We start from the raw sequence: 56,843 nt of genomic DNA, 5'->3' as shown, positions 1-56,843 counted from the left end.
CAGCAAGGGGCAATACATGATGGGCCACCACCTTAACGTGTTCATCGGTGTCGCCCTGAACGTCTCTGATCAGCCTATTGAGTTCAAAGAGGCGTTGTGTGGGAGCTGGGATGTGGCTGCGGTGACTACGTGGCCGCTTAACGTGCTTGAGCCCGGCCAGAAGACGGAGATCTATGTGGCGAAGAAGCAGAAGCGTGGTCTCGCACCAACGTCTAAGCGTCCATCGCTGCTGGGAGGTGCCCAATGATTAAGCGATTTTGGACACAGTTAGACCCCAACAAGAAGCGTTGGGTGTCTATCGCTGGCGGCGTCTTCGTTCTTTTTGCGGTCGTGACAATGTTCTCTGGTGAACCCAAGAAAGAAGAGAAGCGCGGTCGCCAAGAAACCATCAAGCACGTTCTCACAGACAAAAACACCCGTGAGATCGGGATAGATTCGTTGTCTGCCGATGTGAAGATGGTGTCTCGTGAAAACTCCGACCTGAAAAAGGAGCTGGAACGAGTCAAGAAAGAGCTGGAGGAAACCAAAACCACTGCCGGGAAATCCAGTGATGTTGGCCGTGAGATGACCCGCCTTCGTCAAGATTTGGACCGCCTGACCCAGAAGAACATGGAATTGGCTAAGAAAGTCGAAACCGGCGCTGCTGGTGGAAAAACATCCTCTTCATCAGAGGATGCCAGAGCCGATGTTAATGGTGCATCTGGTGGTGATGGTCAGTTCATGGAGAAAAAGCTCGACTACAAAGATCCTGCATCCTTTTTTCGGGACGCACCGCTTCCTGACTCGAAGGGTGGGGCTCCTGCAACTGGCAAGGGAGACGGTCGTGATGCAACTAAACCAGGCATCCAAATAGTGAGCTACTCGCAGAAAGCGCCAGAAGTTGAAGAGAAGGACAACAAGGATGATGAGTCTATCTACCTACCTTCTGGCTCCATCCTGACAGGGGTGCTCATCAACGGTATGGACGCACCAACATCTCAAGGTGCTCGTCGAGATCCGTTCCCTTCGACCCTCAGGATTCAGAAAGAGGCTATTTTGCCTAACCGCTTCCGTGCGGATGTTCGTGAGTGCTTCCTGATTGTTTCAGGCTATGGAGATCTCAGTTCAGAGCGAGCGTACCTGCGTGGCGAGACCTTCTCGTGCGTTCGGGATGATGGGGGTGTCATAGAAGCGAAGCTGGATTCCTATGCAGTGGGTGAAGACGGTAAGGCCGGTGTCCGTGGTCGCGTCGTATCGAAGCAGGGGCAAATCATCGCCAAGAGCTTGATGGCAGGCTTCCTTGGTGGCGTTTCCGAAGCCTTTGACGTCAATCCTGTGCCGGTCGTTAGCACTAACCCTGGCTCAAATACCCAGTACCAGTCTGTGTTCTCCGACCAGATGTTGCAGGGAGCAGCAGTGAAGGGGGCCAGTAAGGCGCTAGATCGCATCGCTCAGTTCTATATCGACATGGCCGAAGGCATCTTCCCTGTTATCGAGGTCGATGCTGGCCGTCAGGTAGACATCATCGTGACCAAAGGAACCAAGCTACAAATTCGTTCCACCGGGGGAACCAAGAAATGAAAAATTTGAACATTTTGACCAGAAAGGGCAGTTCCAGAGGCGAGGCTCAAAAGGAACAGGCAGTAAGATCCGCAAAGATGTTGGGGGTGGGTGCAGCGCTACTTATTTTGTCGGGCTGTTCGACGTTCAACATCGGCAAGGATGAGTATAGCTGTCCGGGAATGCCGAATGGTGTTCAGTGTATGTCAGCGCGAGACGTTTACGCCGCAACCAATGACGGAAATGTCCCGCGTCCAATGAAACCAGAGGAAGTCGAGGCCAAAGCGGAAGCGGATGGCGAAGGTTCCTCAAACGTTTCAGCGAACTCATCTAGCTCCGGAGACCCGGTGATTGACAACTATGTCGCACCGCGTCTTCCGGATCGCCCGATTCCAATTCGTACACCAGCACAGGTTATGCGGATTTGGGTAGCTCCCTGGGAGGACACCAATGGTGATCTCATCGTGACAGGGTATGTCTATACCGAAATCGAACCGCGCAGGTGGGTGATTGGGGATGGCACACCGCAAAGTGAGCCAGTTTTGAGACCGCTGCAAACGGTACAACACGAACCGAAGTCTGAAACAACCAAATAGGAGATGTTCTTGATGAACGCAAATCAGTTGGCGAATGCCTCAAGTAAAAACAACGCACTCTTCCTCTTCCTGGGGTTGATGGTGGTAGCCTTCCTGCTCGTGCCGGATCAGGCCCACGCTGGTACTGGTGGTACAGCGTTTGACGACGTATGGGTAACTCTCAAGGATTGGACCCAAGGTACTTTGGGTCGAATCGTTGCGGGTGCGATGATCCTGGTCGGTGTTGTTGGTGGTATCGCTCGCCAGAGCCTCATGGCTTTCGCTATGGGTATCGGTGGCGGTATGGGCCTGTACAACTCCCCGACCGTAGTGGAATCCATCATGTCTGCTACTCTGGAACATGCAGAGAAGGTCATCCCGGCTGTTGTGCAACTCAGCAATGGCCTGGGGGTGTAAAAGACACCTTGCCGTTAATCAACGGGTGATAGGGGCAGCCTAAAAGCTGCCCTTATTTTTTGGCAAAAAGTCCAGTCATAACAAATTCCAACTATTTCCCTAGATTCTACGTCAGTACTTCAAAAAGCATAATCAAAGCCTTGATAAATATGCATTCCTTCGAAATTCAGCTTTCACCCATTGGGTGAAAGAAAAGTGCTCAAAAATATGTTAAATTATCAGCTTTTATGACTCGATATATGGTAAAATAATAGTAAGAAAAGTAGTAAAAAGGGGTTCTAATTATGATTAATAAAATTGATTTCAAAGCTAAGAATCTAACATCAAATGCAGGTCTTTTTCTGCTCCTTGAGAATGCAAAAAGCAATGGGATTTTTGATTTTATTGAAAATGACCTCGTATTTGATAATGACTCAACAAATAAAATCAAGATGAATCATATAAAGACCATGCTCTGCGGTCACTTCATTGGCATTGATAAGTTAGAACGTCTAAAGCTACTTCAAAATGATCCCCTCGTCAACGAGTTTGATATTTCCGTAAAAGAACCTGAAACAGTGTCACGGTTTCTAGGAAACTTCAACTTCAAGACAACCCAAATGTTTAGAGACATTAATTTTAAAGTCTTTAAAAAACTGCTCACTAAAAGTAAATTGACATCCATTACGATTGATATTGATAGTAGTGTAATTAACGTAGAAGGTCATCAAGAAGGTGCGTCAAAAGGATATAATCCTAAGAAACTGGGAAACCGATGCTACAATATCCAATTTGCATTTTGCGACGAATTAAAAGCATATGTTACCGGATTTGTAAGAAGTGGCAATACTTACACTGCAAACGGTGCTGCGGAAATGATCAAAGAAATTGTTGCTAACATCAAATCAGACGATTTAGAAATTTTATTTCGAATGGATAGTGGCTACTTTGATGAAAAAATTATCGAAACGATAGAATCTCTTGGATGCAAATATTTAATTAAAGCCAAAAGTTATTCTACACTCACCTCACAAGCAACGAATTCATCAATTGTATTCGTTAAAGGAGAAGAAGGTAGAGAAACTACAGAACTGTATACAAAATTAGTTAAATGGGAAAAAGACAGAAGATTTGTCGTATCTCGCGTACTGAAACCAGAAAAAGAAAGAGCACAATTATCACTTTTAGAAGGTTCCGAATACGACTACTTTTTCTTTGTAACAAATACTACCTTGCTTTCTGAAAAAGTAGTTATATACTATGAAAAGCGTGGTAATGCTGAAAACTATATCAAAGAAGCCAAATACGACATGGCGGTGGGTCATCTCTTGCTAAAGTCATTTTGGGCGAATGAAGCCGTGTTTCAAATGATGATGCTTTCATATAACCTATTTTTGTTGTTCAAGTTTGATTCCTTGGACTCTTCAGAATACAGACAGCAAATAAAGACCTTTCGTTTGAAGTATGTATTTCTTGCAGCAAAAATAATCAAAACCGCAAGATATGTAATCATGAAGTTGTCGGAAAACTATCCGTACAAGGGAGTGTATGAAAAATGTCTGGTATAATAAGAATATCATCAATAAAATTGAGTGTTGCTCTGTGGATAACTTGCAGAGTTTATTAAGTATCATTGCAGCAAAGATGAAATCAATGATTTATCAAAAATGATTGAAAGGTGGTTGTAAATAATGTTACAATGTGTGAGAAGCAGTCTAAATTCTTCGTGAAATAGTGATTTTTGAAGCTAATAAAAAACACACGTGGAATTTAGGAAAAACTTATATCTGCTGCTAAATTTAACCGTTTGTCAACACGGTGCAAATCAAACACACTGATTGCGTCTGACGGGCCCGGACACCTTTTTGCTTTTAATTACGGAACTGATTTCATGATGAAAAAATCGTTATGCTGCGCTCTGCTGCTGACAGCCTCTTTCTCCACATTTGCTGCCGCAAAAACAGAACAACAGATTGCCGATATCGTTAATCGCACCATCACCCCGTTGATGCAGGAGCAGGCTATTCCGGGTATGGCCGTTGCCGTTATCTACCAGGGAAAACCCTATTATTTCACCTGGGGTAAAGCCGATATCGCCAATAACCACCCAGTCACGCAGCAAACGCTGTTTGAGCTAGGATCGGTTAGTAAGACGTTTAACGGCGTGTTGGGCGGCGATGCTATCGCCCGCGGCGAAATTAAGCTCAGCGATCCGGTCACGAAATACTGGCCAGAACTGACAGGCAAACAGTGGCAGGGTATCCGCCTGCTGCACTTAGCCACCTATACGGCAGGCGGCCTACCGCTGCAGATCCCCGATGACGTTAGGGATAAAGCCGCATTACTGCATTTTTATCAAAACTGGCAGCCGCAATGGACTCCGGGCGCTAAGCGACTTTACGCTAACTCCAGCATTGGTCTGTTTGGCGCGCTGGCGGTGAAACCCTCAGGAATGAGTTACGAAGAGGCAATGACCAGACGCGTCCTGCAACCATTAAAACTGGCGCATACCTGGATTACGGTTCCGCAGAACGAACAAAAAGATTATGCCTGGGGCTATCGCGAAGGGAAGCCCGTACACGTTTCTCCGGGACAACTTGACGCCGAAGCCTATGGCGTGAAATCCAGCGTTATTGATATGGCCCGCTGGGTTCAGGCCAACATGGATGCCAGCCACGTTCAGGAGAAAACGCTCCAGCAGGGCATTGCGCTTGCGCAGTCTCGCTACTGGCGTATTGGCGATATGTACCAGGGATTAGGCTGGGAGATGCTGAACTGGCCGCTGAAAGCTGATTCGATCATCAACGGCAGCGACAGCAAAGTGGCATTGGCAGCGCTTCCCGCCGTTGAGGTAAACCCGCCCGCCCCCGCAGTGAAAGCCTCATGGGTGCATAAAACGGGCTCCACTGGTGGATTTGGCAGCTACGTAGCCTTCGTTCCAGAAAAAAACCTTGGCATCGTGATGCTGGCAAACAAAAGCTATCCTAACCCTGTCCGTGTCGAGGCGGCCTGGCGCATTCTTGAAAAGCTGCAATAACTGACGATGAGGCCCAGGATATTGGGCCTCCTTTCTTTCTCTTTTTTTCCTGTTGTCATCTACACTTAACAAAAATACAGCAAGGAAAATCCCATGCGCATTTTGCCCGTCGTTGCTGCAGTTACGGCTGCATTCCTGGTTGTCGCGTGTAGCTCCCCGACACCGCCGAAAGGCGTTACCGTGGTAAATAACTTTGATGCCAAACGCTATCTGGGAACCTGGTATGAAATTGCGCGCTTCGACCATCGTTTCGAGCGCGGATTGGATAAAGTGACCGCAACATACAGCTTGCGCGACGACGGCGGCATCAACGTTATTAACAAGGGCTATAACCCTGACAGGGAGATGTGGCAGAAAACGGAAGGGAAAGCCTATTTCACCGGCGACCCAAGCAGAGCCGCGCTTAAGGTTTCTTTTTTCGGCCCCTTCTATGGCGGGTATAACGTAATTGCACTCGACCGGGAATATCGTCACGCGCTGGTTTGTGGTCCGGATCGCGACTACCTGTGGATCCTTTCACGGACCCCTACTATTTCAGATGAAATGAAACAGCAAATGTTAGCCATCGCGACCCGGGAAGGGTTTGAAGTGAATAAACTGATTTGGGTGAAACAGCCTGGCGCTTAGTGAGTGCTCAGCTTCAGACCAATAATGCCAGCAACGATCAGCCCAAGGCTCAGCAAACGTGCCGGGCTGGCAGACTCACCCAGCAGCAAAATCCCTGTAATGGCCGCCCCAACAGCGCCAATACCGGTCCAGACCGCATAAGCGGTTCCTACAGGCAACGTGCGCATTGCCCAAGAGAGCATGGCGATACTGACGATCATCGCCGCAATAGTGATAATGCTTGGCGTAAGACGCGTAAAACCGTGGGTGTATTTCAGGCCAATCGCCCAGACAACTTCGAGCAAACCTGCAATTAATAAAACGATCCAGGACATATCAGGCTCCAGAACAATGGGGCCGTCCCCGGTGAAAGAAGCGTTTGCAGGTCGTCCTGCAAAGCTAATGTGTGAAATGGCATTTTTGCCCGGAAGAAAATGAATTTCAACCTTTTTATTCACCGCCTGCTAAAAGCAAGAATTAAGCATAATTAGCGGCGTAGTTCCCGCATTTGGCACTCATCGGAGTTCTCTATGATGAAGGGCTTTCTGAAACCAGAAAGTCGATTGCCCCTCTTCTGAATGCGAAACGTTTATGCTTAAAATTTTAGTGATTGACCGGTGCCACTTTACCCGCACAGGGATAGAGGCCTTGCTTAATCATTCTGGCAGGTTCAGCTCCTCATTTCTGGTATCAGGAATCAATAATCTCCTGTTAGCAAAAGAGCATATTTTGCAATGGAAACCGCATCTGGTGATCGCGGATTTATACAGTTTTATTAGCGAGACGCACTCCAGTCCGCCAATTAAACCTTTTTTTATGAGTTGTGGCGTCATCCCACTAATTTTACTGCAATCAGCAGACAGACAGCATGCACCCATCGTGCCCTCTCAATCCGTAGCCCATTCGGTCTTGACCAAGCACACCACGCTGAACACACTCTCCCACACAATTCAGGATTTCCTTATTTGCTCAAAAAGGGCACTTCCACAGCCCATGTTTATGCACTCCCTCCCGTAACCTCCAGCATTGGGTTCTTGTAACTCAAAACGAATGGAGAATGCGATGATCAATTTCAAGCCTAAAATTCCGGCGATGCTTGGGGCTCTGGCGGTTCTTACCGCTGGTGCTGCTCATGCAGAGCTGCTGGAATACACCTTTAAGGCTCCAGATGGTACGCAACGGTCTCTGACTCCGAATGCCAACTATGCCAACCCAACGGGCAATATCTCGTTTGCCTTGAGTGCCGGTATCGACCGAAAGGTAAAGATTTCGGTGCTTCGGTCGGATGGAACAGTGGTTTCGACAGCGACCAGCCACCTTCTTGGGGCTACTGATCGCATCACAGTGGGTGGAAAATCCTACTATGGTGCGGAACTTCAACTACCAGCTCCAGTTGGTGGGGCATACACTATCAGGGCGGAAATTCTTGCCTCTGATGGTTCTACAGTACAGACGGATGAATACCCTCTTACTGTCGATGTGACGCCGCCAACCTACTCTTCGCTTGCCCCGGTTTATAGTAACTATGGGCAGGTTACTAGCGGTGATGTTTGGAAACTGGGTCTAGGTGGCTCTGAGGATAATGCCTTTTTGCTGTCAGGAATCTCTGATGAGTCACCCATCAAAGGCGTCAAAGCAAAGCTGTATCGTCAAGACGGTTCACTCTACAAAGATGTATCCGTGAACTACGATGACGCTAACGGACAAGCTAGACAGTCTTTCCAATCTGGCTTTTTCCCAGCCTCTGACTTGGATGAAGTGTTTACACTTCAGTTTGAGATAAGCGATAGCGCTGGAAATAGCTATCTTTCACCTCGTCAAAAAGTGATGTTTGATAGCATAACCAATGCTCCGTCTGCACCTTTTGGTGTTTATGACCCTTCAAGTACAAACAACTTAGGCCCTGGATTAACCGGATTTGTTGCTTACACTGAGGGCATGACAGTTAAAACTAACCCAATCAAGTTAGCTTGGCGTGTTCCGCGTGATAACTGGCATGAGTATAGAGAAGGTGGGATAAATATGACCAATGCCTTGGGAGAGATGTCCAAGGTAGGAGAAGATGCCAGCTATGTTTATCTCGTCACAACCGCACCTTATGGCAATACCGACGGCAATTATTGGCGTTGGGTGAACTTCGGCCAGTGGGGGGGAGGCGGTATTGCTTATAACCTCACACTCTCTCCATCAGCGCCTAAAAGTCCCAGACTTTTGGGTGTGGACTACAATTACAGTGATATAGGATGGTCTAGTTTTTACCGCTACTGGGTGAACAATTCTGTTCTTCCTGTCACTGTTAGTAGTATCCGTGTCAAAGTTGAACCAAGGCCTTACGTTCAAACTGCCGTTCACAGGGGAAGCTGTGAAATTCCTGTTGGTCAAGATAGCTGCGTGATTGCAAATAGCTTCACAATGGCTAAAGGCACAACAGGGTACGTCCACGATAATGCGACAGTTTTCAATCCGGATAAATCTCTTCGCTCGAATCCTCTTTGGGCAGAGGTTAACTGGAACGATCAGCACTACCCTCAGCTAAGTCAGCAGTTCGATCAAAATAGCAAGGTATTTACCTTATTCGTTAACCAGCCAGGACGAGGCGCTTACTTTGATAGGCTGCGTCTGCGAAGTGCATGGATTGAAGATAGCAAAGGCAACAAGCTGTCTCCAACTGGTGGGTTAATAGCCAACAACTGGGAGAACTACACTTACCAGTGGGATCTTAAAACTCTCCCTGAGGGGCAATACAGTCTTGTTGCCGCAGCAGAGGAGATGCACGGGCCTTTAACGCGACAACCAATGTTCCAGATAACGTCTGATAGAACGCCACCAACCATGACACTCAGTGTGGCAGATGGAGCAGCTATCCAGACTCTAGATGATGTTGTTATTACCTTGGCTGATGCTATCGACCCTTCACCTAAATTGACCTCTATTGCCCTTGTAGGGGGGCCTGCCAATGACAAGGTGCAGTTGTCTTGGCGTGAGGAGTCGAAAGGTCGATTCCGCCTTGAGTACCCGGTAATGTTCCCTTCTTTGAAGGAAGGGGAATCTTACACGCTGACTGTTTCCGGTGAGGATGCACAAGGCAATGCGGTTCAAAAGGCTGTTGGCTTCGAGTACAAACCTCGTCAGGTAATGCTGGCGGATGGGATGGATGGCAAGGTCATGGTCCCCGCTGTCACTCATGAATTTGTTCATGCAGATGGCAAACGGATCATCGAAACCAAGCCGCTGACGCTCAGTGATGGTGCTGTCGTGACAGGTTCATACGACGTGTTTGCGACCCTACGTTCTGATGCGAAAGTACCGCTGGTGGTTAATGGGGTGCGTATCGAGCCAGGCCAGACAATGGGGATCATGAGCCAACATGATTTCGGTGCGTCAGGTGGTCGTTTGAGCATTCCGGTTAAACCTGCTGTTCCTGATGTGGTCGGCTCTTCCAGCCTTCTTGTCATGACCTCCGCGCCGAACTCACCCATCTTGGTTGTGGACATCAATACCTGGAAAGGGACGGCTAAGCTCTCTGCTGAATCATGGACAATTCGCCAGGTCATTGACCCAGTGAAAATCTATGCCCTGCCAGAGTCGGGTGTGCCTTGCCGGTTCACCACGAAAGAGGATGTGGCTATGGCCGCAGACCCAATTCGTGACCCGGTGTGTTTGCTCCAGTGGGACAGAACTCCAGATGAGGCTGAACAAACTACGCAGGACAACAACGGGATGAAAGTTGCTGGGCTGGTGGGGCAGGCTGTGAGCATTGGTGAACAACCTGTCGAATACAGCCTGTACCTGTTCAGTGGTGACGGTTCCAAGGTAAAAGTTGGGTCTGGCTCTCAGAACCTGACGGTAACTACTGCCTATGGCTCTGTTGGCTACACCCCGATTGATGACATTGCTCAGGTGAATCGCGTCATTGAAGATTTTGATGTGAACTTCAAGCAGAGCAAGGGGCCAGACTGTTCTATAACCCTCAGCGCAGACCGTGCGAAAAAAGAGGCCGCGAACAAGGCTGTTGGTAGTGCAAGCCGTGCCTGTCTGTTCGAGTGGCAGCAGATCCCCGATGGATTGGTCCAAGACCCGTTATCGGAATCACCTTCGCTCTCTGGTTCATTGGCCTCCAACGGCGTTCATCCACTGGGGTGGCGGGTAAGTATTTTCACCCGTAACGGCACTAGGGTGACGTTGAACGACGAGACTTTCAATGTCGAAGCGGTTGACCCACCAGCTCCGACCGTTGAACTAGCCTCCGACTACAACTTCAAAGACAACATCTACTTGGTGCCGATGACAGGTAACTACCTGGGTGATGCCATTATCAACTCTGAACGAGCTGATCTGGATATTGCCATATCGCGCAACTCGGATGTTCTTGAGTCTGAGACCTTCACTCCGGGATGGGGTGCCACCAATAAGGTGTATCGCCGCATCAATACCGATGAGCGAGCGTTGTGGGAGGAGACCACCTACAAGGTGAACGCGGCCTACAACAAGGTGCCTGATGTGAAGACTGAGGTTGTCTACCGGGCTATCTCTGCACCTTCTGACAGTATCCGTCCTATCGTTGAAGTTAAAGGTGATACCGCGATTGACACCCAGGCATTGCCGGTTAGGGTTCTCATCCGTGATCAGTACAAACCTGATGGTGACTATGACGCTAACACGATGGGGGTGTGGAAAGTACGCCTGATCCAGCAAAAGGCCTACAACGAGACGGTTGCGCTCACTGATTATGCGGAAGCATCGAACGGTGAAGCTCAGTTCTCAGTAGACCTGTCTGGTGTGGATACTTCCTCCGTCCGTATCGCTGCTGAGGCTGTTCTGGAAAGCCCTGTTGAGGGTTACAACCGCACAGAGTTGTCTATCAGACCTGCCTTCTTGACAGTGCTTCGCGGTGGTGCCATCGGTGCTGGCGTGGAGGCTCGCAAGTTGTCTGGTGAAGCTCCGTTCACTGCTGTGTTCAAGCTATCTTTGGACGACCGTCAGGATCTCCGGGCTACCGGCCAGGTTGTGTGGGAAACCAGTAAGGACGACGGTAAAACCTGGGAGCAGTTCATCCCAGAAGATCGATACAAGTATCAGCTTGTGAAGACCTTCGACAAGGGGGAGTACCAGGTTCGGGCCAAGGTGGTGAACGTCAACTCAGGTGCGGAAAAGTACACCGAAGCGGTCAGTGTTGTCGCTTACGACAAACCTGATATTGCTGTTATCGGCCCGACCACGTTGTTTGTCGGAAGTGAAGGCAAGTACACAGCGAACCTGACGTTGAACGATGAGCCAATCTCCGGTGGCAATGCCATTGTTGAGTGGTCTACTGACGGTGGCAAAACCTACGCGCAGACAGGGGATAGCATCACGCTTTCGAGCGATGAAGAAACCCGATACCGCCTGTGGGCTCGTGTGCGCTCTGCCACGGCACCGGCTGATGACGGCTATGCCTATGAAGTTGCGAAAACGGCGGTTGACTTCCGAGCAGTGAAGGCACCTCGTCCTTACGTGACAGGGCCGCGAGTTATTGAGACCGGTAAGAAGTATGTGTTCAAAGCCGAAACCAGCCTGCCTTACCGTGGGATGGACGTGAAGCTGAACGGGTTCTTCACGCTGCCTGATGGCTCGATTGTGCAGGGTGATACTGCTGAGTACGAACCCTCTGACACTGACCTCAATCAGGCTACTGTAGAAACGAAGTACACCACCTGGATCGAAGGATACCGAGATCAGGGTGCAGAGGCTTCGCATAGCCTACGCTCCCGCGTTTGGCAGTATGTATGGCCGAGCTTCGGAATGCAGGTTAGGAAGAACGCAGACGTGGCTCCTGCGACGATCACCGCGTCAGTGCGGCCAATTGCCTTCAACGGCAAGCTGGAAGAGCCGACCTACGAGTGGGAGTTGCCGGAAGGCGCTGTGATTCAGGATCAGCGGCAGGATATTGTCCGGTCCTTTGTGATCAATGAGCCGGGTGATTACAACATCAAGGTCACTGTCCGTGATGCTCGCGGCCATGAGACCGTGATCGAGCAACCGCTCAAGATCGGCCAGGCAGCGCCCTATGCCATTGACCTGCAATACTCTGGCTCGAACAAATACGAGCGTGAGCCTCTGGATGTGCTGTTGCGACCGTACATTTCTGGCGGCCACCCACGCGACCGTATTTCGACTCGTGTTTATTCGGTAGATGGTACACCGTTGGAAAGCAGTGGTTACTACGGCAGAGCAACTCTGGGCGCTGGTGAGCACAGCATCAAGCTGAAAATAACCTCAGAAATGGGGCATGAAGCTGAGGGCGAGGTGAACATCAATGTTGCAGAGAACAAGTTGCCTGCATGTAGCCTGAGCTCACGAGAGACCGTTGGGTCGTGGATCGTCTATGCGAACTGCGAAGATACCGATGGCCGCATGAAGTCCTACGAATGGACCATTGCCGGTGAGTTGCAGAGCATCAGCTCTGATCGAGTGACTATCAGCAAGGGCACCTATGAAACGATGCCGACCATCTCTCTGGTTGGGGTCGATGACTCTGGGGGCAAATCCGAAGCTGTTACCATGAACTAAGGTTCATTCCTCTCAAAGCCCGGTTCAGACCGGGCTTTTTTTTGTATCGCGCTGGAATTGTCCAAATTGGGCTATTACAGAGGCGAGTCTATTTCCATCCCCCGGATACACTGCCCAGCATCCAGTAATCCAATCTTAGGGGATAGACATGCGGACAAAATTACTTGGGGCGCTGATGGTGTTCGGGATTATTACCGGCACGGCTCATGCGTCATCGAAATTGGAAATCACCGATCCCAGAGCGGCGAAGATAGAGGACATTGTAGAGCTACCCATCAAAGGGGTTCGAGCCGTCCAAAGTGATGGGCAGATCATGTTCCTCTCTGAAAACGGACGATTTGTTATTTCAGGACAAATCTACGACCTGTGGAGCAAGAAGCCCCTCAACACGATGTCCCAAATGAGGGATGTAGCGGAGCGTATCCACTTCAAGAGCATGGGCATGGATGTGGACACGCTGAACACTGTGTCGATGGGGCGTGGTGACAAAGAGGTGGTGGTCTTTGTTGATCCTAGGTGCGCGGTTTGCCATCAGCTCATGGGTGATGCCAAATCGCTGGTGGATGATTACACCTTTAAATTTATCGTGATTCCAGCTCTGGGTGCTGAGTCCAACCGCCTGGCAAAAAACTTGTACTGCGCGAAAGACAAAACCCACGCGCTTGATGCGCTGATGAACAACACCCTGGGTTCCCTTCCTTCAAAAGAAACCTGCGACCCCGGCCAATACGACCAAACGCTGCTGACAGCTCATTTCATTGGGATTGAGGGCGTTCCGTTCGTTGTTGCTCCGGATGGTCGTGTCAGCAAAGGACGTCCGAAGAACCTGAAATCATGGTTGGAGAGTGCTGAATGATCGTAACCATCAAAAAGAAACTCGAAGAAACGTTGATCCCGGAGCACTTGCGAGCTGCCGGGATTATTCCTGTCCTGGCCTATGACGAAGACGATCATGTCTTCCTTATGGATGATCACAGTGCAGGCTTTGGTTTCATGTGTGAGCCCCTGTGTGGTGCCGATGAAAAAGTTCAGGAGCGAATGAACGGTTTCCTGAATCAGGAGTTCCCGTCGAAGACTACGCTCCAGTTTGTCCTGTTCCGCTCCCCGGACATCAATCAGGAGATGTACCGGATGATGGGTTTGCGTGATGGCTTCCGTCACGAGCTGCTGACATCTGTTATCAAGGAACGGATTAACTTCCTCCAGCACCACACGACAGATCGCATATTTGCCAAGACCAACAAAGGTATCTACGACAATGGCTTGATCCAAGACCTCAAGCTGTTCGTTACGTGCAAAGTCCCCATCAAGAACAATAACCCGACTGAAAGCGAACTCCAGCAGCTCGCACAGCTTCGCACGAAGGTCGAATCATCGCTTCAAACCGTTGGTCTGCGTCCTCGCACAATGACGGCGGTGAACTACATCCGGATCATGAGCACCATCCTGAATTGGGGGCCAGATGCTTCATGGCGACATGACTCTGTGGATTGGGAGATGGATAAGCCCATCTGCGAGCAAATCTTCGATTACGGCACCGACGTGGAAGTCAGCAAGAATGGCATCAGGCTGGGTGACTACCACGCGAAAGTCATGTCAGCGAAAAAGCTGCCTGACGTTTTCTACTTTGGTGATGCGTTGACCTATGCCGGGGATCTCAGCGGCGGCAATTCCAGCATCAAAGAAAACTACATGGTCGTGACCAATGTTTTTTTCCCTGAGGCAGAAAGCACGAAAAACACTCTGGAGCGCAAACGCCAGTTCACTGTAAACCAAGCCTACGGGCCGATGCTCAAATTCGTGCCGGTGCTGGCGGACAAGAAGGAGAGCTTCGACACTCTCTATGAGTCCATGAAAGAGGGGGCTAAGCCAGTCAAGATCACCTACTCGGTGGTTTTATTTGCTCCAACCAAAGAACGTGTTGAAGCGGCGGCGATGGCCGCACGAAACATCTGGCGTGAATCTCGGTTCGAGCTGATGGAGGACAAGTTCGTTGCTCTGCCGATGTTCCTCAACTGCCTGCCATTCTGTACCGACCGGGATGCAGTGCGAGACCTATTCCGCTACAAGACCATGACAACCGAGCAGGCTGCTGTGGTCCTGCCGGTGTTTGGGGAATGGAAGGGGACCGGGACCTATCATGCAGCGCTGATTTCCCGCAACGGCCAGCTCATGAGTCTGTCTCTTCACGACAGTAATACCAACAAGAACCTGGTGATCGCAGCCGAATCCGGCTCGGGTAAATCGTTCCTTACCAACGAACTGATTTTTTCCTACTTGTCCGAGGGGGCTCAGGTCTGGGTTATTGATGCCGGTAAGTCCTACCAGAAGTTGTCGGAAATGCTCAATGGCGACTTCGTTCACTTTGAAGAAGGAACGCACGTCTGCCTCAACCCGTTTGAGCTCATACAGAACTACGAGGACGAAGAAGACGCGATAGTCAGCCTCGTTTGTGCGATGGCTTCGGCTAAGGGCTTGCTGGATGAATGGCAAATCTCTGCGTTGAAACAGGTCCTTTCTCGCCTGTGGGAAGAGAAAGGTAAAGAGATGAAGGTTGACGACATCGCTGAGCGCTGCCTGGAAGAAGAAAATGACCAGCGCCTCAAGGATATTGGTCAGCAGCTCTACGCCTTTACGTCGCAGGGCAGCTACGGGAAATACTTCTCTCGCAAGAACAACGTCAGCTTCCAGAACCAGTTCACTGTACTGGAGCTCGATGAACTGCAAGGGCGTAAGCACTTGCGTCAGGTTGTACTACTCCAGCTTATTTACCAGATCCAGCAAGAAGTATTCCTGGGTGAACGTAACCGCAAGAAAGTCGTCATCGTGGATGAGGCCTGGGACCTGCTCAAAGAGGGCGAGGTCTCGGTCTTCATGGAACATGCCTACCGCAAATTCCGTAAGTACGGTGGCTCCGTTGTCATTGCAACGCAGTCCATCAACGACCTCTATGAGAACGCAGTGGGCCGCGCCATCGCGGAGAACTCGGCCAGCATGTACTTGCTCGGCCAAACCGAAGAAACCGTGGAATCTGTTAAACGTAGCGGTCGTCTGACCCTTTCAGAGGGCGGGTTCCACACCCTCAAAACGGTACACACCATCCAAGGCGTGTACTCAGAAATCTTTATCAAATCGAAGAGCGGTATGGGCGTCGGTCGCTTGATAGTGGGCGACTTCCAGAAGCTACTTTATTCGACCGATCCGGTGGACGTTAACGCCATCGACCAGTTTGTGAAACAAGGCATGAGCATACCTGAGGCAATCAAGGCCGTAATGCGAAGCCGTCGGCAGGCTGCATAACCAGGGAGACAGTAATGGACATTAAATCAATCGCAATCGCCGCCATTCTCGGTGCCGCTGGTGGCTTCGGCGGTAGCTACTACGTGATGAGCGAACAAACGGCAAGCATCCATCAGCGTTTGAATCAAACCCCGCCAGTGGTCGTGGTTGACTTCGCTAAAGTGGCGTCGGCGTATCCCGCTGGTGCCTCTCAGGAGGAAGTTGAAAGGCTGATGGTCAAGACCAATGACGCAATTTTGAAGTTGAAAGACGCAGGTTATTTGGTCCTTGACGCAAGTGCTGTCGTCGGGGCTCCAAGTGACGTGTACCTCCCTGATGAGGTGCTGAAATGAATTTTCCACTCAAGAAGTATTTCGTCAAAAAGGAATCCTGGAAGCGCTTCGGGGTTAAGGCAGGTGTGACACTAGTGGTTCTTTGGGCTGCTGGTGCGGCCTTTGCCAGCCGCTACCGTATTGGCATTGATCCACAACAGGAGAAGTGCCTGCCGGGTTACACCTTCTTCCTCATTGATCTGAACGACCAAACTCTGGAGAGGGGAGCGGTTTACGCCTTCCAAGCCAAGAACATGCAGCCTTTCTACAAGGACGGGACTCGCATGGTCAAAATCCTCACCGGTATGCCGGGGGATAAAGTCGAGATCAACGATAAGTGGAAGATCACCGTCAATGGTGATGTCGTCGGAGAGGGGCTCCAGCTCGCAGGGAAACTACATCTGCCAGAGAGCCACTTTTACGGCAAGACCACGCTGAAAGAGAACAACTACTGGTTTATGGGCAAAAGCCCATTCAGCTTCGACTCACGTTACTGGGGGACTGTGAAAAATGATCAGATCATTGGCCGCGCATATCCCCTGTTCTAAGAGCGTTCTGGTGGCGTTGATGTTCTCTGTGGCTGGCGGGGCATACGCTCAAGAGTCTCCGCTCACAGAGCAGGATAAGGCGCTTATTGAGCAAGGAAAGCAAATTGCCCAAAAGGCCCAGAAGATGGAAATGCCATCTCTGTTGCAAAACCAACACATGGACGAGGCTCAGGCCGAAGCCAAGGCATTTTTCAAGCAGCTCCAAACTACTAACCCAACGCTCAAGGAGATGCACCGGAAACAGGCTGAAAAGGGTATCTACTCTGACCATCGGATACTGGTTTTCGCCTCGTTGTCTCTTGGCGAACAGGGGTTAGATGACGTCCTAACGGCGGTGTCAGGCCAGCCTGATTCTGTAATTGTGTTCCGTGGCATCCCGGAAGGAATGAACTTGGGGCAGGGAGTTAAAGCTATTCAGGCGCTCGCGGCCAAAAAAGACCCAGTGCCGAACATCATCATCAACCCTACGTTGTTCAAAACGTACAACATCACAGCCGTTCCCACGATTGTGATGCTGGAGGATGAGCCGCTGCCTGGCGAACAACCAAACGTCGTCGCCCAGGTCTCCGGGTTGTCCGACCCGGTATGGTTGGCTCGGGAAGTGGATAACGGAGAAAAAGGCGATCTCGGCGTTAAGGGGCCGGTGGAGAAAATCAGTGAGCCAGACCTTATTGATGTTGCCAAGAAACGCCTTGCCAATATCGACTGGGAAGAGAAGAAGAAACAGGCTATAGAGCGCTTCTGGACCAAGCAGAATTTCAATGAGCTGCCAAGAGCGCCAAAATCTCGAACACGAGAAATTGACCCTAGCGTCATGATCACCAGTGACATCAGCACTCCGGATGGCACTGTGTTCGCTCACGCGGGTGACGTGATCAACCCATTGTGCGATCCGAAGGAAGTTTGCAAGCCTGGAACGCGGCCATTTACCCAAGCGGTCGTAGTTTTCGACCCGCTGGACAAAAAGCAAATGGAACTACTCGCCAAGAAGCTGCCTGAAATCAAGCTGGAGCCTGGCGTACAACGGATCACCTATATCGCCACAGAGTTCGACAAAGACAAAGGCTGGGATTCCTACAAGAGTGTCACCGACAACTTTGACGCGCCGGTATATCTGCTGACGCCAGATCTGATTACCCGGTTCGAGCTGGAGCACACACCGAGCGTCATTACTGCCAGAGGCAAGAAGTTTGTTGTCCGCGAACTTGCTGAGGAGGGCGGTGAATGATTTTTGCCCCGGCTTTCCAACCAATTAAAGACGTCGGCACAGGTTCGTTTGTCGCTGCTGAGGTACTGGCTCGTTGGTACGACGAAGGCCGGGTTCTTACACCATCCTCTCTGTCATCTCCTCCTTATTGGGGACTGGTGGATATGGAGATGGCACGGTTCATTCAGGACAACCTTCATTATTGCTTGGATCTGTACCCGGCTCTCTTTCTGAATGTCTCCGAACAAACTTTGCAATCAGACGTCATCTTCAAGGCGTGGTGTAGGGTTGTCCGCGACATTGCTAAAAATCACTCATCACGGCTTGTCATCGAGATTACAGAGGGCATTCAGGACGCCTCTCTCGCATCGAGATGGGAGGCTCTGACCGAAATAGGGGTTGAGCTGGCGCTGGATGACTATGGAGACAAAAACTCTTCTCTGGATCGCCTGAGCCGTTATGACTGGCACTATTGCAAGTTTGACGCGAGAAGACTGCGGTCGCTTGAAGACTACCCGGCCATCCTCCACTGCCGCCGAAAAGGCATACAGCTCATTGCTGAGCAGGTGGAGAGCTTCCCATTGGGGGAGAGCGCCAAATTACTTGGACTGTCATGGCAACAAGGTTTCTATCACGGGAAGCCTGCTGTCATGGAGAAAAATTTGAATTACGTAAAGGCCTTACCATGATGCAAAAAATTCTACGGATCATGGCCGTTAGCGCGGTCTTTTGGGTTGGTTCGGTATCGGCTGACCCTGGGTGCCAGAATGCGGAAGTGATCGGCGGAAAACTGATTACTGACATCTGCTGGAGCTGTATTTTCCCTATCAAAGTAGCAGGGGTTCCTATAAGTGGTGGAGGCGGATCATTCCCGAGTGAAGCCGTAAGCAACCCTCTGTGTATGTGCGAGGATAATCTAGGGGTCCCTCGGCCTGGAGTCACCACTTCTATGTGGGAGCCAGCACGGCTCGTTGAATTTCAGAGAGTGCCTGGCTGCTCATCAGTCTTGAATGGTGTCAGGTTCCCGTTTGATAGGACTAACCAAGGGCATCATGGCATGGGAGACATGGATGGTGGTGATGGTTCTTTTATGCACTATCACTACTATGCGTTTCCTCTGTTGGTGATGCTCGATTTATTTATTAAGCAGACCTGTAATGCTGATGGGTATATGGATCTCGACATCATGTACATGTCGGAGCTCGACCCGACCTGGAACAATGATGAGCTCGCTTTTTTTACCAATCCAGAGGCGGCGGCAGTAGCAAACCCAATTGCGGCGGCTGCGTGTACTGCTGATGCTGTCTCATCAACCGCTGGAAAACCTTTAAAACAGCTTTTCTGGTGTGCTGGTTCATGGGGCACCCTGTATCCATTTAGTGGCAACCAGAATGGTGGAAAAGGTGTTATCCGCGATAGCAGTCTTCTTAGCACAAGGGTTCTGGCTGCTTTGCATCGCCGGGGGTTAGCGTGGAAGACAATGGGTTCTGAGGCTATGTGTAGAGGCGTTATTAGCCCAACACTACCCAAAACGCAGTACAAATTCACGCTATTGCATCCGGTTCCAGAGACAAACTCATCTCACGTAATTGGCGAATCCACTCTTACGTGGGGTCTGGCGCGAACTATACCGGCAATTGGGCAAGACCCTATTTACACCATCTGGCGATGGAATGATTGCTGTAACAATTGAGCAGACCCTAACGAATTTGCACGGGCATTTTAGATTATGCCCCAAAAGGGCCACTACACGTACAGGTGGCCCTTGTCTTCTCAGATAGCATGGGAAGGTTGAAATGGAGAACACAATGCGAAGTCATAATTACTTTATGAAAGCTGTGGCCTCGCTGTTGACAGTAACCATGTCTGCGCTGCCGATACATTCCTACGCTAACGGTAGCCAAGACCAGGACATCACAGCGGTGGGTAAAGAGGCCCAGGCTTTCGGACAAAACCTCTCAAACTCATTCAAGTCGAGCTCGGGGACTGTGCAAGATGGCACAATCTCTATGCCGACGTTGAAAGACGGTCAATTCCAAATGAACGGGGGGAGTCAGATTAATGTCAATGATCTATTCCCCGGAACGAGCGGGACCAACAATAAACCTGATAGTTATTACTTCCCTGATGCCAATAAACCTGATGTGGGCGGTCTGCAAGGCATTTACGACTCTGGCGATGACATGGACAGCGTGGGGAATAATGCAAAAGGGTCGCTGTGGAGTGATGCCAATAGTGCTAATCCATCAATCTCTGGTGCGGCATACAAGGTTCTTCTCGATGCCTCTAATCGATCACGCCCTGATTTCAGTAATGACCCGGTACTAAATCTAAGCAAAAAGACCTATGAGGATATGGACCTCATCGCAGGTGGCTTTGGGGATTGTTCTGCCGAAACAACCATCAATCAGAATACTATCAACGCCCACATTCCAGAGTATGAACGGTGTCAGCGTGTTGTAGATCAAAGCGCGGACTGTGAGGTTGTCCATGACTACGACGCCTCTGTGGTGAAGCACTATGATGGTCCATATAACCTCAAATCTTGTGGAGAAGGCTGTACTGAGTTGTGGATTGGTCGAGTGGGGGACAACTACTGGAGTGGTAACTGCAAGATTTATGAGGAGTACACGCGGGTCCAAGTCAGCAATCCAGATGCCATAGTGTCTGCAACGCTTGAATACGCCAAGTGGGATGACTACATGCAAGTGTGGGTCGGTAAGTCCGGCCAAGAGACTAAAGTGTGGTCTGGCCCAGATGGCAACTTCCCTCCAGAAACAGCCGGTAGATGTGAGCTCTCCACGAGTTGGGAGCGAAACCCTAATGTTGATGTCACTCCCTATTTTAAGAACGTGAAAGATGGTGATGTTGTTACGTTTAAGATCCGCGTTTCAGTAAGTGGCGAAGGTGAGGGTTTTGGCCGCATAAAACTCCGCTATGACCCATCGAAAGCCATTACCAAGGATGAGTGGGCTCCACAGAGCTGCATGGATTCAGCCAAAGGGGTGGTAGATGGTTTTGCGGAAGGCGAGATCACATGTATAGATGACCCGACTGATGCTACTGGCTGCACAGTCATCAATGGGATCAAAGTTTGCGAATCTCAACTCAAGCCGTCACCTTTGCCTGGTATTCCAAAACTATGCAAAAAGGTTCGAGTTAAAGCTGACTATGACTTCTATAAGGGGCAAATGGACTGCTGGACAGACCCTCAAGGTGAAACGCACTGTCCGGTAAACACGGGCGGGAATCTCGATAGCTGTCAGAAATATGAAGAAAACCCTCAGTGCGGCTTCATCAGTTCCAAATGTGTTGATGGTGCTCAGGGAAGTTCTGGTACGTGCTACGTCCACGAGGATACTTATGACTGTGGTACAGATGTTTCTGTTCCGACCTTGGAAAAGGAAACTGAGTACCAGTGCGGTGGGCCTATACGCTGCATGGGAGATGACTGCCTTGATTTGACCAAAACACAAAGCACTGATTTTGCTCGCGCTACTGCGTTGCTCAATGCAGCCCAATTCATGACGCAGGATATGAGCTGCACAGGCCAAGATGGGGATGACAATCCTACCGGGGATGAAAACGTTATTTGCTCTGCTTTTGCAGGGGAAGCTGGCGAATGCAAGATAGCTGTTGGGGGAGTTTCTGATTGCTGTGAAAAGCCAACCAATATATCTCTTGCCGATTATCTGAACCTAATAATGGCCGTTCCAAAGCTCGATGGCGCAGTGATGGGGCTGACTGATGGTAATGCGCTTAAAGGTGCTTATCAGGTACTTAGGGAACCTGCCCTTCAAGGGTGGACAGAAGTCACAAAACCGTTCACAAGTTATATAGAGAACGTTTCAGGTGCTGTTGATTCGTTCTTCCAGCCTGTAGAGCAGTTTGTTGATCAACTCATTGACCAGCTCAAAGAGCAAGTCAAAGAAGTGATGATGGATGTCATGAAATCAGCAGGCCAAGATGCAGCAACAGAGCAGGCGGCTGCCGCAGCATCTGAACAAGCTGCCGAAGCAATGATGGAGACTGCGACAACATGGCTTAGCACTGCCATGACGATATATACCGTCTATGTCGTTGCGATGGTGATGATCCAGATGATTTATAAGTGCGAGGAAGAAGAGTTCACTATGAACGCAAAAAGAGCGCTCAAGAATTGCACCTATGTAGGCTCTTATTGTAAATCTAAGGTGTTGGGCGCTTGTATTGAAAAAAGAGAAGCGTATTGCTGCTTCAATTCTCCGCTCTCTCGTATTATACAAGAACAGGTTCGCCCTCAATTGGGGCAGAACTTTGGAGACCCCAAAAATCCTCAGTGTGAAGGGATTCCACTAGATAAAATTGCCGAAATTGATTGGAGCAAAATTAATTTGGATGAGTGGCTTGGGATATTACAGCAGAACGGTAAATTCCCTGATCCGGCCTCAATAAATCTCGACTCGCTGACTGGAGCAGGGAATGACTTCAATATTGACGGGACGCGGAAGAATGCTCAGGAAAGGGCGTTGGAGCGGTTGGAAGGGATTGATATTGACGCGAAGCGAAAAGAGGCGACAAACAGCATAGACCCTCAAACAGGCGCGCCAACTGGTGGTGGATAAAAAAAGGGGCCTTTCGGCCCCTTTCTCATGTAGATTGATTACGCTTCTGGGTAAACAAATAACTCTGCTTTTCCCTGATCAAGAAGGTAAGGGAAAGCAACTTTTTCGCCATTATCCAGCTCAACCGATTTTGGAGCAAGGTAGAGGTAGGCCCAAGCTGGTAGCTGTTTGCTAATAGCTGCGTAGATCGCTTGCTGAGGAGCATGGCTTGCTGCCCCATTACCGACATTCACAAAGTTGTATGCGGTCTCATGGCCTGATGTGAAGGCATACGCTGTACCTTGAACGCCAGAGACAAAATTAGGAGCTGACCCTAGGCGAGGCTCCACGATTTTCACCTTAACGGAACACATGTCAGCTACCTTACTTTGTCCGTTCACCCACGTCGGGCAACCCCATTCATTCTTGTAGAACTGATAGGTTAGGCGACCGTCTTTGTCATACAGAAGCGTGAAATTGGCACCCAAATCAGTCAGCGCTGACTCAATGGAAACTTTCACATGTGAAAGAAATTTGGCCTGAGCGTCTGCCGGTGAAACTGCTTCGTTAGCAGGCATCCAAGCGATCAAGCTATTGCGAGCGCCATGCTGTTTGGGGCCGATAGCCCAGTTCGCAAGGTTGACCAAGCCACCTTGCCAGTCGGTCATTCCGAGCTGAGGGGACATGTAGCCAGACAGCACGTAGGCTGCCCCAAACGTTTTGGTGTCGGTCAGACGCTCCAGCTTGTCACGCGGAACAGAAGCGTCTTGGATGCCTGTTACCAGGCCACCGGCCTCCGCGATGTTGTAAGCGCGACTGTGATTGGTTTTGTACGCTGTGGGTTCGTAACTGCTGGTGGATGCACAGCCAGATAGAGCTGCTACAGCCAGAGCCACGGTGGTGATTAAAGCCTTTTTCATGTTGTTCTCCGTTCTTACCTGAGTTGAATCTGATTTACTTCGATAATATCACAGCATCAAAAAATGCAACCATAAAAGACAAAAAAAAGCCCCTCGGGCGAGGGGCAAAGGTTTGGGCTGGGTTATGCTGCTTTTGTTTTCTCGGCTTCGTCTGCGATTTCCTTGTCGCCGGTTGCAGATTCCGGAGCGGCTTCGGCCACTTCACCTTCTTTGCCTTTGCTGTGGGCGGAAATGCGAGCCCGTTTCTCGATGCCGATGATTCGACCGGCCAGCTTGATGAGGCGTTGCTGCCATTGGTAAGTGGCGTCGGTGCGCTGCTTGCTGGTCAGTACGGTGTTCAGCCAGAGAGTGTCAACGATCCCCATCAGGGTATCCAGTTTGCGGATCAGGTGTGCAAACTGAGCAACCTGAGGAGAGTTGATCTCGATGGTGTATTCATTCGGGTTGGTGTAGCCGGGCATCATGTCGATGCCGTTGTCTTCCATCAGCTTGTTGAGCTGGGCGGTAGCTTTGTCCAGGTCTTCGGAGACCTTGGAAATGTGTTCCAGGATGACGGTTTCAACCTGGTCGATTTCGTCCTGCTCACCGATGATGCGAAGGATCACGTCGATGGAGAACAGGGAGTTGGAAACTCGCTCAAAGCTGCGTTCCATGACGCGCTGAGCTTGGAGGCTGTTTACTTTCAGAACTTGCTTGAAAACAGGGCGAGAGTAGTGGTTGCTGCGGTCGTTGTTTGTGTCCAGTGCTACTTGTGCTTCTGCCATTAGAGATACTCCTAAATTTGAGGTACAGATAAACGCACTGGAAAGGATAAATGCGGTCAATCTGTAACCTGACCTCTCGAAGTGCCCAAAATGGACAGTTACAGCGTTTTCTGTTTAGCAAAGGTGAGCTATATTTGAATCATCTTAGTCGCTCTGCGGCTATAGTGAGATAGCTGGTCTCCGAAAACAAACAGCATCTAGTCTTATGCCGTATGGCATTACTTAACCCCAAGCCGGGGGCTTCTCCCGGTTTTCGGGTGTTGCCCCTGTTTTTTTTACATAGGAGCAACACCATGCACATCATCACTTTCATTGTAGTTCTGCTTGCATCTCTGGGCGCACTGTACGTAGGCGCGAAGGCATTTGCTTTTTCCTTCATCGTTCTCGCTAAAGTGTTCCAGCGTATCGGTTTGTTCCTTTGGAACAAATTCGCAGTTCCTGCAATGCGGTCTGTACAGGCCGTCATCAAAGAACGTGCTGCCAAGGCTGAACAAGCCAAAGCAGTCGTTGAACCTGAGGTAACTCAAGTTCAAGAAGTCGCTAAACAAGAACCTGACTGGGATTATCTCGAAATCCCGACTTACCTTCGTAAGGGCAAGGAACTTGTTTGGTAATAACTGTCGCTGAGTAATCTTCGACACTTTCAAACCCATCGGGGCAACCATACCCCGACGGGGATGTTGCCCCTTTTTGCTTAGGAGCAACATCATGGAAATCGCTATCATCGCTTTGTGTATCCCTGCTGGTTGGGCAATCTCTCGTCCTTTCGTGAGAATCGCTGAATCGTTCGGTTACTGCTGATAGTCAACGCAAAGGGAGGGGGCAACCCCTCTCTTTCTGGTCAAGCCTCTGTGGCTTGTCCTCAAAGTCTTCTGGTGTCAGTTGGCTTTGACGACAAGCTACAGGGGGAATGTCGAATGCAACAGAATCTTCATGTTTACGACGATCACGCAGGCATCATCTATCTGGCTGATGGACGCGAGGTGAAATTTGATCCGAAACTGTATTCCAGCTCCTACCAGGCGCACAGTGAAGCAGTGAAGTGGGCCAAAGAAACCGGGGTCATTGGTCAAAACGACGATGTGGTGATGTTCGTCCATTGAGGGAGTAGCCTCCAGGAGAGGCTACTCTCCTCGCTCCTTAAAAGTCTTCTTACTCATGGTGAATACCATCAGTAAGCAGATTTTGTTCTCTTCGGAGAGCGAAAAGTGCGATAGCTGGTCGCCAAAAACAAACAGCAAATTAACGTTAATTTACTAGCCCAACCGGGCGCATCCGCCCGGTTCGGGACGTGGTGCGCCTGTCACAATAGGAGCGCACCTATGTCTCAATACTCTCAATTCTCAGTAAGCAAGGTTTTCGGTATGCCCAGCATTCCGGAGAAGGTAACGGCCATCGGCTACGCTGACGGTTCAAACCCTTTCATCCCTGCCACTGATACCAACTACGTTTTCCGCAAAGAGTTTCTGCGAGAGGTCTTGGCCTATCTCAAAGAGCCTGGCGGTGACGCATTGTTCGTAACCGGCCCTACCGGGTCTGGCAAAACCTCAGGTATCACCGAGATCGCTGGTCGTCTCAACTGGCCTGTTCAGCAAATCACTGCCCACGGGCGGATGGAGCTGACAGATCTGATTGGACATCACGCTCTGGTCGCGGAAAAGCCTGGTCAACCACCTGTCATGAAGTTCATGTATGGACCTCTGGCAGTCGCTATGCGTGAAGGTCATCTGCTCCTCATCAACGAGGTGGATTTGGCCGACCCTGCCGAGCTGGCTGGTCTCAACGATGTCCTTGAAGGGCGTCCCCTTGTGATCGCTCAGAATGGCGGGGAAATCATCAAGCCGCACCCGATGTTTCGTGTGGTCGTTACTGGTAACTCTACGGGGTCCGGTGATGCTTCTGGTTTGTACCAGGGGGTGATGATGCAGAACCTCGCAGCTATGGATCGCTATCGTTTCACCAAAGTAGGGTATGCGGATGAGGAAGCTGAACTCAGCATTCTTGGCCGTGCTACTCCGAAACTTCCGGAAAATGTGCGGAAGGGAATGGTTCGGATTGCTAATCAGGTCCGCAAACTGTTTCTTGGCGAAAACGGTGAAGATGGTCAGATCAGCGTCACCATGTCCACTCGGACGTTGGTGCGTTGGGCGAAACTGTCTCTAGCGTTCCGTGGTGCCCCAAATGCTCTTGAATACGCCTTGGATCAAGCTCTGCTTATCCGTGCGGCCAAAGAGGAGCGTGAAGCCATCCTGCGTGTTGCGAAGGATGTGTTCGGGGACCAATGGCGCTAAGAGGTGACGCATGAAGAAAAATGACTGTTTGTGCCGTCGTTACACTGCTAAAGAGTGGGGCAATGACGAAACCACAATAGAAGTCTTCATTGGCTACAAGTTGCTCCGGGAGCCCAGCTCCTCGGAGCCAGGCCAATTCACGATGGTCGAGCTACGCCGAACCGTCACTGATGGGAAAGCTGAAAATTGGTCTGAGACAAAGCTCGAAGGACCTTTTGAAGCTAACGGCCCAGACACGATCCCAATGTCCTACAAGGACAAAGAAAGCCAGTATGTGTCACAGTTTCTCAGCCAGGGGTACACCTTTCTGGATGAGGTGCTGGTAAACGCAGAGACACAGACGGTGCTGGAAGGGGGGAATGTTTCAGCCGGACAAACAGCCAGCTTGGGATCTCTCAACTGGCTGTTATCTCCGCCCTCTGAGTTACCTCCAGGTGACATAAACCTCTTCAAAGGTTTTGTTGCTGGGGTTTTTGCCAAAGGAGCCGGTTTAATCGGCTTTGAGGTTGCTCGGAGCGAAGGCTCAAATGACTTGCTACCCAGTGTGCTGATGCGTACTGACAGCGGTTATGAGCTTGGGGTTAGCACTGGACTAGGCGAAAACACTATCCATCCAGCTACGCTGGAAGGCGCTGGTGAACTCCGCCCGGAACATGGTCACAAACCCCTGCTGATGTTGGTTTACCTGCAACAGCGTTTCGCGGATGACTTTTCAAACGTAGAGAAGCCGCTGGTGGCATTCTGTGATGAACAGGGTGATACCTTCGACTACGAGCGTTTTGATTCACTAAAACCCCTCATTGAACGGTTTGGTTTCAGCTACGACGAAGTAAGAGCAGATGCAGAAAGGCTTGGCCTTGTATCTGAGCTGATTCGCCTGGCAGAGATCGACGCCGAACAAGAGGATCACTTTTTTTAACCCTTACGGGGGCTTGCTCCCCGAAAGGGGCGTTGGCCCTCTCCAAATAACTTGGAGGTCATGATGTCTAAAGGCGTCAACAAAGTAATTCTGGTCGGTAATCTCGGTTCTGACCCGGAAATTCGCTACATGCCAAGCGGCACTGCCGTTGCCAACTTCAACGTTGCAACAACGGATACGTGGCGCGATAAGCAGTCTGGCGAGCAAAGAGAGCATACTGAGTGGCACCGTATTGTGCTTAAAGGTCGTTTGGCGGAAGTCGCTGGTGAGTACCTGAAAAAGGGCTCCCAAGTCTATCTCGAAGGGAGCAACCGCACCCGGAAGTGGACTGACAGCCAACAAATCGAGCGCTACACCACCGAAGTACACTGCGTTGAAATGCAGATGCTTGGTGGTCGTGGAAATGCACCTCAGGACAACTCTCAACGTGCAGCGCCCCAAAAAGGGCAACGTACAGGAGCCGGTACGCAATCTGCTCCTGTGCAGCAATCAGCACCGCAAGGTGGTATGGGCGGAGGCTATGGTCCCGCTCCTGATGGCTGGGATGATGACATCCCGTTCATGCGGCTGCACCACTTGGCTGGCGGGTAACACCGCCAACTCTTACTAAACCCCACGGGGGCACTCATGCCCCGAGGGGGTCATGGTGTCCTCAAACCGTTCATTCGTGAATTGGAGAAACACCATGTCTGATAACAAATCTCTTGTAACCCGTATCGCAAGCCGGTTTGGCGTGGACACCCGAAAGTTCTATGAAACTTTGAAGGCGACCGCATTCAAGCAGCGAGATGGAAGTGCCCCGACCGATGAGCAGATGATGACGCTCCTGATCGTGGCTGAACAGTACGGTTTGAACCCTTTCACTCGGGAAATCTATGCGTTTCCTGACAAGCAAAATGGGATCATTCCGGTAGTAGGTGTTGATGGTTGGAGCCGCATCATCAACGAGCATCCCCAGTATGATGGCGTCGAGTTCGTGTATTCGGACAAGATGGTCAGAATGCAGGGGGCGAAAGTTGACTGCCCTGAGTGGATTGAATGCGTGATTTACCGTAAGGACAGATCTCGCCCTATCCGCATCAAGGAGTTCATTGATGAGGTGTACCGTGAACCGTTTCAGGGTCAAGGTCGCAATGGTGCTTACACTGTTGATGGCCCCTGGCAAACGCACACCAAGCGTCAACTCCGGCACAAGTCGCTGATCCAGTGTTCTCGTGTCGCATTTGGTTTCTCTGGTATTTATGACCAGGATGAAGCTGAACGCATCCGTGAAATGGAGCAGGCATCGGCCATTAACCCGGCTATTGCCAATCTCCCTTCACCATCTCAAGTTCAAAGCCAAGAGCCTTTGGCTATTGAGCACAAAGAGCTTGACCCGATCCTAACCAAACTCGCAAATCGCGCCATTGCTGAAAACGCATGGTCTGCGGCGCATGAGTATGTGAAGGGACGGTATGAAGGTTCGGAACTGCAATATGCGACTCAATTCCTTCGTGACAAGGAGATGGATCAAATGGAGCCTCCGAAACCTGACTACCAGGAAGCGCACGAGCAAGAGTCCGCCGCTGGTGGTTCTGCAAATGCTGAACCTGGTGCCGAAGAAATGCCGCCTTTGAGTGACGAGGACATGATCCCTGTTACAGAAGAGGAGGGCGCGGAAGGCAGTTACTACTAACCCCAACGGGGGGGACTCCCCCGCTGGGGGAGATCTCCCTCCTAACCATTGGAGAGAGGTCCATGAAAATAGTCAACCTATCGCAACGCGAGGAAGATTGGCTTGATTGGCGGCGTCAAGGTGTAACAGCCACTGACGCCGCTATCCTGCTCAATCGGTCTCCGTACAAAACACGATGGAGACTGTGGGCCGAGAAGACTGGGTATGCGCGTGAAGTCGATCTGAGTCTTAATCCGCTGGTTCGCCGGGGGATAGAAAACGAAGATGCTGCAAGACGCGCTTTCGAGGAGAAGTATGATGACATGCTGCTCCCCGCCTGTGTCGAATCGGTTCAATACCCGCTCATGAGGGCCTCCCTGGATGGCCTGAGAGATAACGGGGAGCCCGTCGAGCTGAAAAGCCCGAGTGCGACTGTCTGGGAAGATGTTTGTGCTGAGAAAGCAAACAGCAAGGCATACCAGCTTTATTACCCGCAGGTGCAACACCAGCTCCTGGTAACGGGGGCCAAGCAAGGCTGGTTAGTCTTCTACTTTGAAGGTCAGATTCAGGAGTTTCCAATACTCCGAGACGAAGCCATGATTCAAGAAATCTTGGCCGAGGCTAAAAAGTTCTGGCAACAGGTAGTAGACAAGAAGGAGCCCGACAAAGATCCAGAGAGAGACCTGTACATACCGCAAGGTGAAGAGGTCAACCGTTGGATTGCTGCTGCTGAGGAATACCGCCTCTATGATGCAGAGATTCAGGAGCTGAAACAGCGACTGTCTGAGCTTCAAGAAAGGCAAAAGCCTCATCTCGACACCATGAAGTCCCTCATGGGGGAATACTTCCATGCCGACTACTGCGGTGTGATGGTAACGAGATACAAAGCGGCTGGCCGGGTAGACTACAAAAAGCTGTTGGCTGATAAGGCGTCAGGCGTGAAGCCTGAGGATGTTGACCAGTACAGAGAGAAGTCATCAGAGCGGTGCCGTGTAACGGTTACTGGCTCTGTGAAGCCACGGTACATTGTTGATGAGGACGTGCTTGCTCCTCTTGATGATTTGCCGGAAGAAGTAGAGACGTTCTACTGGTGAGTGGGGGATTTTCCCCCGCTTTCCCTTGGGGATTCTGGGAGTCTCCAACGGAAAGCAAGATTTTGTTCTCTTCGGAGAGCGAAAAGTGCGATAGCTGGTCGCCAAAAACAAACAGCAAATTAACGTTAATTTACTAGCCCAACCGGGCGCATCCGCCCGGTTCGGGACGTGGTGCGCCCCCAACTTTTTGGAGTGCATCATGACTAAAGTGAACCATCTACAAAGCCTCTGTGTTATCCACGTAGACTTTGACATCTGGAGTGGACAAACCCGTTTGTCTGCATCTGATCTCAAGCTGGGCGAGGGTGGTGAAATTCCACCTGAGAAAGTAGCTCAACTGGGAAGTAAGAAGATCTGTGATCCGGCTAAGCTGAAAGGCTTTCATCGCCTGAAAACAGAAACTCGTCGCCTCCTGCTGAAATTCGGTATGCCGTTCATGAACGGATTTGCCGTACCCGTCAGCAAGACCGATGAAATCTGTAACAAGCTGAATGACATCAACTTTCAGTTTAACCAACTGAAACAGGATTTCATCAAAGGTTACAACAAAGCCGTGGATGAATGGTGTCAGGAGAACCCTGAGTATGAACGAGCTATCCGTGCCGGAGCCCTTCCAAAGGAAACGGTCGAGGAGCGGATTGGCTTTGAGTACCAGGTGTTCATGATCCAGCCTGTGAACGAAGATGAGGCCAACGCCAAACGCCTTAACCGCAAGGTTGAGCGCCTGGGTGACGATCTCATCTCCGAAGTGGTTCAGGAAGCGAATAAGTTCTATATGGAACGTTTGGCCGGTCGAGACCAATGTGCGGTCACTACTCGGCAGACACTCCGTAACATCCGCGACAAGGTGGATGGGCTTAGCTTCCTGAACAGCGCTTTTAACCCTCTGGTCAAGCTGCTCGACCAAACCCTCCGGGGATACGAGCAACATGCCGATGGCCGAAACATCGTTGCGCCTTTCTTTTATCAGGTCGTGGCCGCAGTGCTGATCATGAGCGAGAGGGACCGCATCGAGCAGTATGCCAATGGCTCGATTACTGTAGAGGGCATGGCTAATGACATTGGCGGTTCGGGAGCCCAGATGGGGGACCGTTCTAAAGATGAAAAGGCCGAACAGAAAAGCGATAAAGCCGGTGAGCTTATCCCTGCAACAGAGGGTGGCGAAACCAAGCAGCAACAGGTAGGTGGTACTGAATCTGTTCAATCAGAACAGACTAACAGCGGTGGTAACTCTGTTGACCTGGATGAAGACATCGACAACTTCTTCAAGAGTTTTGCAGAACGAGGCGAGGGTGAATCGGAAGATGAATCCAATGCCGGTGATGTGGTTCGAGAAGAGCGTGTTGATGTTGAGGATGAGCTGGTTTTGCCTGAGGAAACTCCGGTAGAGCAAGAGCCTGTCCAAGAGGAGACGACAGAGGAGCCTCTCAACCAGGAGCTGCCTAAAACTGACGACGATGGCGACTATTTCTTCTAATAGTCACTTCAACTAAACCGACCCGGAGGGGATAGCCATTCCCTCCAGGGGTGGACTATCTCCTTCCCTACCAGGAGAAAAGATATGTCCAAAAAACGCACCATTTACAGCGCTCTACCAATCGTGGCCGCAGCCTATGGTGAAAAACTCGGTGTCAAAGTCGCCATCGGTAACGATGACGCATACACCGATGGTAAGACCATCGTGGTTCCGAATATCCCCGACGACTATCCTCACATGGATGCTGTCTGGGGGTATTTGGCCCATGAAGCAGCCCATGTCCGGTTTACGGACTTTGGTGTTGAGCGCCGCAGAGGTCTTCATGCTGAGTTGTCCAACGTTTTGGAGGACTGCCGCATAGAACGGGCCATGATGGAACTCTTCCCCGGTACGTCGCAGACCCTGAATGAGGTTGCTCGCTATATGGCTCAAGCTGGTCATTACGAGCACGTCACAGACAAAGAGGCCCCTGCCTCCATTCTGACAGGGTTTTGTTTGTACTGGTTGCAAACCAAGGCTGTAGGGCAATCCGTCCTTCAACCCTATCTCGATTCGGCTACCCCCGTATTCGAGCGCGTGTTCCCTCAGGGTGTTGTTGTTCGGCTGAACGCTTTACTGCGTAAGGCTGTGAACACTAAGTCAACCGCAGAGGTGACATCCTTGGCCGACCAAATCATCAAGATGATCGAGGAGGAAAAGGAGAAAGAAGAGCAAAAGCCCCAGAATGGTCAGGATGGTAACAACCAGCAGAATGCTGGTGGCAACCAACCTCAGAACAGTCAGGGCGGAAGTGGTAACGATCAAAACCAAGGGCCTGATGCCAATGGTGGTGATCAGCAAGGTAAAGACCAGAAGCAAGACGATGCTAACGGGAAATCTGATCCGAAAGGACAGGGCGACCAAGGCAAGTCGGATACTGATGGTGGCAGCAAGGCAGGACAAAGCCAGGCTGGTGGCAATTCTGACGCGGCGAAACAAGACGCGGCCAAAATGCTCCAGCAGGTTCTGAATGCCGGTGCCGGTGATTTGCGTGGTGACGCGCATGATGCACTTAAAGCCGAGCTCAACCGGGTGGCTCAAGATAAGGGGGACAGTAGCTATATGACTGTTCGCTCTGCTGTGAACACCCAGGACAACCCTGCTGTTGGCAAAAGCCTGGTAGGGGATGTGAAGAGCACCACTTCAAAGATAAGAACGCAGCTCTACGGATTGGTCCAGGCCAGCCAGCGAGTTGCTCACCGTAACCAACGATCAGGGAAGCGTGTGGATGCTCGGAAACTACATCGTGTAGTGACGGGTGATACCCGCGTATTCCTCAAGCCAGAAGCCAAGAAACGCCCTAATACGGCGGTTCACATCCTGGTTGATATGAGCTCCTCGATGGCCTACAAGGCCGCCAATGGAAAGGAGCGTCAAGACATTGCGCGGGAAGCGTCCTTGGCTATTTCGATGGCTCTGGAAGCAATACCCGGCGTAAACCCGGCAGTCACCTTTTTTGGTGGCAACCGGAACCAGCCAGTGTTCAGTGTCGTGAAGCATGGAGATACGGTTCAGAATCGGGCCGGTCGGTTTGGGTTCAAAGCAACTGGCGGTACGCCTATGGCGGAAGCTATGTGGTATGCAGCTTTTGAACTCACCAAGACCCGTGAAGAGCGAAAAATGTTGATCGTAGTGACTGACGGGCAGCCTCAAAGCGCCCCGGCATGTCGCTCAGTGATTGACCTCTGTGAACGAAGCGATGTTGAGGTGATCGGCATAGGGGTAGAGACTACCGCAGTGTCAGGACTGTTCCAAAAGAACATTGTCATTGATGATGCGGCAGCTCTGCAACGCACACTGTTTAAGTTGATGGAGCGGTCATTGACTGCTTTTGCAGCTTAACAGGAAGTGAAACGACAAACGGCTATCCCTTCGGGGGTGGCCGTTTTTATTTGGAGAGTCTATGAACCAATTCCATTCATCTTTGGATTTGTATCATCGGAACAAAGGTAGAAGGGCTACAGTGCCGGAGACGCCTTTTTTACTGCTTGCTAAGCGCATTCCTCCGATGTACTGGAGACTGTTCCAGGGTGTTACTTTGGATAGTCGTATGGGATACACAGGCAGGCGGCAGTTCCACCGTCTTGGGCAAGCAATCGACTGGGCAAAGTCATCAGTTGGCGATTCCTGGTCAAATAAGCGCTTTCACAAGCCGGTAGGCCTCGATGTATTGCTGGCCTGTACTGCGAGTAAGGTGCCTGAACATCTGGTCGAAGAACTGAAAAGACGGGGCAGTTGATGCGTCTTTGAGCTTTGCACCCGAAAAGGGCAGTTTGAGCGTTCCTGTTCACACAGCTCTCGTGGAACAATCAAAGTGAGGAGGGAATACCCTCCCACTTTCTCAGAGGCCTTCATTGAGGGTTGCTGAGAAAGTGAATTTTGTCCTCTCTGAGGGCGAAACGTGCGATAGCTGGTCGCCAAAAACAAACAGCATTCAACCTCAGCCTAAGGGCGCACTGCGCCTGACAGGCTCTGTGTGCCCAAGTTACTTTAAGGAGCACACATGTCTCATCTGAACAATCTCAAATCCGTAATGATCTCTCTCGCCGCCGAACATAAGCTGCCTGAAATCTACCAGGATGACATCACTACCGATGTGGAGTCTCTGGATCGATTCGATGGTTTACGTCTGGTCTGGCTGTTGCGGTCTTGCGGCAGCGTATTGGTGCCAGCGGAAGTTGGCGTTAATCCGATCTATATCACCCATTGGTTGTGGTCTAACCACGGTCAACAGGTGGTTCCATTCTCTGTGGATACCCGCACGGGGTTGATTGAAAAAATCGACTTCGAGCAAGCTGAAAAGCTGATCATGCAGATGCCTTGCAACCTCTCTTCATTGCAGAACAAGGAATACTTGGTTGACCAGGTAAACCGAGTATTGCAACGAGGTTGTGAAATGCGTATCTGGGGTATCTTCGAGTCTCCAAGCTCGGTGGAATCCGTTGGTGGTTGGAAAGAGTGGCAGAGCTATTTCAGCTCTACTGGGAATCGACTGATGGCCGATTTCGTTGGTAAAGCCATTCGATTCACCAACCCTCGATAAATCGCCGTTCAACCATTAACCCTAATTAACCCTATGGGGCTCCGATAGCCCTGAGGGGACGGGGCTCCGCAATCGCAATAAGGAGTCCCTATGAAAAACCTATCAGCTTTGGAAGCAGTTCTTGACTACGACAAACCTTCTCGACGTTTTCTTGATGAGCTCAACGAAAACCAGATGAAGGATTTGTCCGGGGAAATCTTCGCCAAGCTCTACTGGAGCAAGCGTAATCCCCAGTGGTACGAGAAAGACACCAATCGGCTGTTTGCACGACTTCGTTGGGTTCAGCGCATCATCAAGAAGCGCTTGAAAACCGGCAAGGTTAAACCTGAACTGACAGAAAATGGTTCAGTGATGGAGCGCTTCAACTTCCCTTATGGTGACACTCTCGATTTCTTCCATCGGTACTTGCGACATCCCAAATGGGAGGTTGTGTATCAAGAATCGGGGTGCAGTGCCTTTTGGAAAAATGAAGCAACGCTTGAGCTATGCACCTACTGCGAAGGTGATGTGGTCATGATGAAGGCTCCTGATGAAGCAACCTTCTTTCGTGATTGCAATCGCCTTAGCTGGTGGTATGCAGATAACGCTTGATCTTAATCCCTAACCAGGGGCGAACCGGCCCCTGATGGGAGCATGGTGCGCCCCATCTATGATGGAGGACGCCATGTTCAAATCATCAGTATGCTCCTACGAAAACAGGGGGCCTTACGGAAACAACAAGTACCGAGGCAACTGCTCGGGCTTTATCGTTAAAGACTTCATTGAGTCTTACATGAGAAAGCCGAACGGGCTGGTGGCAGACCCAAGTGTTGGGGGTGGCTCTAGCATCGACGTTGCCAATGAACTTGGTGTCCGTTTCAAAGGGACAGACTTGCATCAGGGGTTCAACCTGTTGCGGGATGACTTCCTTTCGTTCCTCGGAGAGCCTGCACACCTGATCTGGTGGCACCCTCCTTACTGGGACATGATCCAGTATTCAGGTAAGCAGTGGGGCGAGCCCAACAAATGGGATATGAGCCGCATGAATTTGCCTGAGTTCGTTGAAGCCCTTGAGCTGGCCGTTATGAATATTCATGACGCCTGTGAGCGAGGAGGGCATTACGGAATCCTCATGGGAAACCTGAGGCGCGATGGGGATTATTTCAACCTGTCCAGCCTTGTGGAACGTATCGCACCTGGGAAGCTGGTGGATGAGATCATCAAAACACAGCACAACTGTGTGAGTGACCGAACTCAGTATTCCGGGAAGCTGGTGCGTATCGCCCATGAAAAGCTGTTGGTGTTTCGTCGTAACGACGTTGCCTCATCGCTCTGTCTTCTTGCTGCCGTACACCGTCGAGCAACCAATATGGTTTCGACTACGTGGAAAGCTGCAATACGCCGAACCCTACAGGGGAAAACGTTGAAGCTGGAGCAGATTTACAAAGAGATTGAACCCTACGCAAAGCATCGAGAGAACAACCACTGGCAAGCAAAGGTCAGGCAAGTTCTTCAAGATGCCAGGTTCTTTATTCGCATCGAGGTAGGTGTCTATGCACTTGCTGAGTAGCCCAACCGGGGCGTGACATCCCGGAGGGGATTGGTCGCGCTCATCAACAACAAAGGAGCGTGACCATGAACGTACAACTTCAAGCCAGCAACAATGTGCTGTTGGCGCAAATCGAAAGCAAAGGCCTCACTGTTGAAACGCATTGTCGCAGTGGCTTTTGTGGCATGTGCCGGGTTCGTCTACTCGAAGGTCAAGTGGCTTATGACGAGACGCCCATCGCATTTGTCAAAGAAGGGGAAGTGTTGGTTTGCTGCGCTAAAGCAAAAACCGATGTGACCTTGGAAATTTAACCCATCCGGAGGAGCCTTTCCTGCGGGTGGGGCTCCTCTATCCATTACGAGGAGAAACACTATGTCTATCAATACCAAAGTTGAACAAATCGCATACGGTCATGCTACCGCTCTAGTGCTCAGTGAACTGGGCCAACAAGAGAATTGGTGCAAGGCTTATGAGTATTTGTCTGAGTGTGTAGAACGGGGAGACGAACCTGAGGATCTGGTCGTTTGGCAACCGTTTGAGCACTGGGAATGGAAAGACATTCTGGAGCAGATCGAGAGCGAAGCCGAGTCTCTGCTTTCGACTATTAAGTCGGTTTTAGGCTTGGCCCACAAAGGCATCATTCAGTCAGCAATTGACTGCTCTCTGGATTCGGACATGACCCAGCTTGACCTGATTGGAATGGTCGAGCTCGGAAGTGAAATCGAAGATGGGGAGTGTGCTGGAGGTGGCTATGCAGCTTAACCGATACACGGCCAGGGAGTCTGACAAAAGTCGGATACTTCGGACCATAGGCTGGTGCAAGCGCAACCACCTTACACTTGCCGGTCTTCCATACGAGGACAATCTTGCAGGAAGTGATGGGATCAGCATAGAGATCATCACTCCTCCTGGTATGTCGCGGGAAATGTTGGAGCAAGCCGTCAGAGAGGGGTATTCAGAGCGAGATGTCGTAAGGCATCGCATTCTGGAGTGCCCTGTCGGTTGGTTCATGGAAGCTGATGGCAAGGCATTTGATCATGAAGTGTTCCACGATTACGTGGTGGCTCATGGTTATGGCGAACCTTCCAGCGAAGCCTATGAGCTGGCGGAGCGGTGGTTCTGGCAGGGCAACGATTATGCGTTGATAGCTGCGGAAATAGTTGCTCGTGATCTTTGTGTTCGTGATGACGAAGATGAGGACTGATCCTATGGATGCTGTAGCGCATATAGCAGCAGATAACCTTGTACCGGCATGTGGAGGTGCAGAGAAGCCGTTTACCGTTAGTGGTAGACAGTGGCTTTACTGCTATCACCCAGCCAGTGGGAGGCACTGCTACTTAGACCTCGATAATGACCGTCCAGTCTGGCATCGAGGATTTCATCCTGCTTTTCATCCTGAGCTTGAGTTCGCTGATGAAGCTGAGTTGCTTCGACCAGTTGAGCGAAAGCCTGACCATGAAGAGCTGGAGGATTTTTACTTTTAACCCACGGGGCCGCTCTTCCTGATGGGAGACGGTCCTCCATTCTCAAAGGAGAAGACCATGAAAGATCACAGTCAAACGATTGTGTTCCCTGGGAACAATGTTGAATCACTTGCTGAGGCTAACGCCATGTTGAGCGCTGTGTCGGAAGATGCACGTAAAGCCAGCAATACGGAAGACAAACGTGACCTTGAATCGCTTCAAGGCTGGCTGGAAGAGAACATCAATTCTCAACTGGCAGGCGTGAAGTAACTATGACTGTAACCCCACTGGGGGCTTCATGCCCCTGTGGGGGCATGGTGCCCGTAAAAGGAGTCACCATGAATGCAGTGAAGATGATCCAGAAGGAAAACCAGCTTGAGCTGCCGCTTTTCTTCCTGGATGAAGAGCCGAAGACCGCAGAAGTCATTCCATTTGAGCCAAAGCCTGAATGGACTGATGATGAGGTAAGGCAGTTACGTGATGGGCTTTTATGGCATAGCCTTAGAGTCCTTGCTGATGGTCGAGCTGGAAGTGAAATCAAGCAGGAAACGATGGCTTGGGTGATGTCCGATGAGGTACATCCATTCTCATTTGTGGTCTGCTGCGATGAAGCAGGTTACGATCCATCTGGAGTAAGGGAAGGCGTGAAGTCTATCCTAAACCGCTTAGCGCGGGTTAAAGCGGGGGGTTAACCCCCTGCTTTCCCAGTGGCATCGACTTTCACATGTGAAAGTTTGTGCCCCTCGGAAAGCAAGATTTTGCTCTCTGTCGAGAGTGAATAGTGAGGTAGCTGGCCTCCCCAAACAAACAGCATTCTACATAACCCTTGGGGGATCACTGCCCCTCGGGCTGGTGGTTCCCTGACAAACATGGAGCCACAACTATGACTACTCTTGCCAGCTTTGCGAATCCGATTTCTGTTATTCAACGCTCACCAACCAGTGGGGTGTTTGGCACAAATCAGTTCGTAGGAGACAAAGAGGGATTTGTACAAAAGGTGCTCGGAAAGTGGTACTGCAATCCAGGGAATACCATTCCCGTTGAGAGCATGTCCCACCTTGAGCAGGCGGAGAAACTGTATGACTTCTATGTCAAGTATCTCCAAGTGAAAGAAAAGATCTCTGTGAACCTTGGCCGGGTGCTGCATAAGCTGTACAGCACTGGTTCTATCAAGGAAGCAGAGATCGTGCTTGAAGCAATAAAGGCTCAGGCTGGCGTAACAGCTTGAGCAATCTACTAACCCTAAACCGGGTGCATCCGCCCGGTTCGGGACGTGGTGCGCCCCCAAACTATTTGGAGTGCATCATGGAAAAACATAACCTCAAATCCGGATTCAGCATCTATTTCGCTGACGTCCATTTCGAGAAACAAGTCTACGCATTCGGCTCAGGACTTGGCTTCACCTCTGTGATTTACGCCTACTCGCTGGGCCGAGATCCGGAAGAAGCTGAGAAGCTGGCGCTTGAAAAGTACGACTCTGACGAAACGAAGGTGAAGAAGGTGCATGTCAATCTGGCTCGCAGCCAGGACATCAACCGCTACACCTTCCCTGAACAAATGGCTGGCTTTGCTAATGCCATTCAGTCTCACGGCATCGCTGTGAACTGAGAACCACTTTAAACCCATCGGGGCCATTACTTCCCGATTGGGACGGTAGTGGCCTCTCAACCGAAAGGAGAGAGCTCATGGCTACTATCGTAAACACCAAGTTAGGAGAACATCGAGGCAAGAAGCGCGTCTGGCTGGAAGGCCAAAAGCTACTGCGTGAAGGTTACTATCCTGGCATGAAGTATGATCTGGAGCTGAAAGATTCCCAGGTTGTGCTTCGCGTCAAAGAGGAGGGTAAGTTCACCATCAGTAAGCGTGAGCGCAATGGCCGGGTGTCTCCAATCATCGATCTGACCGTGCAGGAGCTTGCTACCGTTTTTGACGGTGTAGAGATGCTCCGCGTGTTCATCCGTAACGGCGCAATTGTGATCTCTGCTCACCATCAACAAGAGCGAGTGATCGAGCGCGTCAACCGGCTTATCAGTAAGCTGGAGAATGGAGAATCGCTTTCGGTATGCAGCCTCTTTCATGGGGGTGGTGTGCTTGATAAAGCGATTCACGCCGGTTTTCACAAGGCGGGAATTGCCAGTGCCATATCTGTGGCCGTGGAGATGGAAGGGAAATATCTCGATTCGTCTTTGGCAAATAACCCGGAGCTTTGGAACGAAGATTCTATTGTTATCGAATCGCCAATCCAGGCTGTGAATCTCAGCAAACGCCCACCACAGGTGGATGTTTTGATGGGGGGCATACCGTGTACCGGCGCGTCAAAGTCAGGTCGCAGTAAGAACAAGTTGGAGTTTGCCGAATCGCATGAGGCGGCAGGTGCCATGTTCTTCAACTTCCTGCAATTCGTAGAAGCGCTAAACCCAGCCGTTGTGCTGATTGAGAACGTGCCTGAGTACCAGAACACCGCTTCGATGGAAGTGATTCGTTCGGTGCTCTCTTCGTTGGGTTACTCCCTACAAGAGCGCATTATCGACGGCAATGAGTTTGGGGTTATTGAGCGCCGCAAGCGTCTTTGTGTTGTTGCGCTTTCCCACGGGATCGACGGGTTTGAACTTGAGAAGGTTCAGCCTGTTCGCACCAAGGAAAGTCGCATACAGGACATCCTGGAGCCAGTTCCGCTCGATTCTGAACGTTGGAAGTCATTTGACTATCTGGCTGAGAAGGAGTTGAGAGACAAAGCTGCTGGCAAGGGGTTCTCTCGCCAGCTTCTGACTGGCGACGATGAGTTTTGCGGCACCATAGGTAAGGACTATGCAAAATGCAGAAGTACCGAACCTTTCATTGTTCATCCAGAACAGCCGGAGTTGTCTCGCATCTTTACACCGACAGAACATTGTCGAGTGAAAGGGATACCAGAGGAACTCATCCAAGGTCTGTCGGACACTATTGCCCACCAGATTCTCGGGCAATCGGTAGTCTTTCCCGCGTTCGAGGCTTTAGCCCTCGCATTAGGGAACAGCCTGTGGAGCTGGGTTGGAATGATGCCAATCATGGTCGAAGTCGTGGATGAATCACAGCCGGTGATCGGTGGTGAAGACTTCCATTGGGCAACGGCATTGGTTGACGCAAAGGGCACTCTCAAGCTGTCACCGGCAGCGAAAAAACAGGGGATGCCCTTCAACATTATGGATGGTCAATTGGCTGTCTATTCACCTAACGGAACTAAAAAGAGCTGCGGCCATGAGCCTTGCGAATATCTCCCGGTAATGATGTCCGGAGACGCAATCATGGTCACTTCATCTTTGGTTCATTAGTAACTCACCGGGGCAATGCCGAAAGGCCTTTGCTCCGGCCTATCCGAAAGGAGAGTAATCATGAAAATCGAAACTGTTGTGCCTTTACCTCCCGAGGATTCAGGCCTTCAACACTGCATTGCCAGGTTCCATAACCGCAACATGGATTCCAAGCGAAAAGACAAGACCCGTTTTTTCAGGAGGGAGCCGGTTATGATCGTAAACCCAGAGACCAAAGCAAAGGTTCTCCGGTATGCGATGGGCAACCCTGGGAATTTATCCATCACAAAGCTGGCGGTCGCGCTGGATTACGATGCGGTAGATGCTCTGGGTGTTCGTTTTAAAGACACTGTAAATCTTGAGGTTCGCAGAGCCAGGCGCTGGGAAGTCTGGCAGTGGTTCTGGAACCATCCGGATCAAAGTGTCCAACTGTCAATCAAATTGGGCGTGGTTGGCGCTGTGTTGGGAGTCATGGGCTTCCTGACTGGCGTAGCTCCGTACCTCTTGGGATAAACCAATAAAGCCGTTAACGGGCAATGTAAGTCCGGAGACGGCTTGCATTGCTCTCTCGAAAGTGGAGAGTCAAATGAACACATTAGAACAACTTGTAAATCAGAGAGTGCTTGAGGAAGGTCTGAAAAAGGCGAAGCCATTGGCCGCGCAAATGGGGCTTGAATCTGTACCTGATGAGATGCTTGAAATGATCTGCCCAAACTTGAACTACTCTGGGCAGTTTACGCCAGCTCTGTACGCGAGATTTCAAAGCGTAAAGCGATTACTGAAAGAGTTGTCGGAACAAACCTCACCTAAGCACGGGCATATTGTGAAGTTTACCAACCAATATGGGAGCTACGATGAGTCAGCTTTGCTGTTCAAAGAAGGCGACGTCAGAAACCAGAACTTGGTTGCTTGTGTGGGCGGGAAGACGATAAATCTCGGAGAGCTAGAGCTTCGAGATTATGGGCTCAATATGCACATCGGTTGCGGTGGACCATTTGAGCCGATCTCAGAAGCGCAGATTCAGTCCTTGTCTGAGTTTGACTTCTATGAGACGACCTACAGATTCTGGGGCCAGAATCCATGTGGAAACGGGATGATAGACATCACCGTCCCTATGAAACGTTGGTTCTTGACTGTGTAGCTTCAACCTGAGTGCGCCGAGAAATCGGCGTACCGGCCCCTTAAAAAGGGTAATCAGCGCAGGGGGAAACCCCGCGCTTTCCCAAGCATCTCGGTTTCCCAGGGTGCTTCGGAAAGTGCCTTAGGCGCTCAAGTGCGGTAGCTGGCTGCCAAAAACAAACAGCAAATTATCAACCCTGACGGGAGCACCTCCTGTTAGGGGGGCTCCGTCATAAACTGAACGGAGATATAGCATGTCTAAAAACGTCAACGATGTTTTTTCAAACCGAACTTCTTTGGAATGTACTGTGAATGCAGCGCTGGATCGTCGTATCGGTCTGCGTGTCGGGTTCCCTCATTACAGAGAAGGAGCAAACGGTGTGGTTTGTGAGATCGAAGCAGAGTACCCATTGCTCAACACTCATTCGAGTGTTGCATGGCCCCTGCTCGATGAACTCAACAGTTACACCATCCAAAAAAACCAATCGCTCATTGATCACATTGATAATGCGGTCGCTGAACTGTTGAAACACAAGGCTCGTCTACAGCTTGATATTCAAAAGCTGCAAGACGGTGACATTGATCTGGTGAAACAGGCCAAGCAGCAATACGAAGACAACCAGATGTCGAGTAGCAGCTAGTTCAGGTCTGATAGCCAGGATTCAATTTTAACCCTACCGGGGTGCTTTCCCGGAAGGGATGGGCACCCTGCTAATCCAGGAGGCCCTATGCAACAAACATTAAACTTTGATCTATCAGAACAACCCATCCCAGTGCTTTTGCGTGGGGATAAGTGGGATTCTGTTTGGTCAGAACTGACTGATAACGAGGATTTGAACTTCGTTGATGCCAGTAGAGGAACCAGTCTGTCATCGTTGATCACGTCATCGGTTGAGTCCATTCACACGGCCTTAATTGATGGGTGGACCATGATGATCGGCTATTCCAGTGGTAAAGATTCTGAAACGGTCTTGCACCTGTTCCTGATGGCCCTGATCCGGGCTGTAAGGAGTGGGGCGACCATCAGCCAGCACCACTTCATCTTGCACACTGACACACTGATCGAAAGCCCAGAGGTAAGGTGGCTGGCGGATCAGAAACTGGCCGAGCTGGAGCGTTTCATTGCGAAGGAAAACCTTCCTCTGACCATCGTTCTAGCAAAGCCTGGGATCTCGCAGAGTTGGACGGGCCGAATCCTTACTGGGAGGGGGTTGCCTACGTTTTCCAACTCCACGGCCCGCCAGTGTAGCCAGGATTTAAAAATCACCTCTGCCAAAAGAGCGAAGGCAGCTTATATGCGAGAGCTTCCCAAAGAGGTTCGACAGAAAGTCTGCCTTTTGCTGGGCAGTCGTGATGCTGAAAGCACTATTCGTGCGGCCAACATTGCAAAACAGCGAGGAAGCTCAGATCGCGTCATTAAGACGAAAGATGGGGGTGAGCTGTATGTGGTGAAAAACTGGTTGGCGAGTGATGTCTGGGAGTTCTTACTATCCGCTGGCATGGGCTCAGCATATCCTCTGCCAAGTTACTTGGAGAGCAATGTCACTACGGCAGAGCTTTACAAGGCGGCAACAGGGGAGTGCGTGTGGTCGGCAACAGAGAAGAAGGCCAGTGACGCCTGTGGCGCTCGCTTCGGTTGCTGGGCTTGCCAGGCTGTTGGGTTGGATAAGTCAATGGAGACGTTGCTTGCCACGGACCCTGAAAGGCATGGCTATATGTCGGGGCTGAACCGCATCCAGCGCTACTTGGCAAAACGCCGGTACGCATGGGAAGACCGCCATCCCGTAGGTCGAACGATTTACGAGGGCGGATACATCAAAATACAGCCGGACGTTTACAGTCCTGTTTTCCTAGAACGATTGCTTCATGTCTGTTGCAGCATGGACTACATGGAGCAAAAGAGAGCTGATGAGCTGGCATACAAGCTGGCTACTGGTCAAGCAGAGGATAACGACTGGAACCGTCGAATGGCAGAGCCACAATTCCGGATCATATCGGAAGAGGCTTTAGTCCATATCGACTTCATGTGGGCCTTCCATCATTTCAATGATAAGCCTTTCCATGCCCTGGAGATTTACCACAGGGTTTGGTCGATGGGTGATCTGGACTTGCTGGAAGACGAGCCGCAGTGTGAAACCGTTCCTCAGTCACCAATTCCGAAGCCATTGTGGTTGAAGGTTGGTCGCTGGGGCGATGGTTCGCTTTCTGATGGCTTGGCCGATCCGTTAGCGGAAATGGCTTACTTTGACGGCGGGGATGACCCGTTGGCAGCGCAAGTGATCAATACCGCAGACGGAAAGAGAAGGGTGGTTTGCTTCGCAGAAGATGATGAAGTGAAAGTCGATCCCGACTCCGCTGCGTTCATCATCTGGAACGAATACCCGCGACTAAGGGAGTCTGTACTAAAGGGACATTATACGCCCGGTAGTGCAGCGCAGTTCTACCTTCGGTTCGGAGCAATCCAGCTTGCGAAAGGAAAAGGCGCTTTGTATCACCGTATGATGCAAAGAGGTCAAACCTACCACCAGATGGGCCTTACAGGGCTACAGACGATGGAAGGAATCCAACAGCGCAAGGATGTCAAAGTGCTTAGCGATGCTAAGTACAAAGATCTGGTGAAGCGAAAAATCAAGGGAAGACTGGCAACGGTACGCTGGTGGGTCAACTTGCACTTAACGTTCAAGTACCATCTGCACCACCGTACTCCGACGGGGTTGTTCATCGAGAAGCAACTTGACCAGGAAGCAATGGAAGAACAGAAACGGCATCAGGAGCGATGGTTTAACTACGTGACTGACGCGATGCTTTGTTACTCCAGCGCATTCTGTATGAGCGTCATGGAAGGGCGAGAGGGGAGCGGAAACGCCAACATTCGTCGTTACATGGCCGCGACCAGAAGGAAGGCTTATACGGCCCTCTGCGAGCTCTTGGACAATACTGACGCCCAGTGGATGAATGATGTGGTCCAGAGTGCCGTAGGGCAGTATGAGGCGATACAGGCAGCCCTAACCGAAGGTTCCGCGCTTGCTATCTATCTCGACTGGATCAACCTACTGTCAAAACGCCATCCAGCCTCTTTGGAGCGACATGTCAGAACGATGATCAAGGCGGTTCAACGCTTACATCGCCGCGACGACACAGAGTTGCAAAGAGGACAGCAAGGCTTGTCCTTGGCCGCATAAAAAGCCCTCCTTCGGGAGGGCTTTTTCTTTTGCACCCCAAAAGGGCAATTACAGCGTTTTACCCTTTTAGGTGGCTGTCATACTCTTTGTTCATTGTCAGCGCTTGCTGGCTATAACGGTAGCTGGCCCAAAACAGCAATAACCTAACCCCTCGGGAGGAAACCCCTCCTGGGTTCTCTCCCACAAACAAAGGAGAGAAGCATGAGCCTAGACAAGTTAAGTCGGCTGGTGGACCAACAACGAAAGATCCAGGATGAAATCGACAATGAAATCATTCTGGCCGTCAAAGAGGTGTTGGCTACAAACTCAGTCGGTTTAGCCCGTGAGCTTGTTGGGGGTGTCCCGCAAGATCATCCATTCCATCCGTTTTTACTCGCTATAGCTAAGCAGCTTGACCCGAGATAACTAAGTAACCCAACCGGGTACACCAAGGCCCGGTCGGCTTTGGTGTACCTCCAACCAATTTTGGAGGCACTATGTCTAATTCAAATTTCGGCTTTCTAGCTCTGGCCTTGCGCCAACGCCTGATCAAACGCTGGTCACTGATGCACTCTGTTCAACCGGAGTCTGTGTTGGAACACAGCGCTGTTGTTACCCTGCTTTCCTACCTGGCTGGCAATATTGCCATTCAGCAAGGGAAGTCGGTGGATCTGGCAGTCATGCTTGCTCATGCTTCGTTGCATGATGCAGCCGAGGTTCTCTGTTCGGATGTTGTAACACCGGTCAAGAAAGCAAACGCTGTTTTGCAGCGTGAGTTTGAACGACTGGAAAAGGCCGCAGAGGACAAACTCATCCAGACTCTTCCCGAAGAACTCCAGGATGCAGTCGCCATAGCCTTCGCTCCCGGTGGCTATGAACAATCACTGGTTAAGGCCTGTGATACCTACTCCGCTTACATCAAGTGCAAACTTGAGGTGGCCGCAGGTAATGGCCTTGAGTTCCAGGATGCTCTCAGCAAAATGGAACGTGTTGTTGCTCAGGTGAAATCGGACTTCCCGGAAATCGACGCTCTGGACAAATGGTTTGGTAACGGACTCGGCCATTCAGTAGATAAACTGCTGGCAGGGGGTAACGATGACTAATCCAATCCCTGGCGACATCAAGATTAAGGACTTTGGCCGCGACCGGAAATTCCGTTCGGTTGATGAGCTTCAAAGCACTTTGTCAGAACAGTACAAAGGTCAGCATGTCAGCATCGTTTACCCTGCAAAGCCCAGCGGTTTACTCCGCACGGTTTTTGTCAGTGTCGATGATGCTGGTGGCGTGAATCGAACCTATGGGGACCAGTCTCCTGTCGATTTTTCTGCCATCAAAGATGACCTGTATGTACCAAGTGACCTGTAGGAGAGCACTAGCTATGGTGGTGATCATCGTAAACACAGGACACTATGAGTTTATCGGCCTTGGTGAGACCCACGGACAAGCCACAGAAGGGCTTTTGAAACGCTGGGACGAACACTGCGAACGTAATCCGGATGCTGAGTCTGGTTACATGCAGGAGCTGATAGAAGAAGGAAGCGCACAAGTTGTCGAGATGGAGCCCGGCTCCGCCGTAATTTACGGACTTGACGGCTAAGCCTTCTCAACTAACCCACTCGGGCGCATCATCCCGAGAGGGTGTGGTGCGTCCTAACCAAAAGGAATGCACTATGTCTAACTTTGAACAAGCTCTGGAGCGTACTGACGGTAAAACACTGATTCTCAGCAATGGGAGTAAGTGGGCAGGCCAAGACCCGGACAGTATTCAGACTTTACTGGATGTCCTGGGTGACAACGTTCTTGACCCGATGTTTGAGCAGTATCACTGTTATCGCCCATACCCGTTTGAACCAATGGTGAGGACGGGGCGAAATGGCGAAATGTTCCAGCCTTGGCTTGGGGCAGCCTGCTTCTTTGGGAACTTCCTGACTGTCTCTCATGTTTTCAACATCATCACGAAAGATGACGGTGTTGTTGAGGCCTTAACAGAGGCGATCCGGAAGAATATGGCGACTGAACAGTACCAGCAGAATGCCTATGAGCGTTATGCCGGTTGGTTCTACGCTGAAACCAGCGAAGGGTTAAGGCTAGTCTCTCCAAGTGAGGCTGCCGACATCCGAGCTGGCGCAGTTTCAAAGCTGCGTTACCCAAGAAACTTCGAGGTTATGAAAACTGCGGTTCTCAAAGGTCCTCGATTTGATACTGAATTAAGCCGCAAGGCTTCTTAACCCAAACATTAACCCCACGGGGGACATCGGTCCCTGAGGGGATGGTGTCTCCCTCTGAAATTAAGGAGATACCAATGATTAAACAGCATTTTCAAAACGAACTGGTTAAGTGTGGATACCCGGATGATCTGACGATTGAGTACAGTCTCGGATACTGCCAGGGGGATGGCGTAGCCTTCTACGGGGATTTGAGCGTTGATGACGTCAAAGCTCTCATGAATCGCCTATTCAGCACTGAGCCCGGCCAAGTGGATGCTGTCAGCCGCGTGAAGAACCTGATGGCACAGAAAGACATTGAGAATATGCTTTCTGTCCTCCGCGAATATGGTTCCTGTGACCTGTCCATTACTCGGAATAGTCACGGGCATCACTACAGCCATTGGAACTGCATGAACATCGACGACAACGTGGACTTCACAGGGATCTTCCCTGATGATGATTCCATGATTGGCACCGGCATTGAAGGGATTAACCAGGATATGGTCGAGCGCTGGCAAGACCTCTGGGAACGCTTTGTGCTGGAGCTGGCGGATGATGTAAAAAGTCTTTCCAAGAAGCTCGAAGCGGACGGGTACTCGCTGATCGAGGCCTCTCCATGCGAAGATGAAGTGGTTTGGGAACGGGCCACTGAAAACTACCTGGTGCGTGTTACTGAACTCCCTGAGCGGGATTTCGATATGGGCCACTGGGATGACGAAGTAAGAGACCAAACAATTTGTTCTATCCTGGAAGGGAAAGAGCGAGTGCTTGGCCTACGTGTTGAGGTACTCTCTCGTGAAAACGAGATTGTCCTGGGTGAAGAGAGTCTGCACGGCTTGACCGTTGCCAGTGATGACAAGAGCTACGCTGGCTACAGACGAGAACTTCTCCGGGGAGCTATCCAGCAAACCAGGGACTTTTTCTCTCGCCACCTCAAAGCGGCATAACAAGGCAGGGGGAAACCCCTGCTTTACTTCCCAAGTCTTCTTACTCATGGTGAATACCATCAGTAAGCAGATTTTGTTCTCTTCGGAGAGCGAAAAGTGCGATAGCTGGTCGCCAAAAACAAACAGCAAATTAACGTTAATTTATTAATCCCTGCGGGAGTCTATCTCCTGCTGGAGATACCTCCCGTTATTTCTGGAGGTATCCATGAACAAATTCCAAGACTTTAAGTTGGTTTATCGTCAAGGTGGTCGTCGCTTAGAGCGTGTCTTTACGGACACTCTTTACGCGAATGTGAAGCGTGTCGCTGACTCGTTTCCTCCGACCGTTCTTTGGCGCATTCAGCCAGCGTAAAACTCGGAACCTTAAAGCTCGGCTTTGGCCGTGACCTTTCAATAACCCATGCGGGTACACTTCCCCGCACGGGGTAGGTGTACCCATTAACTTTGGAGTACACCTTATGAACCAAGTAGCTAAATTGGACCTCGCCCAAATCCGTCAACAAGCCATCAATGATGGTCTGCTGGTGGACCAATCTTCCATCGGTAAACAAGCTGGTTTCCTGACCAATGTGGCAGTGACCCCGGCAATTGTCGATGGAGTATTTGGTGCAGATGGTAAGCACTCGGTAGAAGACTTCCTTTTCATGTTTTTGCAGCTTTGTGTTGCTCAAACAAAGGTCGCTTTTACCGACAACAAGAATTGGGGAAAGATTCGTCTTTATTACCCCATGCCCACTGTAGATGGCTTTTTCAAACCCACTGAGGTTGTGATTAAGTCAGATCCTGTAACCGCAGATGTCACAATCATGATGGCCTCGGAAGAGGGCGCTCATTTGTGCTTGTGATATTCACAAAATTCGCCTCCGTTTCGGGGGCGACCTTTTTAAACCCCTCGCCGGGGAGAACTCCCCGGCTGGGGAGCCTCCTTGGCACATTCTCCCGGTGTCGGGGTTTCCTTAAAACCCTGGCGACGGGGGTTTAAGGAAGCCTCGATGCTGGGGTTCACGCTAAGGAGAAAACCTATGTCTTACTACAAAGCTGACACCGTTCGTGAAGCTGCAAACGGAAACTGGCTATTCATCCTGGCGGCCCTAGCGCCCCATCTTGAACCAGCTCTCCGTAAACCTGGTCGTCATGTTTCTTGTCCTATCCACGGCGGGAAAGATGGCTTCCGACTGTTCAAGGATGCCCACCTGACTGGTGGCGGCGTATGCAATACATGCGGTGCCAATCATGATGGTTTTGAGCTGCTGATGTGGCTCAATAACTGGGACTTTAAACAGTGCCTGAGCGAGGTTGGTGATTATCTGGGCGTTGAGAAAGAGCAACCCCAGTATCAACAAGCCGCTGCACCGACACGAGCTCCTGTCCAGGCCAAAGCGCCTGTTCAGCAAGAGCCTATGAAGGTGAATAACAAGGTTCTCGATTCCAAGAATCGTAAAAAATCCATTGCCGGTACTCTGATTGCCCACGGTAAAGCTCCTTATGAGCATAACGAAGACAACGAGCTCAGCTACTTTGCCTTCATCCGTGACAAGAGCGGTTTGGAACGCACCATCTGGGGCGTGGATCTTGAAAGAGCCATTGGTGAAAGTGAAGCCAAGTATGGGGATGAGATCGTCATGACAAACCTCGGGCGCGAGCCTGTAACTGTCGTCGTTGAAGTTAAGGACGAGCAGGGGAATGTTGTGAGAGAACAACCTATGCAAACGCATCGCAACACCTGGCTGGTGGAACGTCGCGGCGCTACGGTAACGCAGTTCCGCGCTCGCTCGAACGGTGGTGTTGAGCCGGTGAGTCACCATGTTGAGTCGGCCCCTGTGGTCAACCGCAAGGTAGAAACTCCGGCACCGCAAGTACAACCTGCGGCCACACAACCGGAAGAGCAAAGCAGCGAAAATAAGCCGAAAGTTGTTCCGATGTTTCGTGAACAACCTAAGCCTTGGTTGCTTGAGCTCCAAGAAGAAATGGAGAAGAGAATGGAGCGCGAACGCGCTTACAGTGCTCGTCTCCGTGAGAAAATCGAGAAGGTATGGAACGAGTGTTTGCCGTTCTCCAGTCATGTGACTGAGCCAATGCGTCTGTACTTCAAAAACCGCGAGCTGCTGTTCAAAGTTGATGAAGTAGAAAAAACAGACTGTCTGCGGTTCAATCCGGCTATGGCCTACTACGACGAAGATGGCAATGAAGTTGGGAAATTCCCGGCTATCGTCTGCGCTATCCGAGATGTGGAAGGCAACCTGGTAACGCTCCACCGCACCTATCTCACCCAAAACGGTAAAAAAGCCAAGGTCGGCAACGCCAAAAAGATGATGCCCATTCCTGACGGTTTGGATGTCAATGGCGCGGCCATCCGCCTCGGTGAACCGACTGAGGGTATCCTGGGTGTTGCAGAAGGGCTGGAAACAGCTCTGTCAGCTTATCGAGTCACTCAAATCCCGGTTTGGTCAACGGTCAATGCCACCCTAATGGAGTCCTTCGAGGTTCCAGAAGGTGTTCACACCGTACTGATCTGGGCTGACAAAGATAAGTCTGTGACTGGGGAGAAGTCAGCGAACGTGCTGAAAGCCAAGCTGGAGAAGCGCGGCATTCGTGTGTACGTCCTGCTGCCTAAGCTCCCGATCCCGCCCAGAGCGAAAGGGATTGACTGGAACGATGTCCTGATGAGTCAGGGAAGCCTCGGTTTCCCGAATGCTCGCTACCTGCGCGATTTCATTGCGAGAAGGAGAGCTGAGTATGGCCGTCATTGATGTCTCGAAGGTTGATACAACGCCTGGTAACGACGCGGTGTGCCCCTTCTCTCCCCCTGAGGGGTGGGAGGGGGACTCTGCGGCCTACGTTGAGCTTATGCGGTCTCGGTATCGTCATCTGATGCACGGCCAGAGAATGATGGTGACAGCCTCCTTCGCAAGAAGGGAGCCTATCCAAGTTACTGGCCCGTTTGCTGATGAAGCGACGAAGATCATTAACTCAATGAAGATGAACAAGGCGAAGCCAACAGCTTTGTCTGCCTAAAACTTTAACCCTGAGGGGGTGTTCATGCCCTCTCAGGCATGATTCGCCTCCTCTTCAACTATGGAGGTAATCATGAAAAAGTTTTTGCGTATTAAGACGTGGTTTGTGCGTCTTTTCTCTCCTGACAAGAAGACTCTGGGAGCTATCGGTGAAGACCTGCGTAAGGTCGCCGTAACAGCCATCGGTGTCGGTATTGTAGGGGTCGTCTCAGAAAACGGAATCTATGGTCACTCCCGTTTTTGCAACACCGATTTTGACGACAAGTTGGCTTGCTTGAATCTATCCGGCGTCTGAATGGGATTTTATTCCCGCGCCTCGATGAGTTCCGCGCCTGATGAACCTCCAGAAAATATACGGCTTCAATGAGCCTTTCCGTTTTACAGGTTCCTCAACAGGCCGGTGGGCCGTTAGTATCATCAATATCAGTATTCGCAAAACCAGATGAATGATTGTTTAAACTGGTGTATTTCTGCCTTTATGCTTCGTAAGTTTGCTGTCGCGCCGTCAGTGCCCAGGCTATTCTGGCCAGCTTGTTTGCCAGAGCACAGGTGACGACAAAGTTGCTTTTCCGACACAACAACTCCCTGACCCAGTCGGCCAACTTGCCAGACTGGTGTTCCAGTTTTTGTATGAATACCCTGGCACACTGAACCAACAAAGTTCGGATCTTTTTGTTGCCCCGCTTGCTAATCCCTAACAATGTCGTCCGACCTCCCGTGCTGTACTGTCGGGGTACCAGCCCTGTTGCCGCCGCAAAGTCACGGCTGCTGGCGTACTGCTTCCCGTCGCCAATCTCAGTTGAAATAGTACTGGCAGTCAGCGTTCCAACGCAGGGAATACTCAGCAAGCGCTGTCCAACCTCATCTTCGTCCAACTTTCGTTTCAACTGAGATTCCAGATCTTTAATCTGCTCAACAAGATAGTGATAATGCTGTTGTAATTTCAGCAGTAACTGGCTGAGATAAAGAGGCAAACTACTGTCCTCAAGAAGGGTACTCAGTCGACTAATAACGGCAGCACCTCGCGGAACGCTGATACCAAATTCCAGCAGAAAAGCATGCATCTGATTAGTTGTTTTCACCTTATCCTGAACCAGGGATTCACGGACACGATGCAGAGCTCGCATTGCCTGCTGAGATTCGGTTCTGGGCTGCACGAAACGCATAGATGGACGTGATGCTGCTTCACAGATAGCTTCAGCATCAACGAAGTCATTTTTGTTGCTTTTAACGAATGGGCGGACAAATTGCGGTGATATCAGCTTTGGAAAATGCCCTAACTCTTCCAGCTTGCGTGCCATAAAGTGAGAACCGCCACAGGCTTCCATCGCGATGGTTGTTGCCGGGCATGTCGCCAGAAATTCGATTAGCTTTGGTCGGGTGAATTTTTTACGGTAAACGGCCTTCCCACGATGATCCTGACAATGAATATGGAAAGAGTTCTTACCCAGATCGATACCAATAAGCGCAATGTTTTCCATGATGGTTCTCCGAATGAAAGCCTGTCCTCAGCATAGTACCGGGAAGGAGGGAGTGACCATCTCATTAAATAAAGCACGCTAAGCCGGTGGCAGCGGTCGCAATGGCCTAAACTTCCCCGCACCGACCTTGGCGCTGCTGCGCCATAGGTAATCGCCGGTCAGGTTGATGTGCTCCCACCCCAGCGGCGACAGATATTGCAACAATGTGTCGTCCAGCGCCGTGCCGTTGCCACGCAAAGCACTGGTGGCACGCTCCAGATATACCGTGTTCCACAACACGATGGCCGCCGTCACCAGATTGAGGCCGCTGGCCCGGTAGCGCTGCTGCTCAAAACTGCGGTCGCGGATTTCACCCAATCGGTAGAAGAAGACCGCCCTGGCCAGCGCGTTGCGCGCCTCGCCCTTATTCAGCCCCGCATGGACGCGGCGGCGCAGCTCCACGCTTTGCAGCCAATCCAAAATGAACAGCGTGCGCTCGATGCGCCCCAGCTCGCGCAACGCCACGGCCAAGCCGTTCTGGCGCGGGTAGCTGCCGAGTTTGCGCAGCATCAGCGAAGCCGTTACCGTGCCTTGCTTGATGGAGGTGGCCAGCCGCAGAATTTCATCCCAATGGGCGCGTATTTGCTTGATGTTCAGCCTGTCGCTGCTAATCATCGGCTTGAGCGCGTCATAGGCGGCATCGCCCTTGGGGATGAATAGCTTGGTTTCGCCCAAGTCACGGATACGCGGCGCGAAGCGAAATCCCAGCAAATGCATCAAGCCAAACACGTGATCGGTGAAGCCTGCCGTGTCGGTGTAGTGTTCCTCGATGCGCAAGTCCGACTCGTGGTACAGCAGGCCATCAAGCACGTAAGTTGAATCACGAATGCCCACGTTGACCACCTTGGCACTGAAGGGCGCGTACTGGTCGGAGATATGGGTGTAGAAAGTCCGTCCTGGACTGCTTCCATACTTCGGGTTGATATGACCAGTGCTTTCTGCTTTGCTGCCGGTTCTGAAGTTCTGGCCGTCCGACGATGACGTGGTGCCGTCACCCCAGTTGCCGGCGAAGGGTTGCCGAAACTGCGCATTCACCAGCTCGGCCAGCGCCGTCGAATAGGTTTCATCGCGGATGTGCCAGGCTTGCAGCCAAGACAGCTTGGCGTAGGTGGTGCCAGGGCAGGACTCGGCCATTTTGGTCAGACCCAGGTTGATCGCGTCGGCCAGGATCGTCGTCAACAGCAAGGTTTTGTCCTTGGCCGTGTCGCTGGTCTTCAGGTGTGTGAAGTGGCGGGTGAAGCCCGTCCATTCATCGACCTCCATCAGCAACTCGGTGATTTTGAGGTGCGGCAGCAGCATAGCTGTCTGGTCGATCATGGCTTGCGCGGCGTCTGGTACTGCCGCGTCCAGCGGCGTGATCTTCAGGCCTGACGCGGTGGTGATGATGGCATCCGGTAAGTCGTTGGCCGCAGCCATGCGGTTGACTGTGGCGAGTTGCGCCTCCAACAATTCCAACCGGTCATGCAGGTATTGGTCGCAGTCGGTGGCCACTGCCAGCGGCAATTCGCTGGCCAGCTTCAAAGTGGCGAACTTCTCGACCGGCACCAGGTATTCGTCGAAGTCCTTGAACTGGCGAGAACCCTGCACCCAGACATCACCGGAGCGCAGCGCGTTCTTCAGCTCCGACAGGGCGCATAACTCGTAGTAACGCCGGTCGATGCCGTCGTCGGTCAGAACCAGCTTTGCCCAGCGCGGCTTGATGAATGCGGTTGGCGCATCGGCGGGCACCTTGCGCGCGCTGTCGCTGTTCATGCCGCGCAGCATGTCGATGGCATCGAGCACACCCTTGGCGGCGGGCGCAGCCCGCAATTTGAGCACGCCCAGGAACTGCGGCGCGTAGCGGCGTAGCGTGGCATAGCTTTCACCGATGTGGTGCAGGAAATCAAAGTCGGCAGGCCGCGCCAATGTTTGCGCTTCGGTGACGCTGGCGGCGAAGGTGTCCCAGGGCATAACGGCCTCGATGGCGGCGAACGGATCGCTGCCGCTTTGCTTGGCCTCAATCAACGCTTGACCGATGCGCCCATACATCCGCACCTTGTCGTTGATCGCCTTGCCGGAAGCCTGGAACTGCTGCTGATGCTTGTTCTTGGCCGCGTTGAACAGCTTGCCGATGATGCGATCGTGAAGGTCGATGATTTCATCGGTGACGGTGGCCATGCCTTCGATGGCCAGCGCTACCAGCGTGGCATAGCGTCGTTGCACCTCGAACTTTGCCAGATCAGCAGGCGTCATCTGGCCACCTTCACGAGCGATTTTGAGCAGGCGGTTCTGGTGAACCTGCCGCTCGATGCCTGCGGGCAGATCAAGTGCTTGCCAGGATTTCAGGCGCTCAATATGTTCGAGCATGTGGCGAGAGTTCGGTTTGGCAGGCGACTGGCGCAGCCATGCCAGCCACGTCACTTTACTGCCGTCCTTGCGCTTGAGAAGTTCGTCCAGGCGCTGACGGTGGGGTGATAACAAAGAATCGGTCAGCGCCGCGTAAATGCGTCGGTTGGCACGGGTGATGGCCTCGGCGCTTGCGCGCTCGATGGCATTCATGGCGGGCAGGATAATGCTCTGCCGCCGCAGATTCTCGACAAGTGCGCTCGCCAGCACGATGCCTTTGTCGGTCTGCAAGGCCAGCTCGGTCAATGTATGCACGGCTTGCCGATAGTGGCTCATGGTGAAGGGCTTGAACCCAAAAACCGTTTGCAGCTCGACCAAGTGCTCCCGCCGTGTCTGTTCGCGCTGGCCGTACTCGCTCCAACTTTCCACTGGCATCTTGAGTTGCGCGGCCACCATGCGCAACAGGGGCGGAAACGGAGGCTCATCGACGCCCAAAAAGGTGCCAGGGAATCGCAAGTAGCAAAGCTGCACAGCGAAGCCCAATCGATTCGCGGCGCCGCGACGCTGACGGATCACCGACAGGTCGGTTTCGTTGAACGTGTAGTGCCGTATCAGTTCGTCTTTGGCATCTGGCAGTGCCAGCAGGCTTTCGCGCTCGGTGGCGGACAGGATTGAGCGGCGTGGCATGGTCAGTCTTCCCGCAGGTACTGGTACAAGGTTTCGCGGCTGATGCCGAAGTCACGGGCCACCAAGGTTTTTTGGTCGCCTGCCGCAACTCGCCGTTTCAACTCGGCAATTTGTTCGCTGTTCAGCGATTTCTTTCGTCCCCGGTAGGCACCGCGCTGCTTGGCCAGCACGATTCCCTCGCGCTGACGTTCGCGGATCAGGGCGCGCTCGAACTCAGCGAAGGCTCCCATGACCGACAGCATCAGATTGGCCATCGGTGAGTCCTCGCCGGTGAACTTCAGCCCTTCTTTGACGAACTCCATGCGCACGCCCCGTTGTGTCAGCCCTTGGACGATGCGGCGCAGGTCATCAAGGTTGCGTGCCAGCCTGTCCATGCTATGCACCACCACGGTGTCGCCCTCGCGGACGAAGGCCAGCAGCCTTTCCAGCTCGGGACGCTGGGTGTCCTTGCCAGAAGCCTTGTCGGTGAACACCCGCGCCACCTGAACACCCTCCAATTGCCGTTCCGGGTTCTGGTCGAAGCTGCTGACGCGGACATAGCCGATGCGTTGACCTTGCAAGATGCCTCCAAAGGCAAAAGTGTCAGGATGAAATCTATTACCTTTGACGGAATATGTCAATCAATAGGAAATTTAACTCTATTCTGACATCGTTTGTCGTTTTCAGAAGACGGCTGCACTGAACGTCAGAAGCCGACTGCACTATAGCAGCGGAGGGGTTGGATCCATCA

At 51.3% G+C, this 56,843-nt stretch carries 59 protein-coding genes (1 of these 59 running past the window's edge); 53 read left to right on the top strand and 6 right to left on the bottom strand.

The genetic code is table 11. From position 1 onward, the window contains the following. The 7 genes from R7M72_RS18415 to R7M72_RS18385 form a co-directional block, all read left to right on the top strand. Positions 1-247, top strand: partial view of a type-F conjugative transfer system secretin TraK gene (locus tag R7M72_RS18415; protein WP_000794249.1) — the final stretch only. Its footprint begins 671 nt before the window's first position; only the last 247 of its 918 coding nucleotides appear in the window; its start codon lies beyond the left edge, outside the window; it ends in the stop codon at positions 245-247. Beyond that, the gene (locus tag R7M72_RS18410) at positions 247-1,560 is read left to right on the top strand and encodes a TraB/VirB10 family protein (protein WP_024131605.1); all 1,314 of its coding nucleotides are present in this window, start codon (positions 247-249) and stop codon (positions 1,558-1,560) included. The genes R7M72_RS18415 and R7M72_RS18410 overlap by 1 nt, the downstream gene beginning before the upstream one ends. After that, positions 1,557-2,135 (top strand): type IV conjugative transfer system lipoprotein TraV, encoded by a 579-nt coding sequence (traV, locus tag R7M72_RS18405; protein WP_000793435.1) that lies wholly within the window; start codon positions 1,557-1,559, stop codon positions 2,133-2,135. The genes R7M72_RS18410 and traV overlap by 4 nt, the downstream gene beginning before the upstream one ends. A gap of 78 nt (positions 2,136-2,213) precedes the next feature. Next, positions 2,214-2,531: a TraA family conjugative transfer protein gene (traA, locus tag R7M72_RS18400; RefSeq protein ID WP_064754699.1), complete on the top strand. Its 318-nt coding sequence runs from the start codon at positions 2,214-2,216 to the stop codon at positions 2,529-2,531. A 284-nt stretch (positions 2,532-2,815) separates the two neighbouring features. After that, positions 2,816-4,078, top strand: coding sequence for an IS1380-like element ISEcp1 family transposase (locus R7M72_RS18395; RefSeq protein ID WP_000608644.1), 1,263 nt, complete (start codon positions 2,816-2,818; stop codon positions 4,076-4,078). Between the two features lie 323 nt (positions 4,079-4,401). After that, positions 4,402-5,547 carry an extended-spectrum class C beta-lactamase CMY-2 gene (locus tag R7M72_RS18390; RefSeq protein ID WP_000976514.1) on the top strand — a complete coding sequence of 382 codons (1,146 nt, stop codon included), beginning with the start codon at positions 4,402-4,404 and terminating at the stop codon, positions 5,545-5,547. 93 nt (positions 5,548-5,640) lie between these two features. Next, on the top strand, positions 5,641-6,174 hold the full coding sequence (locus tag R7M72_RS18385; protein ID WP_001221666.1) for a lipocalin family protein: 534 nt from the start codon (positions 5,641-5,643) through the stop codon (positions 6,172-6,174). Here the strand turns inward: R7M72_RS18385 and sugE are convergent. Next, the gene (gene sugE, locus R7M72_RS18380) at positions 6,171-6,488 is read right to left on the bottom strand and encodes a quaternary ammonium compound efflux SMR transporter SugE (protein ID WP_000118520.1); all 318 of its coding nucleotides are present in this window, start codon (positions 6,486-6,488) and stop codon (positions 6,171-6,173) included. The genes R7M72_RS18385 and sugE overlap by 4 nt on opposite strands. Before the next feature lie 727 nt (positions 6,489-7,215). Between sugE and R7M72_RS18375 the strand changes: the two genes are divergently transcribed. The 9 genes from R7M72_RS18375 to traN all read left to right on the top strand — a co-directional run bounded on the left by R7M72_RS18375 (position 7,216) and on the right by traN (position 22,672). Beyond that, positions 7,216-12,702 (top strand): Ig-like domain-containing protein, encoded by a 5,487-nt coding sequence (locus R7M72_RS18375; protein ID WP_000606835.1) that lies wholly within the window; start codon positions 7,216-7,218, stop codon positions 12,700-12,702. Between the two features lie 148 nt (positions 12,703-12,850). Beyond that, on the top strand, positions 12,851-13,558 hold the full coding sequence (locus R7M72_RS18370; RefSeq protein WP_001259346.1) for a DsbC family protein: 708 nt from the start codon (positions 12,851-12,853) through the stop codon (positions 13,556-13,558). Then, positions 13,555-16,002 carry a type IV secretion system protein TraC gene (traC, locus tag R7M72_RS18365; protein WP_000637384.1) on the top strand — a complete coding sequence of 816 codons (2,448 nt, stop codon included), beginning with the start codon at positions 13,555-13,557 and terminating at the stop codon, positions 16,000-16,002. Before R7M72_RS18370 ends, traC begins: the two co-directional genes overlap by 4 nt. Positions 16,003-16,016: 14 nt before the next feature. Next, on the top strand, positions 16,017-16,334 hold the full coding sequence (locus tag R7M72_RS18360; protein ID WP_000351984.1) for a hypothetical protein: 318 nt from the start codon (positions 16,017-16,019) through the stop codon (positions 16,332-16,334). Beyond that, a complete protein-coding gene (locus R7M72_RS18355; protein WP_001010740.1) occupies positions 16,331-16,861 on the top strand; it encodes a S26 family signal peptidase in 531 nt (176 codons plus the stop codon). Before R7M72_RS18360 ends, R7M72_RS18355 begins: the two co-directional genes overlap by 4 nt. Continuing rightward, the gene (locus R7M72_RS18350; protein ID WP_001447719.1) at positions 16,824-18,089 is read left to right on the top strand and encodes a TrbC family F-type conjugative pilus assembly protein; all 1,266 of its coding nucleotides are present in this window, start codon (positions 16,824-16,826) and stop codon (positions 18,087-18,089) included. The genes R7M72_RS18355 and R7M72_RS18350 overlap by 38 nt, the downstream gene beginning before the upstream one ends. After that, positions 18,086-18,757 carry an EAL domain-containing protein gene (locus R7M72_RS18345; protein WP_000575345.1) on the top strand — a complete coding sequence of 224 codons (672 nt, stop codon included), beginning with the start codon at positions 18,086-18,088 and terminating at the stop codon, positions 18,755-18,757. The genes R7M72_RS18350 and R7M72_RS18345 overlap by 4 nt, the downstream gene beginning before the upstream one ends. After that, positions 18,754-19,761 (top strand): TraU family protein, encoded by a 1,008-nt coding sequence (locus tag R7M72_RS18340; protein WP_000983282.1) that lies wholly within the window; start codon positions 18,754-18,756, stop codon positions 19,759-19,761. Before R7M72_RS18345 ends, R7M72_RS18340 begins: the two co-directional genes overlap by 4 nt. 115 nt (positions 19,762-19,876) lie before the next feature. After that, the gene (gene traN, locus R7M72_RS18335; protein ID WP_001256484.1) at positions 19,877-22,672 is read left to right on the top strand and encodes a conjugal transfer mating pair stabilization protein TraN; all 2,796 of its coding nucleotides are present in this window, start codon (positions 19,877-19,879) and stop codon (positions 22,670-22,672) included. 38 nt (positions 22,673-22,710) lie between these two features. Here the strand turns inward: traN and R7M72_RS18330 are convergent, their stop codons facing one another. Then, a complete protein-coding gene (locus tag R7M72_RS18330) occupies positions 22,711-23,571 on the bottom strand; it encodes a hypothetical protein (protein WP_000709517.1) in 861 nt (286 codons plus the stop codon). Between the two features lie 122 nt (positions 23,572-23,693). After that, on the bottom strand, positions 23,694-24,335 hold the full coding sequence (locus tag R7M72_RS18325) for a hypothetical protein (RefSeq protein WP_000796664.1): 642 nt from the start codon (positions 24,333-24,335) through the stop codon (positions 23,694-23,696). 293 nt (positions 24,336-24,628) lie between these two features. On the opposite strand from R7M72_RS18325, the gene R7M72_RS18320 reads away from it, so the two are divergent. From R7M72_RS18320 to R7M72_RS18140, 37 genes are all read left to right on the top strand, one after another. Continuing rightward, positions 24,629-24,949 carry a hypothetical protein gene (locus R7M72_RS18320; RefSeq protein WP_000547566.1) on the top strand — a complete coding sequence of 107 codons (321 nt, stop codon included), beginning with the start codon at positions 24,629-24,631 and terminating at the stop codon, positions 24,947-24,949. A gap of 303 nt (positions 24,950-25,252) precedes the next feature. Continuing rightward, on the top strand, positions 25,253-25,438 hold the full coding sequence (locus R7M72_RS18315) for a hypothetical protein (RefSeq protein WP_001186917.1): 186 nt from the start codon (positions 25,253-25,255) through the stop codon (positions 25,436-25,438). 219 nt (positions 25,439-25,657) lie between these two features. Beyond that, entirely contained in the window at positions 25,658-26,626 is a 969-nt protein-coding gene (locus tag R7M72_RS18310; protein WP_000085160.1) for an AAA family ATPase, read from the top strand. A 10-nt stretch (positions 26,627-26,636) separates the two neighbouring features. Continuing rightward, the gene (locus R7M72_RS18305) at positions 26,637-27,545 is read left to right on the top strand and encodes a hypothetical protein (protein ID WP_000739139.1); all 909 of its coding nucleotides are present in this window, start codon (positions 26,637-26,639) and stop codon (positions 27,543-27,545) included. A gap of 60 nt (positions 27,546-27,605) precedes the next feature. Then, complete coding sequence (gene ssb / locus R7M72_RS18300) at positions 27,606-28,136, top strand: single-stranded DNA-binding protein (RefSeq protein WP_000987165.1); 531 nt, start codon at positions 27,606-27,608, stop codon at positions 28,134-28,136. Positions 28,137-28,230: 94 nt separating this feature from the next. After that, positions 28,231-29,220, top strand: coding sequence for a phage recombination protein Bet (gene bet / locus R7M72_RS18295; protein ID WP_001282585.1), 990 nt, complete (start codon positions 28,231-28,233; stop codon positions 29,218-29,220). Positions 29,221-29,282: 62 nt separating this feature from the next. Then, positions 29,283-30,293: a YqaJ viral recombinase family protein gene (locus R7M72_RS18290; protein WP_000706865.1), complete on the top strand. Its 1,011-nt coding sequence runs from the start codon at positions 29,283-29,285 to the stop codon at positions 30,291-30,293. Between the two features lie 199 nt (positions 30,294-30,492). After that, entirely contained in the window at positions 30,493-31,770 is a 1,278-nt protein-coding gene (locus tag R7M72_RS18285) for a DUF3150 domain-containing protein (protein ID WP_000170087.1), read from the top strand. Between the two features lie 84 nt (positions 31,771-31,854). After that, complete coding sequence (locus R7M72_RS18280; protein ID WP_000039319.1) at positions 31,855-33,651, top strand: VWA domain-containing protein; 1,797 nt, start codon at positions 31,855-31,857, stop codon at positions 33,649-33,651. 61 nt (positions 33,652-33,712) lie between these two features. Beyond that, a complete protein-coding gene (locus R7M72_RS18275; protein WP_001447572.1) occupies positions 33,713-34,048 on the top strand; it encodes a hypothetical protein in 336 nt (111 codons plus the stop codon). A gap of 264 nt (positions 34,049-34,312) precedes the next feature. Beyond that, positions 34,313-34,852, top strand: coding sequence for a hypothetical protein (locus R7M72_RS18270; protein WP_000018872.1), 540 nt, complete (start codon positions 34,313-34,315; stop codon positions 34,850-34,852). Positions 34,853-34,942: 90 nt separating this feature from the next. Then, the gene (locus tag R7M72_RS18265; RefSeq protein WP_000793769.1) at positions 34,943-35,443 is read left to right on the top strand and encodes a hypothetical protein; all 501 of its coding nucleotides are present in this window, start codon (positions 34,943-34,945) and stop codon (positions 35,441-35,443) included. A gap of 73 nt (positions 35,444-35,516) precedes the next feature. Next, complete coding sequence (locus tag R7M72_RS18260) at positions 35,517-36,401, top strand: hypothetical protein (protein WP_000477209.1); 885 nt, start codon at positions 35,517-35,519, stop codon at positions 36,399-36,401. A gap of 65 nt (positions 36,402-36,466) precedes the next feature. Further along, on the top strand, positions 36,467-36,691 hold the full coding sequence (gene yfaE, locus R7M72_RS18255; protein WP_001102700.1) for a class I ribonucleotide reductase maintenance protein YfaE: 225 nt from the start codon (positions 36,467-36,469) through the stop codon (positions 36,689-36,691). A gap of 61 nt (positions 36,692-36,752) precedes the next feature. Next, positions 36,753-37,142 (top strand): hypothetical protein, encoded by a 390-nt coding sequence (locus R7M72_RS18250; protein ID WP_000026577.1) that lies wholly within the window; start codon positions 36,753-36,755, stop codon positions 37,140-37,142. Beyond that, positions 37,132-37,584 carry a hypothetical protein gene (locus tag R7M72_RS18245; RefSeq protein ID WP_001176699.1) on the top strand — a complete coding sequence of 151 codons (453 nt, stop codon included), beginning with the start codon at positions 37,132-37,134 and terminating at the stop codon, positions 37,582-37,584. Before R7M72_RS18250 ends, R7M72_RS18245 begins: the two co-directional genes overlap by 11 nt. Before the next feature lie 4 nt (positions 37,585-37,588). Next, entirely contained in the window at positions 37,589-37,864 is a 276-nt protein-coding gene (locus R7M72_RS18240; RefSeq protein ID WP_000340223.1) for a hypothetical protein, read from the top strand. A 57-nt stretch (positions 37,865-37,921) separates the two neighbouring features. Beyond that, on the top strand, positions 37,922-38,113 hold the full coding sequence (locus R7M72_RS18235; RefSeq protein WP_000651508.1) for a hypothetical protein: 192 nt from the start codon (positions 37,922-37,924) through the stop codon (positions 38,111-38,113). 68 nt (positions 38,114-38,181) lie between these two features. Beyond that, the gene (locus R7M72_RS18230; protein ID WP_000994741.1) at positions 38,182-38,535 is read left to right on the top strand and encodes a hypothetical protein; all 354 of its coding nucleotides are present in this window, start codon (positions 38,182-38,184) and stop codon (positions 38,533-38,535) included. A gap of 191 nt (positions 38,536-38,726) precedes the next feature. Beyond that, positions 38,727-39,071, top strand: a complete 345-nt coding sequence (locus tag R7M72_RS18225) for a hypothetical protein (RefSeq protein ID WP_000209093.1) — start codon at positions 38,727-38,729, stop codon at positions 39,069-39,071. Between the two features lie 77 nt (positions 39,072-39,148). Beyond that, positions 39,149-39,451 carry a hypothetical protein gene (locus R7M72_RS18220; RefSeq protein WP_000410925.1) on the top strand — a complete coding sequence of 101 codons (303 nt, stop codon included), beginning with the start codon at positions 39,149-39,151 and terminating at the stop codon, positions 39,449-39,451. Between the two features lie 77 nt (positions 39,452-39,528). Next, on the top strand, positions 39,529-41,154 hold the full coding sequence (locus tag R7M72_RS18215; RefSeq protein ID WP_318056290.1) for a DNA cytosine methyltransferase: 1,626 nt from the start codon (positions 39,529-39,531) through the stop codon (positions 41,152-41,154). A 60-nt stretch (positions 41,155-41,214) separates the two neighbouring features. Beyond that, positions 41,215-41,646, top strand: coding sequence for a hypothetical protein (locus R7M72_RS18210; protein WP_000687894.1), 432 nt, complete (start codon positions 41,215-41,217; stop codon positions 41,644-41,646). A 73-nt stretch (positions 41,647-41,719) separates the two neighbouring features. Further along, on the top strand, positions 41,720-42,274 hold the full coding sequence (locus R7M72_RS18205; protein WP_001093867.1) for a hypothetical protein: 555 nt from the start codon (positions 41,720-41,722) through the stop codon (positions 42,272-42,274). A 232-nt stretch (positions 42,275-42,506) separates the two neighbouring features. Next, the gene (locus tag R7M72_RS18200) at positions 42,507-42,893 is read left to right on the top strand and encodes a hypothetical protein (RefSeq protein WP_000042274.1); all 387 of its coding nucleotides are present in this window, start codon (positions 42,507-42,509) and stop codon (positions 42,891-42,893) included. 87 nt (positions 42,894-42,980) lie between these two features. Then, positions 42,981-45,434, top strand: coding sequence for a phosphoadenosine phosphosulfate reductase (locus tag R7M72_RS18195; RefSeq protein ID WP_001187969.1), 2,454 nt, complete (start codon positions 42,981-42,983; stop codon positions 45,432-45,434). A 201-nt stretch (positions 45,435-45,635) separates the two neighbouring features. Further along, positions 45,636-45,839, top strand: a complete 204-nt coding sequence (locus R7M72_RS18190; protein WP_000050847.1) for a hypothetical protein — start codon at positions 45,636-45,638, stop codon at positions 45,837-45,839. A 71-nt stretch (positions 45,840-45,910) separates the two neighbouring features. Next, a complete protein-coding gene (gene yfbR, locus R7M72_RS18185; protein ID WP_000071870.1) occupies positions 45,911-46,516 on the top strand; it encodes a 5'-deoxynucleotidase in 606 nt (201 codons plus the stop codon). Then, positions 46,509-46,778 carry a hypothetical protein gene (locus R7M72_RS18180; RefSeq protein WP_000184110.1) on the top strand — a complete coding sequence of 90 codons (270 nt, stop codon included), beginning with the start codon at positions 46,509-46,511 and terminating at the stop codon, positions 46,776-46,778. The genes yfbR and R7M72_RS18180 overlap by 8 nt, the downstream gene beginning before the upstream one ends. Beyond that, positions 46,768-47,010, top strand: a complete 243-nt coding sequence (locus R7M72_RS18175) for a hypothetical protein (protein WP_405532174.1) — start codon at positions 46,768-46,770, stop codon at positions 47,008-47,010. Before R7M72_RS18180 ends, R7M72_RS18175 begins: the two co-directional genes overlap by 11 nt. Positions 47,011-47,083: 73 nt before the next feature. After that, positions 47,084-47,641 carry a hypothetical protein gene (locus R7M72_RS18170; RefSeq protein ID WP_000064432.1) on the top strand — a complete coding sequence of 186 codons (558 nt, stop codon included), beginning with the start codon at positions 47,084-47,086 and terminating at the stop codon, positions 47,639-47,641. Between the two features lie 74 nt (positions 47,642-47,715). Then, entirely contained in the window at positions 47,716-48,567 is an 852-nt protein-coding gene (locus R7M72_RS18165; protein WP_000595210.1) for a hypothetical protein, read from the top strand. 205 nt (positions 48,568-48,772) lie between these two features. Next, on the top strand, positions 48,773-48,919 hold the full coding sequence (locus tag R7M72_RS18160) for a hypothetical protein (protein ID WP_001032043.1): 147 nt from the start codon (positions 48,773-48,775) through the stop codon (positions 48,917-48,919). Between the two features lie 106 nt (positions 48,920-49,025). Next, positions 49,026-49,412, top strand: coding sequence for a hypothetical protein (locus R7M72_RS18155; RefSeq protein ID WP_001077336.1), 387 nt, complete (start codon positions 49,026-49,028; stop codon positions 49,410-49,412). A 177-nt stretch (positions 49,413-49,589) separates the two neighbouring features. Beyond that, positions 49,590-51,317 carry a toprim domain-containing protein gene (locus tag R7M72_RS18150; protein WP_000122922.1) on the top strand — a complete coding sequence of 576 codons (1,728 nt, stop codon included), beginning with the start codon at positions 49,590-49,592 and terminating at the stop codon, positions 51,315-51,317. Next, positions 51,259-51,582 carry a hypothetical protein gene (locus R7M72_RS18145; protein WP_015058952.1) on the top strand — a complete coding sequence of 108 codons (324 nt, stop codon included), beginning with the start codon at positions 51,259-51,261 and terminating at the stop codon, positions 51,580-51,582. The genes R7M72_RS18150 and R7M72_RS18145 overlap by 59 nt, the downstream gene beginning before the upstream one ends. A 72-nt stretch (positions 51,583-51,654) precedes the next feature. Further along, positions 51,655-51,876: a hypothetical protein gene (locus tag R7M72_RS18140; protein WP_000714163.1), complete on the top strand. Its 222-nt coding sequence runs from the start codon at positions 51,655-51,657 to the stop codon at positions 51,874-51,876. Positions 51,877-52,057: 181 nt separating this feature from the next. On the opposite strand, the gene R7M72_RS18135 is transcribed toward R7M72_RS18140, so the two are convergent. The 3 genes from R7M72_RS18135 to R7M72_RS18125 all read right to left on the bottom strand — a co-directional run bounded on the left by R7M72_RS18135 (position 52,058) and on the right by R7M72_RS18125 (position 56,673). Next, complete coding sequence (locus tag R7M72_RS18135) at positions 52,058-53,062, bottom strand: IS110-like element IS5075 family transposase (RefSeq protein ID WP_000427619.1); 1,005 nt, start codon at positions 53,060-53,062, stop codon at positions 52,058-52,060. A 78-nt stretch (positions 53,063-53,140) separates the two neighbouring features. After that, positions 53,141-56,113 carry a Tn3 family transposase gene (locus tag R7M72_RS18130; RefSeq protein ID WP_001138073.1) on the bottom strand — a complete coding sequence of 991 codons (2,973 nt, stop codon included), beginning with the start codon at positions 56,111-56,113 and terminating at the stop codon, positions 53,141-53,143. Positions 56,114-56,115: 2 nt separating this feature from the next. Continuing rightward, the gene (locus tag R7M72_RS18125; protein WP_001162012.1) at positions 56,116-56,673 is read right to left on the bottom strand and encodes a recombinase family protein; all 558 of its coding nucleotides are present in this window, start codon (positions 56,671-56,673) and stop codon (positions 56,116-56,118) included. Between the last annotated feature and the right edge of the window lie 170 nt (positions 56,674-56,843).

The sequence above is a fragment of the Vibrio sp. YT-18 genome, assembly GCF_033337345.1.
GTDB lineage: Bacteria > Pseudomonadota > Gammaproteobacteria > Enterobacterales > Vibrionaceae > Vibrio > Vibrio alginolyticus.
The sequence above is the reverse complement of the archived record's forward strand: the minus strand, read 5'-3'. Positions and strand labels throughout refer to the sequence as shown.

Bases quoted from the DNA above. Each gene is read 5' to 3' on its own strand.
- R7M72_RS18145 (WP_015058952.1), top strand. From the start codon at position 51,259: ATGCTCGCTACCTGCGCGATTTCATTGCGAGAAGGAGAGCTGAGTATG.
- R7M72_RS18165 (WP_000595210.1), top strand. From the start codon at position 47,716: ATGATTAAACAGCATTTTCAAAACGAACTGGTTAAGTGTGGATACCCG.
- R7M72_RS18225 (WP_000209093.1), top strand. From the start codon at position 38,727: ATGACTACTCTTGCCAGCTTTGCGAATCCGATTTCTGTTATTCAACGC.
- traA (WP_064754699.1), top strand. From the start codon at position 2,214: ATGGTGGTAGCCTTCCTGCTCGTGCCGGATCAGGCCCACGCTGGTACT.
- yfaE (WP_001102700.1), top strand. From the start codon at position 36,467: ATGAACGTACAACTTCAAGCCAGCAACAATGTGCTGTTGGCGCAAATC.
- R7M72_RS18215 (WP_318056290.1), top strand. From the start codon at position 39,529: ATGGCTACTATCGTAAACACCAAGTTAGGAGAACATCGAGGCAAGAAG.
- R7M72_RS18310 (WP_000085160.1), top strand. From the start codon at position 25,658: ATGTCTCAATACTCTCAATTCTCAGTAAGCAAGGTTTTCGGTATGCCC.
- R7M72_RS18305 (WP_000739139.1), top strand. From the start codon at position 26,637: ATGAAGAAAAATGACTGTTTGTGCCGTCGTTACACTGCTAAAGAGTGG.
- R7M72_RS18320 (WP_000547566.1), top strand. From the start codon at position 24,629: ATGCACATCATCACTTTCATTGTAGTTCTGCTTGCATCTCTGGGCGCA.
- R7M72_RS18395 (WP_000608644.1), top strand. From the start codon at position 2,816: ATGATTAATAAAATTGATTTCAAAGCTAAGAATCTAACATCAAATGCA.
- traC (WP_000637384.1), top strand. From the start codon at position 13,555: ATGATCGTAACCATCAAAAAGAAACTCGAAGAAACGTTGATCCCGGAG.
- R7M72_RS18275 (WP_001447572.1), top strand. From the start codon at position 33,713: ATGAACCAATTCCATTCATCTTTGGATTTGTATCATCGGAACAAAGGT.
- R7M72_RS18330 (WP_000709517.1), bottom strand. From the start codon at position 23,571: ATGAAAAAGGCTTTAATCACCACCGTGGCTCTGGCTGTAGCAGCTCTA.
- R7M72_RS18180 (WP_000184110.1), top strand. From the start codon at position 46,509: ATGACTAATCCAATCCCTGGCGACATCAAGATTAAGGACTTTGGCCGC.
- traN (WP_001256484.1), top strand. From the start codon at position 19,877: ATGCGAAGTCATAATTACTTTATGAAAGCTGTGGCCTCGCTGTTGACA.
- R7M72_RS18325 (WP_000796664.1), bottom strand. From the start codon at position 24,335: ATGGCAGAAGCACAAGTAGCACTGGACACAAACAACGACCGCAGCAAC.
- R7M72_RS18150 (WP_000122922.1), top strand. From the start codon at position 49,590: ATGTCTTACTACAAAGCTGACACCGTTCGTGAAGCTGCAAACGGAAAC.
- R7M72_RS18235 (WP_000651508.1), top strand. From the start codon at position 37,922: ATGAAAGATCACAGTCAAACGATTGTGTTCCCTGGGAACAATGTTGAA.
- traV (WP_000793435.1), top strand. From the start codon at position 1,557: ATGAAAAATTTGAACATTTTGACCAGAAAGGGCAGTTCCAGAGGCGAG.
- bet (WP_001282585.1), top strand. From the start codon at position 28,231: ATGTCTGATAACAAATCTCTTGTAACCCGTATCGCAAGCCGGTTTGGC.
- R7M72_RS18340 (WP_000983282.1), top strand. From the start codon at position 18,754: ATGATGCAAAAAATTCTACGGATCATGGCCGTTAGCGCGGTCTTTTGG.
- R7M72_RS18245 (WP_001176699.1), top strand. From the start codon at position 37,132: ATGCAGCTTAACCGATACACGGCCAGGGAGTCTGACAAAAGTCGGATA.
- R7M72_RS18370 (WP_001259346.1), top strand. From the start codon at position 12,851: ATGCGGACAAAATTACTTGGGGCGCTGATGGTGTTCGGGATTATTACC.
- R7M72_RS18240 (WP_000340223.1), top strand. From the start codon at position 37,589: ATGGATGCTGTAGCGCATATAGCAGCAGATAACCTTGTACCGGCATGT.
- R7M72_RS18350 (WP_001447719.1), top strand. From the start codon at position 16,824: ATGATCAGATCATTGGCCGCGCATATCCCCTGTTCTAAGAGCGTTCTG.
- ssb (WP_000987165.1), top strand. From the start codon at position 27,606: ATGATGTCTAAAGGCGTCAACAAAGTAATTCTGGTCGGTAATCTCGGT.
- R7M72_RS18155 (WP_001077336.1), top strand. From the start codon at position 49,026: ATGAACCAAGTAGCTAAATTGGACCTCGCCCAAATCCGTCAACAAGCC.
- R7M72_RS18360 (WP_000351984.1), top strand. From the start codon at position 16,017: ATGGACATTAAATCAATCGCAATCGCCGCCATTCTCGGTGCCGCTGGT.
- R7M72_RS18390 (WP_000976514.1), top strand. From the start codon at position 4,402: ATGATGAAAAAATCGTTATGCTGCGCTCTGCTGCTGACAGCCTCTTTC.
- R7M72_RS18315 (WP_001186917.1), top strand. From the start codon at position 25,253: ATGCAACAGAATCTTCATGTTTACGACGATCACGCAGGCATCATCTAT.
- R7M72_RS18250 (WP_000026577.1), top strand. From the start codon at position 36,753: ATGTCTATCAATACCAAAGTTGAACAAATCGCATACGGTCATGCTACC.
- R7M72_RS18270 (WP_000018872.1), top strand. From the start codon at position 34,313: ATGTCTCATCTGAACAATCTCAAATCCGTAATGATCTCTCTCGCCGCC.
- R7M72_RS18220 (WP_000410925.1), top strand. From the start codon at position 39,149: ATGGAAAAACATAACCTCAAATCCGGATTCAGCATCTATTTCGCTGAC.
- R7M72_RS18210 (WP_000687894.1), top strand. From the start codon at position 41,215: ATGAAAATCGAAACTGTTGTGCCTTTACCTCCCGAGGATTCAGGCCTT.
- R7M72_RS18135 (WP_000427619.1), bottom strand. From the start codon at position 53,062: ATGGAAAACATTGCGCTTATTGGTATCGATCTGGGTAAGAACTCTTTC.
- R7M72_RS18385 (WP_001221666.1), top strand. From the start codon at position 5,641: ATGCGCATTTTGCCCGTCGTTGCTGCAGTTACGGCTGCATTCCTGGTT.
- R7M72_RS18160 (WP_001032043.1), top strand. From the start codon at position 48,773: ATGAACAAATTCCAAGACTTTAAGTTGGTTTATCGTCAAGGTGGTCGT.
- R7M72_RS18260 (WP_000477209.1), top strand. From the start codon at position 35,517: ATGTTCAAATCATCAGTATGCTCCTACGAAAACAGGGGGCCTTACGGA.
- R7M72_RS18170 (WP_000064432.1), top strand. From the start codon at position 47,084: ATGTCTAACTTTGAACAAGCTCTGGAGCGTACTGACGGTAAAACACTG.
- R7M72_RS18130 (WP_001138073.1), bottom strand. From the start codon at position 56,113: ATGCCACGCCGCTCAATCCTGTCCGCCACCGAGCGCGAAAGCCTGCTG.
- R7M72_RS18230 (WP_000994741.1), top strand. From the start codon at position 38,182: ATGAATGCAGTGAAGATGATCCAGAAGGAAAACCAGCTTGAGCTGCCG.
- R7M72_RS18285 (WP_000170087.1), top strand. From the start codon at position 30,493: ATGACTAAAGTGAACCATCTACAAAGCCTCTGTGTTATCCACGTAGAC.
- R7M72_RS18190 (WP_000050847.1), top strand. From the start codon at position 45,636: ATGAGCCTAGACAAGTTAAGTCGGCTGGTGGACCAACAACGAAAGATC.
- R7M72_RS18355 (WP_001010740.1), top strand. From the start codon at position 16,331: ATGAATTTTCCACTCAAGAAGTATTTCGTCAAAAAGGAATCCTGGAAG.
- R7M72_RS18290 (WP_000706865.1), top strand. From the start codon at position 29,283: ATGAAAATAGTCAACCTATCGCAACGCGAGGAAGATTGGCTTGATTGG.
- R7M72_RS18200 (WP_000042274.1), top strand. From the start codon at position 42,507: ATGTCTAAAAACGTCAACGATGTTTTTTCAAACCGAACTTCTTTGGAA.
- R7M72_RS18375 (WP_000606835.1), top strand. From the start codon at position 7,216: ATGATCAATTTCAAGCCTAAAATTCCGGCGATGCTTGGGGCTCTGGCG.
- R7M72_RS18280 (WP_000039319.1), top strand. From the start codon at position 31,855: ATGTCCAAAAAACGCACCATTTACAGCGCTCTACCAATCGTGGCCGCA.
- R7M72_RS18140 (WP_000714163.1), top strand. From the start codon at position 51,655: ATGAAAAAGTTTTTGCGTATTAAGACGTGGTTTGTGCGTCTTTTCTCT.
- R7M72_RS18205 (WP_001093867.1), top strand. From the start codon at position 41,720: ATGAACACATTAGAACAACTTGTAAATCAGAGAGTGCTTGAGGAAGGT.
- R7M72_RS18265 (WP_000793769.1), top strand. From the start codon at position 34,943: ATGAAAAACCTATCAGCTTTGGAAGCAGTTCTTGACTACGACAAACCT.
- R7M72_RS18195 (WP_001187969.1), top strand. From the start codon at position 42,981: ATGCAACAAACATTAAACTTTGATCTATCAGAACAACCCATCCCAGTG.
- R7M72_RS18345 (WP_000575345.1), top strand. From the start codon at position 18,086: ATGATTTTTGCCCCGGCTTTCCAACCAATTAAAGACGTCGGCACAGGT.
- yfbR (WP_000071870.1), top strand. From the start codon at position 45,911: ATGTCTAATTCAAATTTCGGCTTTCTAGCTCTGGCCTTGCGCCAACGC.
- sugE (WP_000118520.1), bottom strand. From the start codon at position 6,488: ATGTCCTGGATCGTTTTATTAATTGCAGGTTTGCTCGAAGTTGTCTGG.